Raw genomic sequence first — 57090 nt, 5'->3', positions numbered from 1 at the left:
CTTTTCGGGTTCCTGCGCACCCCCACAGCTTCCGACCAAGTGCCGTGCACGCCACTCGAAGGCGGGCTGGCAGAGTTGTTGCAGCGTACCGCCGCAACGGCCACTCCCCGCCTGCTGCGACGTCTAGCCGCCGAGACCCGTGTCCTGCTGAGAGCGCGAGCACGGCCATCGTCCGGCACTTTCGCACCCATACCCAACCCCGTGGCTCGCCTTCGCGACAGCCGTTATTCGAGCGGCGCCCACTGGGTAACCACACTGCTCGAATGCACCCTCGGCAGCTCGCTGCCACCGGCCGTGTCCCGCAGCGGGCCGTTACGGCTGTTGCGGGAGTGCTTCGCCGACGCGCTGCGGCTGTGCAACGACCTGTTCTCCTACCAACGCGAAACCCGGCTGGAACGAAAAGGCGACAACGCGGTTCTGGGTATCGAACGTTTCCTGGAATGCTCACCCCGGCGAGCCGCCGAGATCGCCAACGCGGTGTTGACCCGGCGGATGCATCTTTTCGAAGCCACGCTGCACCATGGTCTGCCGACCCTGCTCACCGAACACGCACTGCCCGAACAGCGGCGCACGACCGTGTGGTCCTATGTCAACGGGCTGCGTGACTGGTTGGCGGGAGCACACGAGTGGCACTCGATATCCACTCGCTACATGAACACCGGGCCGATCCACACCACCCGGATACGGCAACCCGTCGGCCTCGGTTTCACCAGCACTGTCCACAATCCCCGGCCGGGGGGCAACACCGGCCCACCGGTGACGTCCGGCCACTCCCGAGCACGGTGGGAACTCGCCAAGTGGTTCCCCCGGATCCACGACACGAACCAAATCGCCACGAACCCGCTGCTGCCACGGTTGCGATCCCGGACAGCGGCCTGGGCCCAACGACACGGCATCCACGAGAAAGCACTTCCGAGCACGAGACGCACCCACACCGATTACGCCCTACTCGCGGCCAGAGTGCTCCCCCACGCGGACGAGACCGAGCTGGCTCTGATCGCCGACTGGAGTCTGTGGGCACGGTTCGCAAACGACGGTGCCTCCCTACAGCAGTATCGGCCGTGGCCACGGCTGACCGAATTCCTCACCTCGAACCCCGACGAGATGCCCACCACCACCGAACCGGTCGAACAGACACTGGCCGAGCTGTGGACCCGCACCACCGCGAGCGTCCCGGTACGGGCGCAGCGTCGTTTCCGCCAACGCATCCGGAAATTCCTGCGCCACGCGACGGGGGAACCGGTCGAACCCGTCGGGAGCGATCCCGTCGACTTCCTCGCTCCGCTGGAAACGCCACACCGAACCGGCCGCTCCCATCTCCGGCTGGCACTGACCGAGCTGCGGTTGGGGCCGGACATACCCCCCGGATTGCTACGCAGCCCCGCGATGCGTGCACTCCGACAGGTCTTCGCCGAGATCACAGCACTGCACGAAGACCTCGTGCTCGCGCACCGCCACAGCATGTGTGAAGCCCCGCATGGAGCGATACCGACAGCGAGACGATCCCACGACGAGCGAAGACACCACGCGGTGCGCATACTGAGCGATCTGCTGCGCACCCGACGGCAACGATTCGACTCCCTGCTGAACCGGGACATGGCCGAAGCTCGTGCCGAGTATCGGCTCTCGCCCACCGCCGGCAGGCAACTCGACAACTACCTCGACGATCTCGACCACTGGATCACCGGCGAGTTGAGTTGGCTGCTGGAACCCGAACGGCACAGCCACACCCCCACTCCCGCGAACCAGGCGACACAGCATCCGCTGCCCACCACCGGCCCCCACACCCCAACCGTGGAGGCCTTCCCCACATGACCACCACTGCCACCCCGGCCGCGAGCTCATCGTGTGGCGCGGCCGGAACCACCACGCGCATTTCGCCGCACTCGACCAGATTGGTAACCGCACATCGTGACTGTTTCCGACCCGGACACCGGCGTTTCCCCCGAACACTCCAGCCTTTCTGTCGAAGCCGCCCGCAAGCTGTCGACCACCACGAAGTCGACGCCGCAGATGCAGGGCATCACCTCGCGGTGGTTGCTGCGGATGCTGCCCTGGGTGCAAGTGGAAGCAGGCACCTACCGCGTCAACCGGCGGTTGACGTATCAGCTGGGTGATGGGCGGTTGACGTTTACCAACACGGGTGCGCAGGTGCGGGTGATTCCGCAGGAGTTGCGGGAGTTGCCGTTGCTGCGCGGGTTCGACGACGAGTCGACCCTGGCCGTGTTGGCCGACCGGTTCACGCAACACCACTACGCCCCCGGTCAACTGATCACCGAACAGGGGGAGACCGCTGATCGGGTGGTGCTGTTGGCGCACGGTAAGGCCAACAAGATCGGCCCCGGTGAGTACGGTGACGACAGCGTCCTCGACGTACTCGCAGACGGGGAACACCTCGGGCAACGAATCCTCGCCGACGACGAGGTCCGCTGGCCACACACCGTCAAGGCCATCACCCCCTGCACTGTGCTCACCCTGTCCCGGCAGGAGGCGCGGGAGATCACCGAACGCTTCGAGAACCTGTCCCGACACCTACGACGAACCGAGTCCCAGCCGATCCCACCACACAACAAACACGGTGAGGCGGCGATTGATGTGGTGTCGGGTCATTGGGGTGAGCCGTTGTTGGCGGGGACGTATGTGGATTATGAGGTGGCGCCGCGGGAGTATGAGTTGAGTGTGGCGCAGACGGTGTTGCGGGTGCACAGTCGGGTGGCTGATTTGTACAACCAGCCGATGAATCAGACTGAGCAGCAGTTGCGGTTGACGATTGAGGCGTTGCGGGAGCGGCAGGAGGAGGAGCTGGTCAATAATCGTGAGTTCGGGTTGTTGCACAATGCGGATCTGTCGCAGCGGATTCACACTCGGACCGGCCCGCCCACCCCCGACGACCTCGACGAACTACTCTCCCGCCGCCGCAAATCCGAATTCTTCCTGGCGCATCCCCGCGCTATCGCCGCGTTCGGCAGGGAATGCAACCGACGGGGCGTCTGTCCCGCGACGACACAACGTGACGGTGTCACCCTGCTTTCCTGGCGCGACGTGCCGCTGCTGCCCTGCGACAAGATCCCGATCAGTGACACGGGGACCAGCTCGGTGCTGGTGATGCGCACCGGTGAGGACAGTCAGGGTGTCGTCGGGCTGCACCAGACCGGCATACCCCACGAGTGCGCCCCCAGCCTCAACGCACGGTTCATGGGGATCGACGACAAGGCCATCATCTCCTACCTCGTCAGTGCCTACTACTCCGCGGCCGTGCTGGTGCCCGACGCCCTCGGCGTCCTCGAACACGTCGAGATCGGACGCTGATCCCTTCGGCACGACTTCCCGGAAACTCCCGGAAAGTCGCCGAGACCGAACCTCGATTTTCCCGACCGCCCGACGAGCAGTTCCACCTCCCGCCCTCTCGCGTCACCGAGCGCGACCGCCCGAGCCTCGCTGCGAACTCGGCCGTCGCCACGACCACTCGTTTCACCACCGGCACGCGAGCCCTCCTCACAAGGGATGATCACCTTGGCCACCGTCGAAGACACCGGCAACGTCCGATCCGGCGCCGAGATACTCGATTCCACCCGTGAACTGGTGCTTCCCACCCTGCGCGCCACCGTCGACCAACTGTCTCCGGCAGCCCGTGCCGTGGCCACTTATCACCTGGGGTGGCGGGACGAACACGGCGCTCCCGCCAACGGCCAGAGCGGCAAGACGCTGCGTTCGGCGCTGGTGCTGCTCACCGCCGAAGCGGTGGGCGGCTCTGCCGAGGCGGCGGTGCCCGCGGCGGTGGCCGTGGAGCTGGTGCACAATTTCTCGTTGCTGCACGACGACGTCATCGACGGCGACGAAACCCGCCGACACCGCCGTACCGCCTGGAGCGTGTTCGGGTCCGGAGAGGCGATCCTCGCCGGAGACGCCTTGCTGGCCACGGCCACCGACGTGCTCGTGGCCAGCGAACACCCCGCGGCCACCGAAGCCGTACACACCCTCAGCAACGCGGTACACACGCTGATACAGGGGCAGAGCGCCGACATGGACTTCGAACGTCGCCGCGACGTCACCCTGGCCGAGTGCGAAAGCATGGCCACCGCCAAAACCGGTTCGCTGTTGGGATGCGCGTGTGCGCTCGGTGCCTCGTTCGGAGGTGCCACAGGATCGCATGTGGACGACCTGCGGGCTTTCGGCGAGTACCTCGGGCTGGCCTTCCAGCACGTCGACGACCTGCTCGGTATCTGGGGCGATCCGCAACACACCGGAAAACCCGTCCACTCCGATCTGCGGGCCAGGAAGAAGACCCTGCCGGTGTTGGCCGCACTGAGCACCGCCACCTCCGCCGCCGAGCAGTTGCGCACGTTGTACTACCGCGGCCGTCCCCTGTCGGCTCCGGAACTGGCCCGAGTGGCCGAACTCGTCGAGGCGGCCGGCGGTAAGCAGTACAGTCTCGACGAGGCCGATCGGTTGTTGTCGCTGGCGTTGGCAGCGCTGACCACGGCGGGCACGGACCGGAAAGCCGGTTCGGAACTGGCGGAACTGGCGCGGGTGATCACTCGGCGGGATCGTTGACCCGAAGGAGGGAAGCCGTTGCTCACTCGCTCGGCCACGGGATAGCTTCGCCCCGGTGGAAACGGGGGCGCCGCGGGTCGTGAGCGCCACTGTTACGCACCTCGGCACCGCAGGCCCCGCCGAATGTGGCGGCGCTGTCGAGCGAACACCGAAAGTCGCGAGACGGCCACGGAACATGCCCGGCCGCCACGTGGGCACCAAGAGGTAACAAGTGCCACACTTCCCCGCTTCGAACCGCGCAACACCAGCTCAGCGGGGCGCCGAAGGGGGTCGCGGCACCGCTGTGATCTTGTAATGTCGTTGTCCAGCACAGACGGGTGGTGCTTTATCGCAGTGTTACCGGTAGGCTCTGGCACACCGGACGGGATCACCCACCGGTGTTACTGACCGTTGCTCCTATCACGAGTCAAGACGGATGACACTTCAAGACGACCGTGCTCGGACCTGGTTCCAGCCCATGGTGCCAACCGAACAACCGCACAGGGATGCCGTAGGCGACGCGGGGCCGCTGACCACCCGGATCGAGGGAGAACTCGTCTTCCCGGAGCAACCACCGACCCCGGCGCCCTGGGCGGAACGGCTCGAAGTCACCCAGCCGTTCATACCCGCCATCCGTGACCAAACTCCGGAGTTCGCCAAACGGCTGACCGCCGAACCGGTGGCCGCCGCTCCCCACCCGCCGGACGACTCGCCCACCCTCGGCACCGCGCCCGCAGGAGAACCCCAGTCGTCCGCGCCCGGCGAGCCCACCCAGTCCTCGGGCTCGTCGAGCGGATCCGCGGCCGCACAACCGCAGAAACGACGCAGCCTCGCTCGCCGCGTCGTGCGGCGGATCCTCGGCCCGGACCTGCTTCGTAAGGATCCGGCTCCGAAGAAACGCTGAATCGTCTTCGGTTGGGATCGGGCATAATCGGAACGGTCCACAATCGACCGATTTTTCTGTCGCCAGGGAGCGCATTGTCCACAGCACCACCGGCCACGGCCGGCAGAGTCGATACCCTGCCCGCTCCCGGGCCCCGAGCCACCGCAGGGGTGCCGTTCGCCGCGGTCTCCGTCGGAGTGATCGCCGTCGTCTTCGCCGTGGCGTGCGCGCTGACCACGGGCCGCTACGGTTACTTCGGGGACGAGCTCTACTTTTTGGCCGCGGGCCATCACCCGGCGTTCGGCTACGTCGACCAGCCCCCCGGCGTGCCACTGCTGGCAGCCGCCATGCAGGCCTTGTTCCCCGAATCACTGAACGCGCTGCGGGCACCGTCACTGCTGGCCGCGGTCGGTTACATCGTGCTGAGCGCGTTGAGTGCCCGCGAACTGGGTGCCACCCGCCTGACCCAGGCGTGCGTGGCCGGGGTGGCCGCGTTGACCCCACATCTGGTGGCGTCGGCGCACCTGCTGGTGACCTACTCGTTCGACCAGACGATGTGGGCCTGGGTCGTATGGCTGTTGCTCCGCTGGGCACGCCGCCACCACGCCGGAGAGCCCGCGAATTCGACGTTGGTGGCCGCGGGCGTGGTCACCGCCGTCGCGGTCCAGTTCAAACTCCTCATTCCCGTGCTGTGGCTGGTCGTACTTCCGGTGGCGATACTGTTCGGCCCTCGTCGATTACCGCTTCGTCCCGGGCTGTGGGCAGGCGGTGCGATCGCGGTCCTCTCCGTCCTGCCGGGAGTGTGGTGGCAGGCACGGCACGGCTGGCCCCAGTTGGCCATGGGCCGCGTCATCGACAGCGAGACCGGCAACGCGTGGACGTTTCTCAACGCCTCGGTCAATCAGCTCGGCCCGGCGGGCACGGTATTGGCGTTGCTGGGGTTGTGCGGGCTACTGGTCAGCCCGAAGTTGCGACCGTACCGGTTCCTCGGCGTGACCGCGCTGGTGGTCACACTGGTGTTCATACTGATCAGCGGTCGTTCCTACTACACCGCCGGGCTCTACGCCGTGCTGTTCGGGGCGGGTGCCGTGGTGGTGCAACAGTGGTGGTGGCGTCTCGACGCTTCACGGCACCGGTGGAGTCGGTGGTCACTGCCGTTGGTGGCGCTGGGGTGCTGTGCGTTGAGCCTGAGCACGGCCGTGAACACGCTGCCGTTGACCCCGGTTTCCCGGGTCAGTCCTCGCAATGTGGTCGTCACGGCCAGTCTCGGCTGGCCCGGCATCACCGAGCAGGTGGCCCGGGTCTACCGCGAACTGCCCGACGACAGTGTTCCCTCCGCTGTGGTCACCCATGACTACTGGTCGGCGGGGGCGCTGCATCATTACGGACCGGAGCGCGGTGTTTCCGAGGTCTACAGTCCCAGCCGCGGCTTCTGGTACTTCGGCAGACCCGACGAGGCGGTGCGCCGCGTGGTGTATCTGGGTGGTGATCCACAGCGGCTGCGCCGACTGTTCGGCACGGTCCGCAAGGCGGGGGCGATCGAGACGGATCCGGCTTTTCGGACCTACTACGACAACATGCGTATCTGGGTGCTGCGGGACCCGAAACTGCCCTGGTCGCAAATCTGGCCCCGGCTGCATCACATGAGTCTGTGGTGAACACCGTGGTTCGCGGGTGCCGCACTGCCGATCACCCGTTCCGGTCTTCGCGGGACTCGTACCTGCGGAGGTGACGCGCGGCCGCCCGGGTCGGCACCTCAGTGACCGCCAGCTCGTTCCGCGCAGCCGCCGGCCGAACTCGCCCTCGCTTCGTGGCCACACGTGGTGCTCCTCGAGCTCACCGTGGAGGCAGCTGCCGCTTGCGGTGCCGAACCAGCAGGGCACACCATCCGCAGCGGCGGTCACCTCGCGTGGTCGCGGTCTTGCACGAGGCGGTGCACCCTCCCTCTTCGCCGGGGGCTGAGCCGCTCGTGAGCGTCGAGACCTACCCGCCCCGGCCGTAGCAGCACCCGGGTCTCGTCGGCCGCGCGTAGCCGCCCCGAAGACGTGCCGATGTTGCCGCCGTCCGTGCCCGCCGTGGGCACATCCGCTGCCACGAACCGTTTTCAGCACGCCTAGCCGAATTTTACGCCTCGACTTAACAAGAGTTTTCGGCTCGCCTAAAATTTCGATTGTGCGCAACGTACACAAGGGGTCCCCTGCGGGGGCGAGCACGGCCACGACGCTGGACCGGCTCAGACGGGGCCAGATCGCCACGGTGACAGCGGTGGACATCCACGGGCCCCAGCGACGGCGCCTGATGGATCTGGGAGTGCTGCCCGGCAGCCGCATCCACATCGATCGCGTCAGCCCGCTCGGCGACCCCACCGCCTATCTGGTGCGGGGCAGCGTGATCGCGCTGCGCCGCGAACAGGCCCGCGGTATTCACATCACCGTCGAACAGGAGTGAGCACCGTGGCAGCAGACCTACCGACCCCGAACGCGAACGCGAGCCCACCTCCCGCCGCGAGCGCGGCATGCGGAACCTGCGTGTTCAACCACGCCGCCCAGCTGCGCGCGCTCGGCGTGGACGTCTCCGGCCACGACCACGTGGTGGCGCTGGCGGGTAATCCGAACACCGGCAAAAGCACGGTGTTCAACGCGCTGACCGGGTTGCGCCAACACGTCGGCAACTGGCCCGGCAAGACCGTCACCGGCGCCGAAGGGGGATTCGGGTATCGCCGACGACGCTACAAGCTCGTCGATCTTCCCGGCACGTACTCGCTGCTGTCCGACAGTCAGGACGAGGACGTCGCACGGGACTTCCTGCTGTTCGGCCAACCGGACGTGACGGTGGTCGTCGTCGACGCCACCCGCCTGCAACGCAACCTCAACCTCGTGCTGCAGATCCTGCAGATCACCGGGCGGGTGGTGGTCGCCCTCAACCTGATCGACGAGGCGCACCGGCACGGCCTCTCGCTCGACCAACGCCACCTCGCACGCGAGCTCGGGGTGCCGGTGGTGCCCATGGCGGCACGCAGTCGCCGGGGACTGGACGCGCTGCTGGAGGCGATCGAACAGGTCGCGCTGGGTACGGTGGCCACCCGGGCACGGCGCGTCCACCACGGCGACGCCCGCACCGAACGTGCCGTCCGCGAACTGGCAGCACAACTGCTCCGGGAGTACCCCGGCCTGGCCAACACCAGATGGATCGCGTTACGCCTGCTAGAGGGTGATCCGGGCATTGAACGCGCCGTCACCGACGGCACCCTGGACCGGCTGAGCAGCCCGACACCACACGCCGTCTCTTCCGAAACGCCAGGGACATGACCGGCTTCTCGATCCTCGACCGCGCGGCACGGCTGCGCGACGGCCTACCCGAGGGATTCCGCGACGAAGTCGTCGAATCCCTCTACAGCGACGCCGCGCGCATCACCGAAACCAGCGTCACCGAACGCGACCACGGAACGAGACCGCCCCTCGACCGCTTGCTCGACCGGGCACTGACCCACCGGGTGTGGGGCTTCGCGACGATGGGCCTGTTGTTCTTCGCCGTGTTCTGGTTCACCATCTCCGGCGCCGCGGGCCCCTCGGGACTGTTGTCGAGTGTGCTGGTCGACCACGGCCACAGCAGGCTGCACGCGGTGGCCGCCCCGCTGCCGCTGCCGGACTGGGTGAGCGGGCTGCTGCTGGACGGAGTGTATCTGTCCACCGCCTGGGTGGTGGCGGTGATGCTGCCCCCCATGGCCATCTTCTTCCCGCTGTTCACCCTGCTGGAGGACTTCGGTTATCTGCCGAGGGTGGCGTTCAACCTCGACCGGCTGTTCGCCAAGGCGGGCGCGCACGGCAAACAGTCCCTGTCGATGATGATGGGCTACGGCTGCAACGCGGCCGGGGTGACCGCCACCAGAATCATCGACAGCCGTCGGGAACGGCTGATCGCCATCATCACCAACAACTTCAGCGTCTGCAACGGGCGCTGGCCCACCCTCATCCTGATGGGCACGATCTTCATCGGGGCGCTCGCCCCACCCGCCCTGGCGGGAGTGATCGCCGCGGCCAGCGTGGTCACCGTGGCGTTTCTCGGTGTGCTGGTCACCCTTCTGGTGTCCTGGGCGCTGTCGAAGACGGTACTGCGTGGTCACAGTTCGACCTACTCCCTGGAACTACCCCCCTACCGCCCGCCGAAGGTGTGGCGCACCCTCTACACCAGCCTCATCGACCGCACGCTGAAAGTGCTGCGCCGCGCGGTGGTCATGGCCGCCCCCGCCGGAGCGGTGGTCTGGCTGATCAGCAACGTCACCGTCGCCGAGGCGAGCATCGCCGCGCACCTGGTGGGTGTGCTCGACCCGTTGGGGTGGGTGCTCGGCCTCAACGGCATCATCCTGCTGGCCTACCTCGTGGCGATCCCGGCCAACGAGATCATCATCCCCACCATCCTGATGCTGACGACGACGCTGGGGCCCAACCTGTTCGACGCGCAGCAGGGCGTGATGCTCGAGCTCGGCACCGCCCAGACCCACACGGTGCTGACCCAGGCCGGAGGATGGACCCTGCTGACCGCGGTGAACCTGATGCTGTTCAGTCTGCTGCACAACCCCTGCAGCACCACCGTGCTCACCATCTGGAACGAAACCAAAAGCCCGAAATGGACCACGGTGGCCACACTGCTGCCGATCGCGCTGGGCTTCGCCGTCACCGCGTTGACCGCGACCGTGGCGCGCCTGGCGGGCTGGGCATAGCCACCATCGCCGCGGGTCGCCCCCCGTCTTCCCCGGTGCGGACGAACAGGCAAGCCGACGAGCGGCGCCGAGCTCCTCCCCGAGCGGGGCAGGAAATCAGGACCGCGCCAGGTGGGCCTCCAGCGCGTCGACACCGGCCACGGCGCCGCCGCAGCCGCGCATGCCCGCCGCGGTGGCGGTGACCGTGGCGCGCAGGTACTCGTCACCGGCTGCCTCGTCGACGGTCTTGCGCAATGTGGCGGCGTCGGCATCGTCGGGCAACCGTCGGGCCAGCCCCAGCTTCTCGGCCTGCTCGGCGTTGGCGCGCTGTTCGACCATCTGCGGATAGGTCACCAGCGGCACCCCGTGATACAGCGACTCCATCGTGGAGTTCATCCCCGCGTGGGAGACGAACACGTCGGCGTGCCGCAGCACTTCGACCTGCGGGAACCGGGGGCGAACGTCGAAGTTGTCGGGCAACGCGCCCAGCTCGTCGGGATCGATTCGGTCGCCGATGGACATCGCCACCTGCCAACCGCTGTCACCGAAGGCCCGCAGGCAGTCGCGGTAGAAGTCGGGACGCTCGTTGAACGCGGTCCCCAACGAGATGAACAGCAACGGGGCCTGTTCGTCGCGGGGCGTGAAGGAATCCCCCCGGGCCCTGTTGCCCATCGACGGTCCCAGGAACCGGAAGCGTTCGTCGAAGGTCTCGGCGGCGGGCTGGAACTGGTGGGGCACGAAAACCAGGTTCAACCCGGCCGGGGTGGGCGAGAGCAACGACTCCGGGGCCGAGACGCCGAACTGCTCGGCCAGTTCGTGGTGACGGGCAGCCACTTCCCGCAGCGCCGGGTGGTCCGGGTCGAAGTCCTCGGGCAGGAAGTACCGCATCAGCGAGAACCGCTCGTTGGCGGCGAAGCTGGGAAGCAGCGCCACGGCGGGCGCCCCCAGTGCTTCGGCCAGCATGGGCCCGCCCAGGCTCATCATGTCGTAGCACACGGCTTCCGGCGGGTCCGCCGCGAAGTGCTCGCGCAACACCGGCAGGCTGTCCCGGGTGTGATCGAGCATCATGTGCATCATGTAGGAGAGCATCTCCACGGTGATCTCGTCGAACGACTGCGTCGGCGGCATGGGCGGGTCCACCCCCACGTCGACCCCCCGGGCGCCGCTGCCCTCCACTGTCTGCAGCCTGCGCTGCCCGGTGGCGTAGCTGACCCGATGGCCCCGGCGGCACAGTTCCTCCACCAGCGGCAGGGTCGGATTCACGTGCCCGTCGAGTGGGGGGGCGACGAACGCGAAATGGCGGGACATACTTCCTCACAGCGTTTCGGGAGAAATAATGGCACGACTGCCGGTTTCCGCCGTTCGATTATTCCCCGCCGACTCCGCCCACGCCCGTACATCCACCCAAACGTGACATCATCAACATCGCCGTGTGGTGCGAATACGCCAAAACGGGCAGTCGGATCCGCGGCTGGACGTGGTTCTCGTTCCATAGCTCCCACCCCGAGCGCCGCCCACGGGGCGCCGCTACGAGGAGGCACAATTCGTGGGTCGGAAACCTGAGACGCCGGAAAAGGGACGCGGTTAGGTATCGGTGCTGGTCCGTGCGAGGCCCAGCCGCTGGATCGTGCGTGTTCAGCTGAGCCCGAGGGCGGGGGCGAGTTCGCGCAGTGCGGGCAGCGGGTCCTCGTCGAGGACTTGCACGAGCACGTGGTCGGCGCCGGCGTCCAGGTGCCGCCGCACGTGCGCGGCGACCGTCCCGGCGTCGCCCATGGCGACCATGCCTTCGGCCAGCCTGTCCGAACCGCCGACGACCAGGTCGGATTCGTCGAATCGCTGCCGCAGCCACGAATTCTGGTAGTTCGGCAGCTGCGAGTACATGTGCAGGTGCTGGTGCGCACGCCGCAGAGCGTTTTCCCGATCGGTGGTGAGCGCGACGGCCTGCTCGCTGACCACCCACTTGTCGGGACCGAGCCGCTCGCGAGTGTGCGCGGTGTGCTCCGGGGTCACCAGGTACGGGTGCGCCCCGTCGGCGGCGGTGCCGGACAACTCGATCATCTTCGGCCCGAGCGCGGCCAGCAGCCGGGCCGGGCGCTGCGCGCCCGGTTCGATCTCGGCAGGGACCGAGTCCATGGTTCGCAGGTAGTCGCGCATGGTGCTCAGTGGCTGGGAGTAGGAACCCGCGTAGCTGTGTTCCACCAGCGGGGCGTGACTGACGCCCAGCCCGAGCACGAAACGGCCCGGGTGCAGCGCGGCGAGGGTGCGGGCACCGGACTCGGAGGCCGCCGCGCTGCGAGCGTGGATGTTGGCGATGCCGGTGCCGACCACCAGCCGTTCGGTGCCGCCCAACAGCGCGGCGGCCTGGGTGAAGGTCTCCTTACCGCCGGCTTCGCCGTAGAACAGCGAACCGTAGCCGAGCCACTCGATCTCGCGGGCACGGGTGATCACATCGTTGATCGACCACAGGTCGCTGGTCCACCACACGCCGACGCGAGAGACGAAGTCGATCTGGGCCATACCACCGAGCCTACCGGCACACGTCGCACGCCCGCACGATCATTCCAGCACAGCAGGGGGCGGACGGCCCGTTCGAAATCAGAGTTCGGTGACCTGCGAAAACGTTCCCACGAACGTGGCTGCCTGGCCAACGAGCGTTTGGTGCCGCACCTTCGTACAGAATATCGTGAACAGTTCATTCTGGACTGTAGTTCAGTATTCGATGTACTGTTGCGCATATGTTGACGTGTGAGACGCGGGAGGCGGTGCTGGCACGGTTGGGGCGGGCGCTGGCCGACCCGACGCGGTGCCGGATCTTGGTGCGGCTGCTGGACGGGGCGCACTATCCGGGCCAGTTGGCCGAGCAGCTGGAGTTGTCGCGGTCGAATGTGTCCAACCACCTGGCCTGTCTGCGTGGTTGTGGGCTGGTGGTGGCCACGTATCAGGGTCGGCAGGTGCACTACGCGCTGGCCGATGAGCATTTGGCGCAGGCGTTGCGCGAGCTGGTGCAGGTGGTGTTGGCGGTGGAGCCGAGCGATGCGTGCGCTGCCGAGGACACGCCCACCGACGGCGAAGTCCGGGGGGTGACGGCCTGATGGCGGCGGATTCCTCGCGGCACGAGCTGCAGGTCGAAAGCACGAGTGAGGTCGGGTGTGCCGATGGCTGCTGCGCTCCGCAGCCGGCTGCGGCCTCCGCAGGGGCCGCCGCGGATCCCCCGGATCCGCGGCGGCAGGCGGTGCTGTCCCGTCGGATCCGACTGTTGGTGGCGGCCACGATCAGCTACAACGTGATCGAGGCGATCGTGGCGATCACGGCGGGGGCGTTGGCCTCGTCGGCGGCGTTGCTCGGGTTCGGGCTGGATTCGACGATCGAGGTGGCCTCGGCCGCGGCGGTGGCCTGGCAGTTCTCGGCCCGTGAGGTCGCTGTGCGGCAGGCCCGGGAGCGCACCGCGTTGCGGATCATCGCGGTGTCGTTCTTCGTGTTGGCGGCCTACGTCTCCGTCGAGGCGGTTCGCTCCCTCGCCGGTGGTGCCGAGGCCGAGTCCTCCACGGTGGGGATCGTGCTGGCGGCCCTGTCGGTGGTGATCATGCCCGGTTTGTCGTTGGCCCAGCGGCGCACCGGACGTCAACTGGGGTCGGCCAGTGCGGTGGCCGATTCCAAGCAGACGCTGCTGTGCAGCTACCTCTCCGGGGTGCTGCTGGTGGGGCTGGTTCTCAACGCCGTGTTCGGATGGTCCTGGGCGGACCCGATCGTGGCGCTGGTCATCGCCGCCGTCGCGGTCAAGGAAGGCCGCGAAGCCTGGCGTGGCGACGGCTGCTGCGCTCCCACCACCGGCCTCGTCGGCGACCCTGCCGAAGGCGACGGCTGCTGTGGCCACGAGGACGACAAGCGGTGACCCGCTTTCGGCGTGGTCGCGGCCGTGCCGCCGCAGCAGCGGCCTGGCGCCAGCCGGGGCTGTCGAGCGGGGGCGCCGTGGTACTCGCCGAATATCGGGCGAGTTTGAGATAGCTGGGCCGATGAGCAGGCAGGACGCTCCCTTGGAGTGGGGCGGCTGTAGAACTAGTGACACGCCTGGTCGAGACCGGAGCAGCCGGGTTCAACATCGAGCACAGCGAGCACACCACCGACGTGCTCATCTCCACCGCCGACCAGGCTTGTCGAATCACGGAACTCCGGAGGCCGCAGTAGAGAGCGGGTGCCACCGCTCGTGATCAACGCGCGGTTCGACGTGGTTCTGCGACCGCTCCGGACACCGACCAGGCGGTGTTGGTCGACGAAGGAGTGGCGCGCCGCCGCGAAAGTACAGGGCCGAGAATCCCCCGAGGGGACTTCTTATCGGACGGGGTCTTGGGTGAGTTCGTCGACGATGGTGTCGAGTTGGGGCGCGAGGGTGTGGCGGAAGTAGCGTCCCCAGTGTGGTTGGCTGCCGTCTGTGTCGGTGAAGCCGTATTCCTCCGCCAGATTCCACGTTGCCAATGACTGCCCGGTCTTGGACAGCACGTCGGGATCCGTGGCGAGGGCGACCACGGCGCGTCCGAGGAAGGCCGGTGTTTCCGAATAGGCGAAATGCGGGTCTTCGCCGATCCCGTCACGCCAGGTCTCCTCGGTAACGCCGAGGTGCTCGAGCACGGCTTCCGAGCGCAGGAAACCGGGGGTCAGCGCGACAGCGGCGACATCATGCCTGCGTAGTTCCGCGGCCTGGATTCGGGCCAGTCGGATCACGCTTGTTTTGGCGAGGTCGAAGAACGGGCTGCCGCGGTAGCCGTCGGGAAACAGCGCGTTGGTGGCTTCGTCGCCGTCGGTGACCTCGACGACCAGGCCGGCGCGGCCGGCGGTCAGCAGCGGCAGCGCGAAGTGGCTGGTGATCAGGTGTGTGTCGACCGCGCGGTGCAGTAGGGTTAGACCGTCTTCGAGCGGGTGTTGCCACAGTGGTGCCCAATGCACCAGTGCGTCGCCGCCCCACACATCGTTGACCAGGATATCCAGGCGACCATCCTGTTCGGCGGTGATGCGGTTGATCAGGTTCTTCACCTGGTGGGCATCCGTGTGGTCGCACTGCACAGCGATACCCGCGCCGCCGGCGGCGGTGACGTACTCGGCGGTGTCCTCGATCGTTTCGGGACGGCCCAGATCGGATTTGACGGCGCGGGTGCTGCGGCCGGTGACGTAGACCGTGGCACCGGCCGCGCCGAGTTCGATCGCGATACCACGGCCACCGCCACGGGTGCCGCCGGCAACGAGGGCAACATGTCCTGCCAAGGGAAAGTTCATGATCCAGACTTAGCAAATACCCACGACAATCCCCTTCGAATCTCATCTCGTCGCAGGAACCCCATCCACACGGATTGATCATGGACCGGTGACCGACCTCGCTCAGGCGAAACGCTGACCAGGGCTGTGGCGAGGCACCGCGTGCGAGGCGAGATTGCCGCACCGGATAGGACTGTGCGATGAGGACGACCTCGCTCGCCTGCGCCACCCACCCCACCTGCCCCGTCCTGTTTCCGTTCAGGAAACACGCAAAAGTGTTCCCGAGCCGTCGTAACCGAGCACGATCACGAGATCGGGTAGCTGATCGAACACGAAAAAGGCTTTGCGCGCCGTTTCTTTTCGGCCGAGGCTGGCGCAATGGCTGCGCAGCCCCGAACGGAACGCGGGCGTACGACGTACGGCGAGATTCTGGCCGAACCCGAGTTCCGGATTGTCCTGGTGGGCAACCTGCTCATGCTGCTGGCCGAGACACTGCGAACCCTCGCACTGTCGGTGCTGGTCTTCGACGCGACCGACTCGGCTCTGCTGAGCGCGGTGACTTTCGGCGCCGGATTCATCCCGCAGGCGATCGGCGGCAGCACGCTGACGGCCCTGGCCGATCGGCTACGCCCACGACGGCTGCTCGTGGCCTACGACCTGCTGCAAACCGCGGTCACCGGGCTCCTCGCCGCGGCATGGCTTCCCGTCTGGGCAGCGCTGCTGGTGTTGGCCGTAGCCGGAACCCTCGCCCCACTTCGGTCAGCCTCGACCGGGGCCCTGCTGCCGGAAATCCTGGCCGGGGAGCGCTACGTGCTCGGGCGCTCGCTCGTGCAGACGCTCTCCTCGACCACGCAAATCGGCGGCTACGCGGTAGGAGGAGTGTTGCTGGCCCTGCTGAGTCCGCAGGTCGCCTTGCTGCTGGCCGCCGGCGGTTACCTGCTGGCCGCGGCACTCTGGCGGATCGGTCTGCACCACCGCGCAGCCCGAACACCCGAGCTCGCGCTGGGCACGACCGCCCTCGAGACGTGGCGCACCAATGTGCGTCTACTGCGCAGCAACCGCAACACGCGGGGCCTGCTGCTGGGGTTGTGGCTGCCGATCGCGGCCCTGGCCGGGGCCGAGGCAACGCTGGTCGCCTATGCCGCACGCGCCGGCCTCCCGGAGGGAACTGCCGGCTATCTCCTCGCGGCGCTGCCGGTGGGCATGGTGCTCGGAGATCTGGGGATCGCCCGGCTGTTCCGCCCCGCCACACGCGCACGCCTGGCCCTGCCGCTCGCCCTGCTGGCCGGTACACCCCTGCTTGCCTTCGCCGCACGCCCCGGACCCGTTGTCGCGATGGTCCTGCTCGTCGCCGAAGGAACATGCGTTGCCTATTCGCTGCCGTTGCAGGCGGCTTTCGCCGAACTCGTTCCCGAACAGCTGCGCGGACGAGGTTTCGGTCTGTTCAGTAGTGGACTCATGACGGCCCAGGGCCTCGGCACCGCGCTCGTCGGGGCCCTGGCCTCCGCCGTCGGGCCGGCATTGGCCATCACCGCGGCGGGCGGCCTGACAGTGACGACCGTGCTGCTGCTACGCCGATCGTTCACCCCCGCACGGCTGCTTCACCCAACTCGATGAGCTCTACCGGCGCAGAGCTCGTCGTCGACGTTCAGCACCGGGCCGAACGCGCTGAGTGTCACCCAATTCGCGTCCTGCTGGAACGAACGACGGTGGTCAGGCCGGTGACCAGCCCCGTTCCGGCCAGCATGCCGGCAAGGATCAGCACCGCGCCGACAGCCCACAGTCCGGTGCCGTCAGTGCCGGCGGCCGTCCACGACCACGCCGCGGTGAACGACAGCGGCATGATCGCAAGCACCAGCCACCAGGGCATTCTGGCAGTGGCGAGCACCCCCAACCCGATCAGGCACACGACGCAGCCGATCACCTGCCACGCCTGGTACGGGCCGCTGGTCGCTCCCGTCGCCGGGTCGGTGTGATAGCCGTTGTCCCACGCCATCCAGACCCACCAGCACGAGGCGGTCAACAGCGCAAGCACCACGCCACCGATCAGATCGCGGTGGATCCGTCTCGTCGGTCGCTGTCCGTTCATGCCCCCACGGTGACGAGCGCACCCGTGATCGGACATCCGTGAAACTACCCAGTCCGTCCAGGGCAGTCAGCAGCCCCGGCCAGTACCACCACCGCGTCGGCACCGGTGAGAACCTCCCTGCCGCCCACCAGTTGCGGGAAAAGCGGGTGATCACGAGCTGGTCAGCACCCGCGGCCCCCAGCGGGTGACCGCCACGGTGTGGCCGAACACGCACGCCCGACTGCCGTCGCCGGTGACCACGACACCGTCCTGCCCGCGCACCACCTCGTCACCGCCGCTGGCGCAAACCCCGGCCACGACCGTGAACACCAGTCCCGGACGCGACGTCACGCCCGTCGACCGCTTCCCGGGCGCCGGAAGGACAGGCCCCTCGCGCACCCCGCGGCCGATCCCGTATCCACACCCCACCGGCATGCCGCAACCGGCACCCCGCGCGACCACCCCGATCGCGTGCGCGACCTCCCCCAGCCGGTGGCCCGCCGAAGCGGCCGCGATGCCGTTGCGCAGTGCCTCGCCGGCCGTGTCGGTCAACCGCAGGTCCGACTCGGTGGGAACTCCCACCGACGTCCCGAACGCCGACCACGCACACCATCCGGCCACGCTCGCGGCACACTCCACAGTCACCAGTTCACCGGTTTCCAGCCGCTCCCCCACGGGTGAGCCACCACATACCACGTCGTCACGCGAGAGCGACAACGCGCGTGCGCCACCGGCGGTGATCGGTACCGCCGGCGCCGCGCCGCACTCGGCCAACGAAGCCACCGCGTGCCGCTCGAGGTCGGCGGGAAACACCCCGGGCCGTATCCGCTCGCCCACGCTCGTCAAGGTGGCGGCCACGGCGCCGCCCGCCGAGCTCAGCAGTTCGAGCTCGTCCTCACCGCGGAGTTCCACACGGTGTCGCATTCACGTGTCCCGTCCTCCGGGCTCGCCGCGGCGGAACTCGGTGCGCAGCGTGTGGTTCTTCGTCGGCCCGACGACCTCCCAGCACTGCCACCACGTGTCGGCGTCGAGCACCTCGAACTCACCGCGATAGAGATCGTCCCGACACGGGTGGCTCGTGTTCCAGTAGCCTTCCCGCAGATCCAACTCGTGAAAGAAATCCCCGTAGTCGAAATACACCTCGGCTCGGCCCGGCCCGGTCGGCTGATACCGCAGTTGCCGAAAAGCCGATCCCCGATAACCACCGAGCCGCAGCGTGCCCTGCTCCCGATAGGTCAACACTTCACCCGCGGGTGTGAACGACGCCGAACCGGTGAACTCACCCCGCCGCTCCCCCTCCGGCGAGAGAATCGTTCGGTGCAACGACCAGGAGCCCACCAGAAACGCGCTCAAATCGAGCACGGGATAACGGTGCGAACCAGTCAACCGCCCGTCGACCCCCCAACCACGGCATCGCCCGAGGTGTCTTTCCGCTCGGCGGGCAGCAGCCCCGACAGGTCGGTTCCGGTGTCGTTGATCCGCAGCACGAACGGCCTCGTCTCGGTGTAGCGCACCACGCTGAACGAGCACGGCTCGACCACGATCCGCTGGAAACCGTCCAGATGCAGCCCCAACGCGTCGGCCAGAACGCCCTTGATCACATCGCCGTGCGTGCACGCCAGCCACACCGCTTCGTCGCCGTGCTCGGCCGCCAGCCGCGCGTCGTGCGCACGTACCGCGGCCACCGCCCTGGCCTGCACCCCGGCCAATCCTTCACCACCGGGAAACACCGCGGCCGAAGGGTGCTGCTGCACCACCTTCCACTGCGGCTCCTCACTCAACTCCCGCACCGAACGCCCGGTCCAGTCACCGTAGTCGACCTCGGCCAGATCCTGCTCGGTCTCCACCGCCAGACCACGCTGCCCGGAAAGCCCGGACAGCGTGTCGACACAACGCCGCAGCGGCGAAGCCACCAAAGCTCGCAACGGGACGGGCGCAAGCCGCTCGGCGAGCCCCGCAGCCTGTGCCCTCCCCCGCTCGTCCAACCCCACGCCAGGCGTGCGACCGGCGAGCGTACCGGCGCCGTTGGCCGCCGAACGGGCATGTCGCAGCAAAATCACCGTCGCCACGGCGCCAGCATACGTGCCGCTCGGCCCCCACGGAGTCAGGCCTGCAGCACCCCGAACGTCAACAGCGCGTACACCGCCACACCGACGATCACACGCCACCAGACGAACAGGTAGACGCTGTGCTTTTCCACATACCGCAACAACCACGCGATGCAGGCGTAGCCGACCGCGCCGGCCAGGATCGTGGCCACCAGCATCTGCGGCGGGCTGGGCTGCACACCCGGCCCTTCCGGATTGAACACATGGCCCAGCTCCAACAGCCCCGCGGCGAACACCGCCGGAATCGCCAGCAGGAAGGAGAACCGCACCGCCGTGGGCCGGTCCAACCCCAACGTCAACCCCGCCGTGATCGTGCCACCGGACCGGGAAACACCCGGCACCAACGCCAACGACTGCGCCAGCCCCATCAGCACACCGTCGCTGAGCCGCAGCTCAGCCTGCTTACGCAACTGCGGGCCGTACCGCTCGGCCAACCCCAACAGCAGACCGAACACGATCAACGTCGTGGCGGTGATCCACAAACTGCGCAACGCACCACGAATGAGGTCCTGAAAAAAGAACCCCAAAATCCCGATAGGAATACTGCCCACGATGACGTACCACGCCAACCGGTAATCCTGCGTCCGGCGGATCTCGGCGTTGACCATCCCACGAAACCACGTTCCGATCAATCGCACGATATCGCCGAAGAAATAGATCACCACAGCCAGCTCCGTGCCGATCTGGGTAACCGCCGTGAACGAAGCCCCGGCATCGGTGTCGAACAGCAACTGCGACACGATCCGCAAATGCCCCGACGACGAGACGGGCAGAAATTCAGTCAGCCCTTGAACCACCGCAAGCACCACGGCCTGCAACCACGTCAACGAAACCCACTCCAGCACAGTCGAATTTCGCGCCCACCCACCGGAGCGCCATCACTACAACCCCTCCCGCCCCGAAGATCTTGCAGCATACCCCGAACCAGCTCAGGACTCCCCCCATCGCCCACAACCCCAGGGCAAACCCGCTTTCCGAAAGGAACGGGCCACCACTCCACACCCGTGCCACCGCCCACCACCACAGCAGTACCGTGATGCGCACCACCAAAAACACGAATTGCTTCCAGATCGACACACAACGAACACGCCGCGTCCCCGAGCGCCCCCGGCACCCCGACCACTGAACCACCGAAGAACACCCCGCCACAGCGCACCGCGCCAAGCAACCCTGTCAAAACCCCACAACCGGATGCGGGATCCTGGAACCAGCCCGTTCCCGCAACAACCAGGGGAGATCGTCGTTGCGTCGCCTGATCACCACATGTCTGGCCGCAGTAGCACTACTGACCGCATGCTCCGGCGACAACACCTCCCGCCCACTGCAGGTCACCGAGCAACTCACCTCGGCCACCCCAGCCCCCGCCCCCCAGACACGAACCCAACCGGCAGGCACGGTCGTCCCAGCCCCCGCCGCCGAACACATCACACTCGTCCCACGACGACACACCCTCGCCCTGGCCCACACCGACACCGCCCGAATCAGCCTGTTCGACACCAACGCACCACGCCAGACACCCCGCACCGTCGAACTTCCCGCCCCGGCGAGCTCCCTCCGCCTCGGCCCCGACGGCACCACCCTGCTGGCAGCACTGCCCGAGGCCAACACCGTCGCCCGCATCGATCCGAAAACCGCACGGATCACCCAACGCACCGACGTGCCGGGCTCCCCCGCCGACGCGCTCGACGTCGGCGACAAACTCTTCGTCAGCCGCCCCCAAACCGGGGACGTCGCCATCCTGCGCGGCGGCGAGATCCAACAACGCGTCGACGGATTCCCCGGCGCCGACGACCTCGTACGCCGCGGCTCCACGGTCATGGTGCTCGACCGGCTCACCACCTCGCTGACCCCGATCGAGATCAGCACCGGCGACAAGCAACCAGCACTGCGCGCCGGTGAAGGCGCCACCAACGCGACCGCCGACGCGTTCGGCCGCGTACTGGCGATCGACACCCGCGGCGAGGAGATCATGGCCTTCGCCACCGACCCCCTGATCATGAAACAGCGCTACCCCGTCCCCGGCTCGCCCTACGGACTCGCGTTCGCGCCCCGCCGCGACCTAGCCTGGGTGACACTGACCGCACGCAACCAACTCGTCGGCTACGACACGGCAGGCGGGCAACCGCGTGAAGCCCACCGCCTACCGACGGTCCGGCAACCGAACTCGGTGGCGGTGAACCCCCACACCGGGACGATCTACATCGCCTCGGCGACCGGGGACGGCCTACAGGTGGTACGAAATTGACCGACACCGGCTCCACGGGAGCAGATCCCGACTGGGAGTACCAACCGCTGCGCCTACCGGCCGGAGTGTCCCGGCTCAGCGCGGCGACCAGACTCAGCATCCACGCCGAATTCGCCGGTTGGGAACTCTCCCGCGTGCTGCTGTACTCCGACGGCACCCGCAAGGTATGGCTACGCCGCCGACGCACCACCCCCGGTCTGCCCACCCCACTGCCCTGAAAGCGGGACGAACCCGACACCACCCCTGCCCGACGAGGTCTGAGCAGAGGTACAGCCCCGGCGCTGAGCCCGGTTTCCGCTCGACCCGTCGACCCCGCCGACGGCCGCGCAGCCCGGACCGCACCCGAGCGACAGGCCGGGCCGAAGTCGCAAACCTGCTGACTCGGACGCACCTGCCGATTCGGGAACGAACGCTGCGACGGATGCTGTATGAGACCGCCGCCCGCGCAGAGGAGATCCTGGCCCTAACCTTCCAGCAAGCCACCACGCGCCTGACCGGTGGTCCCTACACATTGCACCAGCTGCGGAACTCCGTGCTGACCCACGCCGCCGAGGACGGATCCAACACCTCCACCCTGCTGGGGTTTTCCGGACACACGTCGGTGGCCACTCCGGCCCGATATTCGAAGGTCTGGGCCGAGGCCCTGTTCCGTTGGCGGCAGGCTCGCGACCCTGCCGCTCGTCGTCGGTGACGTGGGGGTGGAATGGACCCTGTCGTGCGGCAGCCTCAGTTGGGTTCGGGGCTGGTGCGCTGGGCCGGTGGGTGTGCGGACAAGGTGGTGACTCACCCGCCACCGACGCCGTGTCCCGCGGCTCTCTGCGCTCTCCGTCAGCGTGCTCTGGGTGTGGTCAGCTGGCGTCGTCGCAGGCAGTGGCGATGGACTTCTCCTGCCACGCCGCCAGGACATCTTGAATCTCTTGGATCTTGATTTGCTGTCGCTCGATGGCGTCGCGTCCCAGGGGGAGGTGGCCGGGCAGCTTGTCCTGCTGGCTGGTGACCTCGTAGATCAACGCGGCTGCCTTGGCCGGGTCGCCGAGCTGGGTGTGGTTGGCCTCGCCGCTCCAGTCGAGCGTGTCGTGGGCTGGAGTTCCGTCGTAGGCCGGGATGCGGTGCGCAGGCATCGACAACGAACTGGCGTCGAGGAAGTCGGTGCGGAACACACCGGGTTCGACGACCATGCTCTCAATACCGAAAGGCGCCATCTCGGCGGCGAGGGCCTCGCTGATCCCGGCGACGGCGAACTTGGAGGCGTTGTACATGCTCACCCCCGGCTCGCCCTCGAATCCCCCGCGCGACCCGATGTTGACGATCTTGCCGTGCCCGGCCGCACGCATGACCGGCAGTACAGCCCGGGTCATGTTGATCAGCCCGAACACGTTGAGGTCAAACAGCGAGCGGGCTTCGGCGTCACCGATCTCCTCCAGCGCCCCGAGCAGACCACGGCCTGCGTTGTTGACCAGCACGTCGATGCCGCCGAAGTGCTCGACGGCCGTGTCCACGGCCCGCGTGATGTCCTCGCCGCAGGTCACGTCGAGCGCAACACCGAGCACTCGGTCGGATTGCGTCAGCTCATCCGGCAGATCCTCCGGGCGTCGGGAGGCGGCCACGACCGCGTCGCCGCCGGCCACCGCCGCACGCGCGATCTGCAGGCCGAACCCACGGCCAGCACCGGTGATCAACCACGTCGACATGAATAACTCCTTCTCGTGTCAGGGGGGGGGGACGGCGCAGAACCAGCCATCAGGCGTGTCGGTGTGCGCCTCATGACCAACTGAACCAGCCATGAGCAGCGCAATGGCGGCTGAAAAGGGTCCTGTCGTTCGGGGGACAAACGGGGCCACCCTCGCCCGGCGTGACCCGGCTGTGCAGGCGGGATACTGGAGGCATGAGCCGCGACGAGACAAGCTCCGGGCTGGCGGAGTTTCTGCGCTCAGCCCGCGCCCGGCTGAGCCCACAGCAGGCCGGACTCGACGAGCCGGGCGCAGGACACCGCCGGGTACCCGGGCTGCGCCGCGAAGAGCTCGCCCGGCTGGCCGGGGTCAGCGTGGACTACTACACGCGTCTGGAACAGGGCCGTAGCCGCAGCGCCTCGGCCGAGGTCCTCGACGCGCTGGCCAGCGCACTGGAGCTCGACCATGCCGAACGCGCCCACCTGCACACCCTCGCCCAACGGCCCCGCACCCAGCGCAAGCGCCGGCCCAAGCCGCAGCAGGTCCACCGGGCCACATTCGACCTGCTCGATGTCCTCGACCGGGCCTGCCGACCAGCCTTCGTCCTCGGGCGCCGCCTCGACATGCTCGCCCACAACCGACTTGCCGGGCGGTTGATCACCGACTTCCAGGCCCTGCCCGCGGCCGAGCGTAACCAGGCGCGGTTCGTGTTCCTCGACCCGCACGCCCGCGAGCTCTACCTCGACTGGACCACCGTGGCCGCCGACACCGCTGCCATGCTCCGCCTGGATACCGGCCGCCACCCCGACGATCCCGCGCTCAGCAGCCTGATCGGGGAGCTGTCCATCCACAGCGAGGACTTCCGCCACCACTGGTCGGCCAACAAGGTCCACCAGCGCACCACCGGCACCAAGGACTACCACCACCCCTTGGTCGGCGATCTGACCATCACCTACCAGGCGCTGGCCCCCGGTGATGACTCGGACCAGACGTTGTTCGTCTACAGCACCCCGCCAGGAAGCTCGTCCGAGGCGGCCTTGCAGCTGCTCGCCAACTGGGAACACTCCACTCCTACCGAAGAGAGCTCACCCGCCGACAAATAACGACGGGGAGCCGGATCCGCTGCGGATCACCGTCCGAAGTCCGCAGGGCCCGTGCGGTCGTCGACTGCGATCCGGCGACAGGCGTCAACGGGAGCGGCTGGCAGCGAGGTCGGTTGGGGCCGGCGGGAACCGCGTTTCCCGATGATCCGACGGCTGGCAGCCGCCGGATGGCGCCACGAGCTCGGTTCGAACGGGGACGTACTTATGACAGCGAGATGCTCATTCCCCCATCGGCCATCACAACGGAGCCGACCAGGTAGCTGGCGCGTTCGGAGGCCAGAAACGCAATCACTTCGGCGAGCTCCTCCGGCCGCGCGGCCCGGCCGATCGGGGTGCCCCGGCCGTGTTCGGCCAGGAACTCCTGCCCGTCGGAGCGCACGTCGTTGAGGATGTTGGTGACTACGTCCCCGGAGCCCACCGCGTTGACGCGCACGCCATGCTCGATGGCCTCCACCGCGAGGGTGCGGGTGAGCTGGGCCAGTGCTCCCTTGGACGCGGCGTAGGCCGCGATCGTGGGAAACACCTGGAAGGACGCATAGGAGGCAACGTTGACGATCGCGCCCGAGCCCTGCTCGGACATGACCCGCAACGCCTCCCGGGAGTGCAGGAAGGCGCCGGTGGCGTTCACCGACAGGATCGACTCCCAGTCCTGCAGGCTCATCTCGGCAACGGGCTTGAACATGATGATCCCGGCGTTGTTGACCAGCACGTCCAACGACCCGAACTCATCCCGGGCCAGCGCGACGGCGCGCGCGGCGCTGTCTTCCCGCGCAACGTCGGCCACCAGCGGGACAATGCCCGGCTGTGCCAACTGCTCGACCGCGGGATCACGATCCTCGGCGGCGACCTTGGCGCCCCGGGCGTGCAGGAGAAGCGTGACCGCCCGGCCGATCCCACTCGCCGCCCCGGTGACGATCGCGGTCTTACCGGCCAGCTCAGAGGAATCGCTCAACTGTCACTCCTTGAAACACGTGGATTTCGGTCAACACCTCCGATGCTCACAGCGAGGAAGGGTGACCGGGCGGCGCTGTCTGGCCCGAGATATCGGGGGACAAGATGGGCCACCCACTCGGCGGCGCCAAGAGCAGCCGACCGCAGTGGGAAGTGCTGCGCACCGGCGAGGTGCTCGTGTGTACCCGTCTGGACCGGGTCGGACGTGCCACTGCCCATCTGGTCCCACTTCTGGCTAACTACCGCAGCGGCGGAAAGCACAGGACACACACCGGTGGATGTCCTATTCCGCTCCCGCGGGGTACCCGCCACGCCGGTGCCGCCCAGCCCGTTGGCCTGGTCGTTGAGCATGTTCAGCCAGGTCGCTCCGCGGCGCCGGTTGAAATCTTCGGCTTCGCTCCGGCGTGCACGGTTCCCACGGGTACGACGAAACGCAGCCCGTCCACACTGGCCACGCTGTTGGGATTGCGGGAGGCGTTGCGCTCGGGCGATATCTGGGTGCCTGGTTCACGCCGGTACGCTGACCCGACCACGCTGCTGGCTCTGGCCGACAAGCACCGGATCAGCGACCTGCAACGCTCGCTGGCCGAGATCCGCTCCTGGTACGAGTTCCGCGACTTTCCCCATTTCCTCGAGGTGTACCGGCAGGCGGTCGACGTGTTGCGCGACGAGGAGGACTTCGCTGTGCTGGCCGCCGAAACGATCCGCACCCTGGCGCGGCAGAACGTGGGCTACGCCGAGGTGAACTTCAGCCTCAGCAATCATCTCACCCGCGGTATCCCCGCCGAGGTCGTCTTCGCCGGCCTCGAGCAGGGCCGCGAACAGGTCGAGGCCGAACACGACATCACGATCCGGTGGGTGCCGGACTTCGCCGGCGACTTCGGTGTCGCAGCCGGTCAGGCCACCCTGGAGGCGGTGCTGGCGCACGGGCCGGCCAGCGTGCTGGGCTTTTCCGTCGGCGGGCTGGAAGTCGAGCGCGACCCGTTCGCCGACCTCTTTACCCGCGCCCGCGCGCACGGCTTGCGCAGCCTGCCGCACGCCGGCGAAACCGAAGGACCCGACCGCGTGTGGTCGGCGATCCACGCCCTCGGTGCGGACCGCATCGGGCACGGGATCGGCAGCATGCGCGACCCGGCTCTGGTCGACTACCTGCGCGAGCAGCAGCTGCCGCTGGACGTCCCACCGACCTCCAACCTGTGCACCCGCTCGGTGACCTCGCTGCAGGAGCATCCGCTACCGCACATGCTCGACGCCGGGTTACTGGTCACCCTCGACTCCGACGACCCCCGATGTTCGGCACCGACCTCACCGGCGAATACCGCACCGCAGCGCGGATGGGACTCGACCGCGCGACCCTTGATCCCACCTACAAATGGACACTACGATCATGCTGTGCCTGGTCAGAAAGTTCTCGTGACCGGCAGTGCTGGACATCTCGGTGAGGCCCTGGTTCGAGTCCTGCGCGATCAGGGCCGCGAGGTCGTGGGCCTCGACGTCAACAGCTCACAGTTCACTGCCGTAGTCGGGTCGATCACCGACCGTGAGGTGGTTCGGGAGTGCCTGCGCGGTGTCGACACCGTCCTGCATGCCGCAACGCTGCACAAGCCCCATGTCGGCTCGCACGACCAGCAGGCGTTTGTCGACACGAACATCACCGGCACGCTGGTGCTGCTCGAGGAGGCCGTCGCCGCCGGTGTCGCACGCTTCGTGTTCACCAGCACCACGAGCACCTTCGGACATGCGCTGACCCCTGACGCGGGAGAACCGGCTGCCTGGATCACTGAGGACGTCACCTCGATCCCGAAGAACATCTACGGCGTGACCAAGACCGCGGCCGAGAACCTCTGCGAACTCGTTCACCGCGAGCACGGCCTGCCCGTGGTCGTGCTGCGCACCTCGCGGTTTTTCCCCGAACTCGATGACCGCGACGACGTCCGCGCCCGCTACACCGACGCGAACGTCAAAGCCAACGAGTTCCTCTACCGCCGCGTCGACGTCGCCGACGTCGCCGATGCCCACCTGGCTGCGGCGCAACGAGCGCCGCAGCTCGGCTTCGGGCGCTACATCATCAGCGCCACCACCCCGTTCGACCCCGATGATCTCGCCGAACTCGGCCAGGACGCGGCTGCCGTAGTACGTCGTCTGCTTCCGGAGGTGGACGAGGTGTACGCGCAGCGGGGCTGGACACTGTTCCCGCGGCTCGATCGCGTCTACATCAACGAGCGCGCCCGCGTGGAACTGGCCTGGAGGCCCCGCTACGACTTCCGCCACGTCCTCGACCGCATCGCCGCCGACGACGATCCCCGCAGCCCACTCGCCCGCGCGGTGGGCGCCAAGGGCTACCACTCCGTGTCCACGGGGGTCTACACCGTCCGGTAACCCGTTGGAGCCTCAGTAGAGGTGTCTTCACTGTTCTTTGGTGTGTTCAACGTTCCGCGTACCGCCTCAGACTTGCGCAGCTCGGCCAGCAGGCGGCGGATCACCACCGGGTTGGTGTTGACACTCGTCGCGATCTGCTCGGAAGTGGCGACCTCATGACCGCGCCGCTGATACAGCCCGATCCAGGTCAGGGCGTGCGCCGCGACGGTCAATCTGCTGTTGGCGCTCACCTCGGAATCCACCACCTTGACCCTCACTCCTGGTCGTAACGCCAATCGTTACAACCACATGTGGCAAATCCCGCCGAGATCCCACCGGACCGGGCGCGCCCGGTCACAGGACGGAATCGAGAGCATCGCTCAGGGCGACACTGCTCGCCCGAGGATCTCCCACTCGTCCGGCTCGGTGACCTCGTCCGGCTCGGTGACCTCGGCGGAGTCACGCGGTGGACGCAGCCCGGCCGATTACGACCGGTGAAAGGTGCACGCACCGTGGACGTTGGAGTCGGGATCGATCAGCGCGGACAGCCGAGCGGCATCGGCAACGTCGACCTACCCCTGGGCGCGCAGCCGACCGAAGGCAACCTTGAGCCAGGTGCTGTTCACAGCACCACGAAGTCGAGCAGCACGTCGAGCTGGTGCAGCGAGTCGCCTTTGGTAACGGACACCCCCCACCCCCGCCCCGAACCCGACGGCCCGAGCCGGGAAACCACGGCTCACGGAACCCGGTGCAACCACTCCTCGGTGGCGAACTTCTCGGAGATCAGCTCCTCGGCACGGCGCTGCTCGTCCTCGGTGATGCGGTCCTCGACAAGTCCGTATCGGGCACCGAAGCCGCCCACCAACCGATCGATCACCACCTGCCGCTCCAACCCGGTCTGACGACGCAGCGGATCCACCCGCTTGACGACACTGCCGACCCCCTTGTCCGAGAGCTTCACCCCACCGACCCGCAGCACCTGCCCCAGCTTCTCCGCATCCACGTCGTAGGACATCGTCACGTGATGCAGCACAGACCCCGCCGCCACCCGCTTCTGCGCCGCACCACCGATCTTGCCGCCGTCGGAAGTGATGTCGTTGAGCGGCTGGTACCACACGTTCAGCCCCAACTCCCGCAGCACCTGCAACACCCAGTCGTCGAGAAAGGCGTAGGAGGCGGCGAACGACATCCCCGCCACCAGCGAACTCGGGGCGTACAACGAGTAGGTCACCGTGTTGCCCGGTTCGACGAACATCGCACCGCCACCGGTGATACGTCGAACCACCTCGACCCCGTACCGTTCGGCGCTGGGCATGTCCACCTCGTTGCGCACCGACTGGAAACTGCCGATGATCACCGACGGAGCGGCCCACTCCCAGAAACGCAACGTGGGAGGACGGGTGCCCGCAGCCACCTCCTCGGCCAGCACCTGGTCCAACGCCATGTGCATCAGCGGCGAGCGAGCCTGTTCCCGCACCATCCGCCACTCGTGATCGAGCCACCCCGTCGAGCCGGTCACCGCGCGCCGCACCGCCACGGCCACGGACTCGACGGTGAACCCAACCAGCCGGGTGTCGGGATCAAGTCCCTGCCGGATCATCCCGGTCAACGTCTCGGTGTCCGCGGTCACGGATGCGCCCTGTATCGAGCGATTGAGATCCTCCAACGCCTCATCGGGCTCCAGGAAGAAGTCCCCGCTGATCCGCACCCGACTCAACCGCTGATCCACCACCTCCACGTCGGCCGAAACCAGCTTGCCGTCCGGAACCTTGTAGTCACCGTGCACCCGTGCACCTCACTCCCAGCGATGCGTCATCGGTCCGGGAATCAACTCTAGGCAGCGCGATCCACGAGTCCGCGGGAACGCCGCGAAGTTGTGAGATGCGGAACGAGTCGCGGGGACATTCCTCAATCCGAGTACGTTTACCCCGAGGACACGCCAATCGGAATGCGCACGCAACGTGGGAGCCGCATGATGGGTGGATACAGCTCTCTCCCACTAAGGAGCACCCCGTGCACTCCGAACAGAACGAAGCCAGACACCCCGGCAGCACCACTTCCCTCGATCAGGACGCGATGCGGACGGCGGCGCTGCGGATACCGAGGCAGAGCGCCTACCATTTCAGCGATACCACGACCATGTGGGAGTCGGATGATCTTGAGGACTCCCACTTCGTTCGCGGTTATGACTGAGTATTTATTCCGTTTGGTGTCTGGTTGCTTTTTTTGGTTTTATTTCATTCAGCACTGAAACAATAGTATGAATAAACCTACTACACCGTGCCGTGGCGAGGTTTGGGAAACATCCGAACGACAGACGGCGCTAACTGGTGAGCCGCCATTCTGTTCGTTGACGATGATGTGGTCGGCTGCTGTGGTTCGTTGCGGTTCCGCCACGGTGGGCGGATGGAGCAGCAGGAGACGTGTCGTGCCGCTCGAGTTCCTCTCGGATGAGCAGGCGTCGGCCTATGTCCGGTTCCGGGGTGAGTTCACGCGAGCTGAGCTGGAGCGCCCATTTCTCCTCGAGGACGTGGACCGGGAGTCGGTGACCTCGAAGCGCCGCGAGCACAACAAGTTGGGGTTTGCCATGCAGCTGGTCACGGTGCGCTATCTCGGTACATTCCTGGAGGACCGCTGGATGTGCCGGCTGTACTGGTGGACTACCTTGCCGAGCAGCTCGATGCCACCTAGTGTTCAGCTGTCGTACCGCCAGCACGGTCCCCGCGCTGTCGGTATCGGTTCCGAGGACGATGACCACGTGCTCGGCATCGGCGACCCTGACGTGGGCCAGGTGGTGTGCACTGGTGGCGTCGCCCCCTACGGCGGTGTAGCCAGCTGCGGCCGCGTCGGTGATGGCGTCCGCATCGTGATCGAGCACGATCGTCTCGTTGTGTTTCGACGATGCCGTGGTATCCAGCTGGGCACAGGCGTGTCGTGCGGATTCCCCGAAGCCCAGCAGCACCATCACGGCGGATCACCCCGACACCACGTCCCTGACGGGGTCAGTGTCGCCCCCGAGATCTCCCGTGCTTACCGCGCGACGGGGGTCGGGACAGAACGCGCGGCCGCACCGGGTTGGTGAGGTCTCAAGTGAGGTCGGCGAAACGTTCGACGTCGCGGTTGCGTCCGGAGGCGATGAGGATGTCGCCGTGGGCCAGCACGGTGTCCTGGGTGGCGTAGGTGAAGCCCTCGTTGGGGCGCTTGATGGCGACCACGGTGACGCCGCATTTGCTGCGGATCCTGCTCTCGCCAAGGGGCTGTCCCACGGCCATGGCCGGCACGCGGGTCTTGACCATGGCGTAGTCGTCCTGGAACTCGATGTAGTCCAGCATGCGCCCGGTGACCAGGTGTGCGACCCGTTCGCCCATGTCGTGTTCGGGCAGGACGACACGGGTCGCGCCGACGCGTTCGAGGATGCGGCCGTGCTGGCGGTTGGTCGCCTTGACCCAGATGTAGGGGATGTCGAAATCGGCCAGCAGCGAGGTGGTCAGGATGCTGGCTTCGAGATCATCGCCGATGGCCACCACGGCGCGGGGGGAACTCGGGCACGTCGAGCTGGCGCAGCGTCTCGGGGTCGGTGGTGTCGGCCACCGCGGCGTGGGTCACCTCGTCGGCGAACTGCTGCACCAGATGGGCCCGGGTATCGAGGGCGAGTACATCGGAACCGCGTTTTGTGAGTTCCAGGGCCAGGGAGCCGCCGAACCGGCCCAGACCGATCACGACCACGCGCGAGGGTGTTCCGGAGCGTAACGAGGCCGAGGTGTTAGCCGACAATGGGGCGCTCCTCCGGTAGGTCGTAGCGTTTGCCGCGTTCGCGCAACGCCAGCGCGGAGGCGACGGTGATGGGGCCGATGCGGCCGACGAACATCAGCACCACCAGGATGAGCTGGCCGGGCCGGGACAACTCGCCGGTGATGCCGGTGGACAGCCCGACGGTGCCGAACGCCGAGGTCGCCTCGAACAGCACCGCGTCGAGCTTGAACGAGCTCAACAGCAGCAGCGCCAGCGTCGCGACGAGCACCAGGCCCACCCCGGCCAGCACCACGGTCAGGGCTTGGCGGTGCACCTCCCGGGGGAGTTTGCGTCCGAGCACGTGCACGTGCGGTTCGCCGCGGGCCTCGGCCAGCATCACGAAACCCAGCAGGGCGAAGGTGGTGACCTTGATGCCACCCGCGGTGCCCGCGCTGCCGCCGCCGATGAACATGAGCACGTCGGTGACCAGCAGGCTCGCCGGCTGCATGGCACCGACATCGACGGTGTTGAACCCCGCTGTGCGGGGCGTGACCCCCTGGAAGAACCCGGCCAGCAGCCTACCCGGCGCCTCGTACTGGCCCAGCGTGGCCGGGTTGTTCCACTCGATACCGATCACGGCCACCACGCCGACGACGACCAGGGCGGCGTAAGCACCGAGGGTGATGCGCAGATGCAACGACCACCGGTGCTGTTGCCGCCGCGCATGCCGGCCCAGCTCGAACAACACCGGAAACCCGAGCCCGCCGAGCATGAAGGCGACCACGATCGGCAGGCAGATCCACGGATCGGTGGCGAAACCCACCAGGCTGTCGGAATACAGCGCGAACCCGGCGTTGTTGAACGCCGACACCGCGTGGAACACACCCAGATAGCTGGCCCTTCCGAGCGGTTCCCCGTAACCGGCCACCAAGCGCGCGGTCAACGCCAGTGCCGTGAGCGCCTCGACCACGAGGCTGATGGTGAGGACACCGAGCACGACACGGCGCACGGCGCCGATACCGAACGTCTTCGTTTCGGTCGCCGCGCTGCGCTGCATCCGCAGCCCCAGCCTGCGCGTGACCAGCAGCCCCAGCAGCGAGGCCAGCGTCATGATCCCGAACCCGCCGACCTGGATGAGCCCGAGAATGACCAGCTCACCGAACATCGACCAGTGCCCCGGCGTGTCGACCACGATCAGGCCGGTCACACAGATCGACGAGGTCGCGGTGAACAGCGCCGCAACCCAGCCCGTGGCCGTTCCCTCCTCGCTGGCCACCGGCAGCATCAACAGGATCGTGCCCACAGCGATCGCCAGAGCGAACCCCGATGCCACCACCCGCGCGGGCTTGCCGGCTACCCGCCTGATCACCGCCCGCGCCGACGGCACACGACTCGGCACCGATTGCTCCCGCACCCCGGTCCCTTCCGAATCCCGCGATACACCCGTCACGACACCAGGCGCAGAACCTACTCCCCTCGCCGCTCCAAGGCCCGCCGTGGGTGATCGACGTCATCACCGACCTCTCCCGTGCCTCCCTCGACGGTCAAGTCCATGAGGGGCACCTGTCCGAATAAGGATCCGCTTACGCACGTGTGTGACCGAAGTCGAGGCGTGTGGTCATGTCCAGGCGGAAGCGCCCGTAGGGGTTGATGTTGAACCAGAACAGCGGGCTCAGCGCCCTGCGTTCGGCCGGGCCGAGGAGTTCGTCCCAGCCGGGGCTGTGGAGTGCGTGTTGCAGTAGCAGGGTGTTGACGTGCACCGAAGCCGACTGGAGTAAGTACAAGGCGAGCACGGAGACTTCGGCGGACTCGTTCGGGAGCGGTGAGCTCGCTGTTTTTGCCGTAGAAGGGACCCCCGTTATCGGAATTCCCGTTCTCCACGACCTGCAATCCGCCGTGGATCTCACGACGCAGATCTTCGTCGACGAGGTAGTCGCAAGCGAAGATGGTCCGCACCGCCGGTTGAAGCTTAGCGCCGTCTGTCGTTCGGATGTTCCTCAAGCCCCGTGGCGAGCGCTCTCAAGTACGAATGGTCAGCCCACGTCCAGGAAACCGACGATGGTGGAGGCGAAAGCACCATTGCCCACCACCCCGAGGTGATCACCGGCGAGGGTGGACAGGGTGGCGTGCGGAAGTGCCGCGACGAGCCGTTCGGGATCTCGGGCCAAATGGTCCTCGGTACCCGCGATCAGCACGGTCGGGGCGTTGATCGCCTCCAACTCGATCGGTTCGTCGTGGACCGCCTCGGCCTGCGCCGCCAGTGAGGGAAGATCGGCGCCGGTGACCTCGGCGAACCTACGGAACTCCGCGGCCGGGCCGGTCAGGTTCGCGGGTTCATCGGTACGCAGTGCCGAAACCAGTGCCCCACCACCATCCAACGCGCCGGTGTCGACCCCTCCGAGCTCGACGACAGCCCCACCTACCCCACCCACCACCAAGCGCCGAACGCGACCATCACGACTGGCCGTGAGCAACGAAACGACCGCTCCCATCGAGTACCCGACCAGATCGACCTGGGGCAGCTCCAGAAGATCGAACAACGCCCGGTGGTCGCGGGACATGTTCCGCTCACCGAAGAAGGCGGGATCCTCGCTCAGCTGCGAACGACCGTGCCCACGTGCATCGACACCGATGACCCGGCGACCGGATTCGAGCAGCGCGTCGACCACACCCGGTCCCACCCAGTTCGACTCAGTGCTCGCCGCGAAACCGTGCTGCAGCACCACCGGAGGCAACCCCTCGGCGGCTACCCGTGGTTCCCAGGTGTGATACGCGATCTCGGCGCCGTCGAAAGCCGTGAAAATCGCCGTGTCCATACCGTTGTTCCTTGCGTTCAGCGGGCTGTGGTCGAGCACGATCACTGCCGGTGCCACACGACTGCCGAGACCGTACCGCCGCTCAGGGAAGGAGGACACCGCTCGCGATCATGCCGCATACCTCGAGCAACGGAGTCCGCGGCCAAGGGGAAGCTCGGAACGGCCGTGCGGATACGCCATCGGCGGCGGAAACACATGGCAGAACGCCCCTGATGAGTGATCTCGAACTCCGAGCCGAGGACCCCAGCTCCGAGGATGTACGAGCACTGCTGGATCGGCACCTGAGGTTCACCCGGGACCACAGCCCGGCCGAGGAGTGCTACGCGCTCGACGAGACCGCACTCGACGCGGAGAACGTCTCCCTCTTCGGCCTGCGCGACGGCTCCGAACTGTTGGCCATCGGGGCGCTCAAACGGATCGAATCGTTCCACCTGGAGCTCAAGTCGATGCACACTGCCGAGTCGGCCCGGGAACGCGGTGTGGGACGCGCGATGCTGCGGCAACTCGTGGCATGGGCCGACTCGAACGGCTACGCACGAATAAGCCTGGAGACCGGAAGCAACGCGGCCTTCACTCCCGCGCGCCTGCTGTACGAATCGGCCGGGTTCCGAACCTGTGAACCGTTCGGGGACCCTGTAACCGGCGCCAACAGTGTCCACATGACGCTTGAGCTCTGACTGCCTTTGTTGACTTAGGGCAGAGTCCTCTGATCTCCGCCGGTCTTGTTGTCTGTTTTGGTTCGTCGGTTTTTGTCGATTTATTTTAGCGAACACTGAAACAACAGATGCAATTTACAAAGCATGCGCTACGATCACGAGGCTACGCGCATCCCCTCTGGACTATGGCTGGACTCAGCCATGCAGGCTGGGGCGATAGATGAGCTCTTGGATGTGGCCGTCGAACGTCCGGTGCTCGAGCAGTTCGAGGTCGAAGTCTGCCGCGCCCCGGAAGATCGGGTCCAGGCCGGTTCGGCCGGTGATCACCGGGAACAGCGTCACCTGAACGCGGTCGACCAGACCGGCAGCCATCAGCGCCCGATTCATCGACAGGCTGCCGTGCGAGCGCAACGGCACCTCGGACTCCTCCTTGAGCCGAGTGACGACCTCGACGGCATCACCGTTGACAACTTTTCCGTCGGGCCAGTCGAGGGGGTCTTGCAGCGTACTCGACACGACCGTCGCCTGCAGGCTCCTCATCCGCGTAACCCACGGGTCACGCACATCGGAGTCCTCAGTGCTCGCGGCGAGCAGCTGCGTGAACGCCCGGTACGTGTTGGCCCCGAAGACCATCCGCTGCTCCTCGTTGTAGCGGGCGAGGCGGTGGTCGAGAAGCTCGGGGCCTTGCTTACCCCAGTAGCCGCTCCAGTTTCCGCCGGCGGCACCGAAGCCGTCGAGGCTGGAAAAAACGTCGAAGGTGTAAGTAGCGGGCATGAGGCTCTCCGAGAGTGCGGTCGATCGGATACGGGCAGACAGGCTGGGAGCCACGACGAGATTCCTCGCCGTTGAGTTTCCGGAGGTCCTCCTCCGGAGGTGGTTCCATGGCTTCGACCACGGCTTCGGCTCGCGGTGGCGGTAGCAAACTGCGGGCCTCCAGCAGGCCGTTGGATCCGGGTAGTTATGCCCCTGGAAGCGGTTGCGGGCCGCGTTGTAGTCACGGTCAGCAGTGTGGCCGCAGTGATCGCAGGTGAAGTTCCGCTCGGACAGGCACAGTTTGGCTTTCACCGCGCCGCGGTCTGAGCAGGTCTGGGGGCTGGGATACCAGCGGTCGGCCACCAGCCGGGTGGACAGCTTGTGCAGCGCGTCGCGGCGGGCGTTGGCGACCTGTGTGTGCTGCTGGGTCGTGCGCCACCGGTTTGAGGGCCGCCGCCCGGTACGACGGTCCGGCCCGCGCCGGCGATAGGCTGGGCGCTGCCGTCGGCGCAGTTTCCGCTGCGCCCGGTCGTCGTCCACTTCGGCGGTGTCGAGGACGACGATGCGGCGGGACTGGGCGGACAACGCGGCATCAAGGTATTCGACGCCGAAGCGGGCCAGCCGGTCGCGGTGTTCCACGACCAGCACGGTAACGGTCGGGCCCGACAACACCTTGCGGAGTTTCGGCCGGTTGCCGTTCAACTCGGACTCCGCTGCGGACGATTCGACCAGGATCGTGCCGGTGGCAAGCTGATACGCCCCCTCCAGCTCCCGCGCCCACTCCTTCAGCCTCACCGGAACATTTCAGCACAGAACAACACAGAACTACCTAAGAAGTCGAAGAATTGAAGAGTTCCGCAGTGCCGCCTCGGCTGCATAATGGACTTTCCCTTCCGCGCCTGCGCGGGGCCGAAACGACATGGCGAGGAGCGTGCATACCGTGGACCAGGAGAACGTGAGCGCCACCCTGACTCTCGACGTACCCACCGAGAAGGTGTTCGCAGTGCTGGCGGACCCGAGGACGCATCCTGCGATCGATGGCACCGGCTGGGTTCAGGAACCCGTCGACAGAGCGACACTGCGAGAGGTGGGACAGATCTTCCGGATGGACATGTATCACCCTGACGCTCAAGACGGTGACTACCAGGTGGCCAACAAGGTCCACGTACTCGACCCGCCGCGAGCCATTGGCTGGCTGACGGGTTACGACCCCAAGGGCGACGGTCACCTGGAGTTCGGGGGCTGGTTCTGGCGCTACGACCTTGTGCCGTCCGGACCGTCCGGGACCGAGGTCACGCTCACCTATGACTGGTCGGCGGTGCCGCAGTCCATCCGGGAATACCTCCGGTTCCCGCCGTTCGGCCCTGAGCACCTGACCAACTCCCTCCATCATCTAGCCCAGCTCCCGCACCGACGTCCCGAGGCTGACCCCTCGGCGGTTAGGAACTGTTGGGGGCGCTGACCGTTAGTTCGGCGGAGCCGAACCTCGCGACGCAGTGCCACACACGTTTGAGTGCCTGTTCGTCGTGGTGACCGGCACGCGAGGCGTCGCCGATGATCCGCGGGTCCAGACGGCCGTCCCGGGCCAGGGACACGCCGAGCCGCACGAACTCGGGGCCTCGATACTCGGGGTGGCCGTGCAGTTCGGCAGTGGGCAGGGTGAATCCACCGTGCCATTCGATCGGACAGGCCAGCCGACCGGCCGCGGTTTCCGTGGGGGTACCGCGATAGCAGGGGTCGAGCACCAATGCTTCGACATCCCGGTCGAAGTCGACCGCACCGTGCACGTGGGCCTCGACGTAGTCGTCGAGCGGATCCCTGCCGTCGGTCTCGGCCAGCGCGATCAGCTTCGAAATCCGCGAGGCGACACCGAAGTGGCGCGGTTCGAACACACTGTCCGGGTAGCAGAACGTGGTGCGGGCCAAGACGTGTCGGGCCAGTCGCAGGTGAGCCGAGCCGAAGCGTGGTGAGCCGCCGACCCGGCGGTGACGGAAGTTCAGCGAGCCGTACTTCGGCCGGTGAGCCGCCGGCGCCTCGTCGTAGACCCCGGCGAAGATCCGGCTCTCCCACCGCCAGCGGTCACCGCCGGGGTGCGCGGTCAGTCCCCCGTTGCTCGTCCCGGTCTCGAACTGCGACCGGTACACCCCGTCGTGGGCCATGCGCTCCAGGATCGGTACCCCGTCCACCAGTCGGTCGGGGTGGAAATGCAGCGTCACCCGCAACGAGGACTTTACCGGCTCGCCGGTGGCCAACGAGGTCACGTGGGCGATAGCACGAGCGGCTGGATCATGCATAACCGCAGAGTATCGACGAGCGGGAGGACACGGGCTCAATTCCCCGAAGTCCTCGTGGACGAGCAGCGGAGTTGGGGCACTGACGCGGTCCGTGCCGTCTCGTGGCAGGAATTTCGCACACATTCCCTTACCCGGTCCCGAGCACACCTCGAGCGTCGGAGCGGCTTGCTCAGTCCGAGTCGTTCCCGCCCATCTCGCGCAGCACACCCTCGATCCGGTCACGCACCGCGTGCACGGATGTCGAGGTGCGAACGACCCCGACAACGACCTCGTCGGTGTCGGCGGTCGACTCCGCAGCCGAGACACGAGTGTCGTCGGCCGTCACCCCGTGCAGCGCTTCCCGCAGGGCGGCACGCGCGTCGAACCCTCCCCCGCTCTTCAACCAACGGCGCAGCACGTGGTTGTGCGTGGCCACGACCGTGGCGGCGGTGACAGCGGCCCGCAGCTTCGCGTCGGCTCGTTCCGAGAATCTCCGCCGGAGATACCGGGCGAAGACCCGCTGGTAACCATCGATGCTGACGATCTCGCGGTCGCGCAGCGAGGGAACCTGCCTGGTCAGTTCGAAGCGCTTCAGCGAAACCTCGGGGTCTGCCAGGTACATGTCCAGCACCGTCTCCGCGGTACGGCACACCACCGTCATCGGCGGCTCGGAGTCACCAGCGTCGTCGAGCTCGCGTACGACTCCGGCGAGACGCTCCTCGTGGTCCGGGAACACCACTTCCTCCTTGGAGCGGAAGTGCCGGAAAAACGTGCGCCGCCCGACCCCCACAGCCGCCACGATGTCCTCGACGGTGGTCGACTCGTAGCCCTTGGCGGCGAACAGGTCGAGCGCGGCCACGGCCAGCGCACCACGCAGTTGACGGCGTCCGTCCGCCGTACGGCCCGCGCGCGGCTTGGACTCACCGGAGTTCCCCTCGGACATGCCGGAAATGTAGCAGGCCACGATTGCCGATGGCACCCAGTGCCGTTAATATCGCGATAACATGGCGCACCGTGGCACGCGATGCCAGTTTAGGGTGTGTTCCCAAGTCAGAAACAGCAGGAAGTCCGGCTACGGCCGTGGCACGTACCAGGAGGACTCTCTCGTGGATTCGAACTTCGACACCTACCAGCTCTCCGAAGAGCACGAAGCGCTCCGGGAAGCTGTCCGCTCGCTCTCGGAGAAGGAGATCGCACCCTACGCGGCGGAGTGCGACGAGCAGGAACGCTACCCGAGGGAGGCCTTCCACGCGCTGTCGAAGTCGGGGTTCGCCGGGGTTCACGTTCCGGAGGCCTACGGCGGGCAGGGAGCGGACTCCGTGGCCACCTGCATCGTCATCGAGGAAGTGGCCAGGGTCTGTGCCTCTTCCTCACTGATCCCGGCGGTGAACAAGCTCGGAACGATGCCGATCCTGCTGTCGGCCTCCGAGGAACTCAAGCACAAGGTGCTGCCGTCCATCGCGGCGGGTGAGCACACCGCATCCTACGCGCTTTCCGAGCGGGAGGCGGGCTCGGACGCGGCCGCGATGAAGACGCGGGCACGCCGGGACGGCAACGACTGGGTACTCAACGGCACCAAGTGCTGGATCACCAACGGTGGGGAGTCCAGTTGGTACACGGTCATGGCGGTCACCGATCCGGACAAGGGCCCGAACGGAATCAGCGCTTTCGTCGTCCACGCCGACGATCCGGGGTTCGAGGTCGGGGGCAAGGAGAAAAAACTCGGGATCAAGGGATCACCGACCGCCGAACTCCACTTCAACGACTGCACCATCCCGGAGGACCGCATCATCGGGGAGCCGGGCACCGGTTTCAAGACCGCGCTGCGGACCCTGGACCACACCCGCCCCACGATCGGGGCGCAGGCACTGGGGATCGCGCAGGGAGCGCTCGACGCCGCCGTGGACTACGTCAAGGAGCGCAAGCAGTTCGGGCAGGCCATCGCCGACTTCCAGGGCGTGCAGTTCATGCTCGCCGACATGGCGATGAAGATCGAGGCGGCACGACACATGATCTACGTCTCGGCGGCGCGTGCCGAACGTGAGGAGGGCAACCTCGGTTTCATCTCCGCCGCGGCCAAGTGCTACGCCTCGGACGTGGCCATGGAGGTCACCACCAACGCGGTGCAGCTGTTCGGCGGAGCGGGGTACACCCGCGACTTCCCGGTCGAACGCATGATGCGCGACGCCAAGATCACCCAGATCTACGAGGGAACCAACCAGATCCAGCGCATGGTGATGGCCCGCTCGCTGCTGAAGTGAGAATCACCGTGGAGCGGGATTCCGGCGATCCGTCGATCTCGTGTCCGGCGGTCGATGAGCGAGTCGACCGTCGGACCAAGCCGGCCTCGCCACACCCCACGAAACACGTATGGCCGAACTTCGGCCGCCATCTCGACCGCGGTGGACCGTAGACCTCGCCCGCACCGGGCGTTCCAGCCCCTGTTCGAGCCGGCCCCGGTGGTTTTGGTCCGGAATCAAGCGGGAGAGCTCAGGACGCAATCGACCGCGGTGTGCAGCGTCTCGGCCTCGGACCGCAGAATCGATTCCTCGGCCGGGAACGCCCGCTCGACCGACAGGCCATTGAGGACGGTGCAGAGAAACCTGGCGCGTCGAGTGTTGTCGCCGTCGGCGAGCGCGCCCTCCTCGACCAGGACGCTCAACCAGTACTCCACACGACGCTGACCCTCACGCTCCATTCCCAGGTACGCCGCGCGGATCTCGTCGGTCTGCTCGGGGACGAGGAATGTCCGGAAGACCGTGAGCCAGGCCTGCCGTGCCTGTTCGCCGACCGTGGGGGTCAGCACGAGCCGCAGGCAGTCGATCAGCCGTTCCCTGGCCGGGACGGTCCGGTCGTGGATCCGGTCGTCCGAGACCACCTCGTCGTAGACGCGTGCGAGCACCGCGTCCTGCAACGCACGCTGCGTCGGAAAGTGATGGCGGAGCGAGCCGGTGCTGACACCGGCCCGCTCCGCCACCGCGCGCACGCTGAGCCGTGCCCCCGCGTCCTCACCGAGCATCACCGCGCCCGCCGCGATGATCCTGTCCCTTGAACTCATGTTCTGCTCGTCCGCTGTCACTGTTCAACCTCCTCCGACACACTGTACTAGCACGCTGTGCTAGCGTGACTTCGGTAGACCAACACGGTGTGTTGGAGCATCCCACCAAGAGGACTCGAGAGGTGTTCGTGTTCAAGGAGTGGCGACGTCGACGTGCCGCGAGACGTGTGCGCGAGGGTGACGGTCGAGCACTGCAACGCTTCCGCTGGTGGCAGCTGCCGGGGCGCGCTCTGTTCCGAGTCCGTCTGCCGCGCCCCGCAGGAGCTCACGTGGACTACGCGGTCGACGTGCGGCACTGGCAGAACCAGGGTTCCGGGGAGGTCGAGGCGCAGCTCTACCTCGACGATCGGCAGTACGCCGTCTCGAAGCTCCCTGCCGCGTTTCCCGTCGAGGGCGGCACGATCGAGGTGGCGATGAGCGGTTTCGGGATCAAGCGCTGTCACTACGTGAGCGCCGACGGCACCGAGAGACAACTCGTCCCCGACCCCCGATCGGCAGAAGGACGCCGAGCACGCCTGGCCCGAAAACATCCCGTGATCAGCCGCGGTATCGGTCTCCTCTCGCTGGTCCTGCTCCTGATCGGCGCCTTCCTGCTCCTCCTGCAGATCGCCGAACCGGTTTCGCAGATCCCACCCGTAGCCCAGCGCTTCGGAAGCTTCGAATCCCCGATCCGACCGCCGCTGTGGCTCAACCTCACGCTCGGCGTCTCGGCCGCGGTAGCCGGCACGGAACGAGCCCTCCGCCTGCGATACCACTGGCTGCTCGACGGTGCGGCGAACTGATCTCGAAGCGCCGCCCTCTCTCGCCGACCACAAACTCCCCAGGAGCGCGCGATGCCTACTCGTCCCCTCGACACCTCCACTCCGGCGCCGATCGACACATCCCGGCCGTTCGGCGCCCATCTCCGGATGAACTGGTGGAAACCCCTGGTGATCGTCGCGTTGCTACCGGTGGCCATGGTCCTGCTGCAGATCGTGTTCTACTACGTGGCTGCGATGATCGAGGGCAGGGACGATCCGCTCACGAACGAGATGACGCCACTGACGCTTCTGGCGAACAACCTGAGCGTAGCGGTGACAGGCTTGTTGGCCGTGTCATTCGTGGCACGGCTCGCCGAGGTGCCCTGGCGCAGCCTCCTGAGCTCCTCGCGACGGCTGGACTCCCGACGTTGGAGAGTGTATTCCGGCAGCTCCACTCTGCTGGTCGCCGCGGGTGTCGCACTGGTGGCGCTCGTCGCTCCGGCCGACACCGGCTGGACCGGTTTCGGGATCACCAGTACCACGGGGGCGCTTCTCCTCGTCATCGTGCTGACCACGCCGCTGCAGGCCGCCGGTGAGGAACTCATCTTCCGAGGCACGATGCTGCCTGCGATCGCGTCCTGGGTGCCAGCAACACGTTGGGCACTGCTCACCGGGCTGGTGGGGTCGAGCCTCGTGTTCGCGCTCATCCACGGCTCGGCCGATCCGTGGCTGTTGGGTTATTTCACCGTCGTCGGTGTCTGTACTGGCCTGATGGCGGTGCTCAGCCGGGGTCTCGAAGCGCCGATCGCGTTCCACGTCTGCAACAACGTCGTGGTCACGCTGCTCAATTCGCTGTTCGCCGACGGTGGCACGTCCGCGTACGAAAGATCGGTGGGTGCGGGTGGACCGTCCTACCTGATCCTCGCCGCGGTCAATCTGGCAGTGGTCGGCCTGGTGTGGCTATACGAACGTGGCTGGTATCGCCCGGGCAGCTGGACGGACATGTCCTCGTGATGCACCGTGAGCCGCGGTGGTGCGATTCGTCGATTTCTCGTGGAGCCTCTCGGTATCGGTGCGTGAGTTCGTCCAGCAGCTCCAGAGCTTCGAGACCGGACCGCACTAACCACGGCTGAGCTGCGCGTCGACGAACTCGTCGACCTCCTGGTGGATGCGGCTCAGCCCCCAGGCCCAGCCCCACCGCTCCATCCCGGACAGTTCACCGGTTCCTCCGAGAAACCGGGCGCGCACCTCCTGGGACCAGAATCGCTCGCTCGGGCCGAACTCCAGCACCACCCAGTTTCCCAGCTTCTCGGGGGCGAGTGCCTCACCACCGCCGCGGCTCACCCGCCCGGGGCGATAACGACTCCAGCCGCTGGAGGGGCCCGCCAACCGCGCGAAGCCGTAGAACAACCCGCGCAACTCCCCCACCGCGCAATCCACCCCGGCGCGGCGCCAACTGTCCAATACCCGCACCTCTGCCGGAAGATCTTCGGAAAACACCGGAGAACCGCCCATCACACCTCCCCTGTCGAGCCGGCACGACTCCCCCGGACAGGTCAGTATGCGCCCGAAAGGCCAGGCTCGCACCGGAAGTTTTCCACCGGAATCATGTGGTTGAGCGTTTTCGAACCCGCGGTCGGGGCAGTGCTTCGTTACCGTTTAACCAACCGGATTCGGCGGGGTCTGAGCAGCCGTATTTCAGCCAGGGGGAACTTCCGTGGTCGAGCAGCGCCAGCGTCCGACACGCGCGCGAACGCCGTCGCTGGGCAGCGCCAGCGGCGCCATGGCCGTGGCCACCATGGCCAGCAGGATCAGCGGCCTGTTCGCCAAGGTGTTGCTGGTGTGGGTGCTCGGCCTGGGAATGATCAACGACTCCTACACCGTGGCCAACACCCTGCCCACCGTGGTCAACGAGTTGCTCCTCGGGGGAGTGCTCACGAGCGTGGCCGTGCCACTGCTGGTGAGCGCGCGGCAGAACAGCGAGGAGGAGGGCGAGTCCTACGCGCAGTGGATGATCACGATGGGTGTGATCCTGCTGGTGGCGGCAACGACACTGGCAGTGCTGGGGGCTCCGCTGCTGACCGAGCTGTATCTCGGCTCGCACACCCGCGCCAACAGCGAGTTGACCACGGCCTTCGCCTATCTGCTACTTCCTGGGATCGTGTTCTACGGCCTGTCGGCGCTGCTGATGGCCATCCTCAACGTGCGCCAGGTGTTCGGCCCACCCGCGTGGGCGCCGGTGATGAACAACCTGGTGATCACCGCCACGGTGAGCCTGTACGCGGTGACTCCCGGCGAGATCTCGGCCGATCCGGTGCGGATGGGACAGGCGAAGCTGTTGATCCTGGGGCTGGGCACGATGCTCGGGATCGCGACGCAGAGCGCGGTGATGGTGCTCTCGCTGCGTCGAACCGGGTTCCGGTTCCGCTGGCGGTGGGGCTGGGACCGGCGACTGGCGGAGTTCGGTTCGCTCGCGGGCTGGGTGGTGCTCTACACCGTGATCAGCCAGATCGGCATGATCGTGACCATCCGAGTGGCCGGGCAGGGCACGTCGGGCAGTGTGGCGACGTTCCACTACGCGTGGCTGCTCTCGCAGGTTCCCTACGGGGTGCTGGGGGTCTCACTGCTGCAGGCGCTGATGCCGCGAATCAGCCGTTCGATAGCGGAGGGGGACACCGAGGGTTTCGTCCGCGACGTGGGGTTGGGATCGCGGTTGAGCGCGATCCTGCTGATGCCGGTGAGCGCGTTCATGCTCACGGCGGGATCCGGTATCGGGGTGGCGTTCTTCTCGCTCGGTCAGGGCAGTGTCGGTGCCGCGGACCGGCTCGGGGTCACGCTCGGCGTGGCAGCGGCCGGAATCGTGCCGTTCTCGATCACGATGCTGCAGCTGCGGGCGTTCTACGCGATGAAGGACGCCCGAACACCGATGCTGATCAACGTGATCATGGTCGTGTTCCGCACCGCCGTGTGCTACACGCTGCTGATGTGGTTGGATCCGCGCGACCTGGTGATCGGCGTGACCCTGGCCATGTCGTTGAGCTTTCTCGTGGGCGCCGCGGTGGGCCAGTGGTGGTTGCACACCCGACTCGGACGGATACAGACCGGACGAACTCTGGTCGGTATCGGGTGGGCCCTGCTGGCCTCGGCGGTGGGATGCGGATGCGCGTTCGCCGTCTGGCACTGGCTGGGAGGGAGTCTGCACGGATTCGGTGACGTGGCCACGGCCTGGGTGGGCCTGGGGGTACGCGGCACGCTCGTGCTCGGCCTCGGCTTCGGGCTGATGCTGTTGTTGCCGATACCGGAGATGACCATCGTCCGACAACGACTACGTGGACTGCTGAACCGGGTGTGACCTGCGGAGCGACTCCCAAGAGCTGATCAAGGGGTTGCCTGGACCATGCCTGCCCGTATCCGTGGCCGAGGTCCCGGCGCGCGACGCCATGTCGACCTTCGGAATGCGCTCGCCGACGGATCGAATCGGTCCAGTTCCGAACACCGTGCGTGTCACCTACCGCCACATGGTCACCACGGGGCCTATGCCGCCGCGATCGCCAGTGCGGGGTTACTGGTAAGCAGCCGCAACGGACCGATGGTGGGGATCATGGGCGGGGCACGGCCGTGCCGATGGGCCGGCCACGCTCGTCCCGCTCGGGCTGGCCGGGTGCGCCTTCCTTCCCTCGTCCGCAACAGGTCGACATCGCGCGACGTCCACGCCGAGCAGGGACCCGTCAACGTCGGCTGACCCCGGTGGAATCGTGTTCCGCGGTCAGCGCGCAGCCTGCCGAGCTGTCCGGACGGCACGGCGCGAGCGGTCACCCGGCGGCTCGCGCCCGTTCGGTCCGCAGCTCGGTGAGTTCCGGGAAGGGAGCAAGTTCGGGCAACGACTCCCCTACCGCCCAGGACAGCATCGTGTCCGCCAACGCCGGATTCCGCGCCAGCGCCGGGCCGTGCAAATAGGTGCACACCACGCGCCCGCTGACGGCCCCCTCGGTGTCCTCGGAACCGTTGCCGATGCCGTGCAGCACACGCCCCAGCGGGCGGGCCGCCGGACCGACCGTGCTCCTGCCGAGGTGGTTCTCGAAGCCGGTGAGCAGCCCCAGACCGTCTTCCTCGGAGCGCGTGCTGAGTTCACCGATGGCCCGGTTCGGACCGGGCGCGGTGGAGATGTCGATGAGTCCCAGTCCGTGCTGGGTAGCGCCGTCACCGGTGGTGAAGCTGGTGCCCAGCACCTGCAACCCGCCACAGACCCCGAACACGACCGCCCCCGCGTCCACGGCCCGCCGCAGAGCGTCACCGCGTGCCAGGAAGTTCACCGCGGCCTGTTGCGCGACGTCCTCACCCCCACCGAGCAGATAGATGTCGCAGGAGTCGGGCAGGGTCTCGGCCGAGGACAACACGGTCACGATCTCGGCGCGATAACCTCTCCAGCGCAGTCGTTGCGCGAGTACCAGGGCGTTGCCGCGGTCCCCGTAGGTGCCGAGCAGGTCGGGCACCACGAGTGCGATGCGGATCGCCGAATCCTCGATCAATGTTGTTGCCTCTTCGCGAACAGATCCCGGAAAGCGGTGTAGTTGGCGATGATCTCGACCGAGTCGGCCGAGCTCCCGATGGTGACACTGTGCAGTGCTCGCTGCACGTTCGTGGCGATTTCGCACTTCACTTCGGCGTAACGCAGTCGCACCGCCAGATCCAGCGCGCGCTCCCCCGTGACGACGACGTTCCTGCCCACCAACCGTTCGAACTCGATGTCCCACAACCAGGAGACGTCGTGTCCGTCGGCCTGCCTGCTGTTGACGACCAGGATCAGCGGGCGATCGTTCTCGGCCACCAGGTCGAGCATCTCGAGCCAGCTGGCCGGGTTCTTCGCCAGCAGCAGCCGCACGTCGTGTCCGGCCATGCTCGTGTGCTCGTATCGCCCGCTTGCATCACGCAGTCGACGGATGTGGTCGAGCGCCTCGGTACGCGGTATGTCCAACGCCGTGGTGGCCGCGAGCGCGAAAGTGGCGTTGACCCGATTGACCTGGCCGGGCAGCGGTAGGGACAGCCGCTCGCTCGTGCCGTCCGGGGCGGTGAGCCCACCCACATCGACCTTCCAGTCGGCGTTGGGCCTGCGCAACCCGCACACGCACTCCCATGCCTCGTCGAGTTCGCCGAGGAAGGCACCACACCTGGGGCAGTTGAGCGCGTCGTGCTTCCAGCGGCAGCCGCCCGATACCCAGGTCACGTGGGGATGGTCGGCCGCTACCGAGACGATGTTGGGATCGTCGGCGTTGGCGACCACCCGTGCGCCCGGCGCCTGCCGCAGCGCGCGACGCAGGCTGGCCTCCACGCTGCGAATCTCCCCGACACGGTCGAGCTGGTCACGGCTGAGGTTGAGCAGCAGAATCACCGAGGGCTGGAATCGGTCGGTCAGCTGGGCCAGGTGCAGCTCGTCGACCTCCAAGGCGGCGTAGGGGGCTCGTGGCTCGGCCATCAGGGCGGCGACGTGGCCGTCGAGCATGTTGGCCCCGGTGGCGTTGCTGACCGAGGCCCCACCGGCGCGCAGTGCCTGCGCGACCATGTGGGTGGTGGTGGTCTTGCCGTTGGTTCCGGTGATCACCACGATTCGTTTGTCCACCACCAGCCGAGTGAGCAGATCCGGTTGCAGGGCCAGGGCCACTCGGCCGCCGATGATGCCGCCGCTTCCCAGACGCAGGCTCCTGGATGCGCTCGTGGCGAGTCTTCCCGCAGCCAGCGCCGTGCCGGTGCGTACTCGGGAGAGAACATCCGCCCGCCGCGCACCCCGTGCGGAGACCACTCGCCAACGCTGTCCGGACTCCGACGGAGACGGTGCCTCCTGGGGCGGTGGACCCGTGGGTTGGCTTCGCTCGCTCCGGCGGGTCGTGTTCGTCATCGACCGGTCCTTTCCTCGACGCGGCTGACTGCGGGCAGCACCGTGATCCGATGGCGGGACGGGCTTCGTGACTTCGTCTCACTGTCCTCGTCAGCGCGATCGTTCGCCACTGATCGGGTGAGGAAGAACCGGAGGCCGGAAAACGCGGCCAGTGTCGTTCCCACAGCGACGGCAGCGACCCCGACCCATTCCCGGGGTAAGGCGACGGCCAGCTGTAGTGGCCCCGCGAGCCAGGGCAACTGTTCTGCGAACATGATTCATCGTGTCCGTTTTCGCGCGCTCACACCTATTACGGGCGGCTTCGGAGTCAGCTCTCGCACACTTTCCGAATCCGTTTCGGAGATCGTTTCGATCTCACCACTGGAGAACTCTCGACCACAGTTTACTCCGAATCGCCGACACCTGGAGTCGACACTCATTCCTGTCACATATAACCCCCGAAAGAATGACACCACACAACACAGCAACCGCACGTGAGCAGAACATGAAAACCAGCAGTTTGCTGTTCGCATTCAACGGGTGATCGCGCCACCGTTCCAACTTTCCGGAACATCTCGAAATAACCCCCAGTAGCAGAAACCGAACAACGGTTCAACACGGACACGAACACCTGAATGATATCCACTTGACTCGAACGAGTGAGTGAAACACGCTGAAACCATCGGCGAGAAAATCCACTGGAGAGCGGCCGGATCGCCGCGTGCGCATCAGCATGCCGAGGAGGCACCGATGGAAATGATCGTGCTGCTGTTGCTGTCGGGTTTCGTCGCGCTGGGAATCGGGTGGACGGTTTGGGACATCCACATCGACAGGCGCAGGTAACGACTCCCCGCGAAACCGATCACGTCGGTGGGGGCTCGGCGAATCTCCCCTGAAGCATTCCCGTAGCCTGACCGACCTCGATGAGGTAACCGTCGGGGTCACGCAGGTAACAGCGCAACTCGGCCCCACGATCCACCGGAGGTGTCAGGAATTCGGCGCCGTTGGCGCTCCATTCACGATAAACGGCCCAGATGTCGGCGACGCGTATGTTGAGGAAGCAGGACACCGGATCCCCCTCTGCCGGGGGACGCAACGTGGTCTCCGGCTTGTCGGGAGTGGGGCCACCTCCGGGATTCATGATCAGCCAGCTGTTGGCCACACGCAACGTACACGGGTTCTCCTCGAGTATCACCCGGCCGCCGACGACGTCCCGGTAGAAGGCACGCGACCGGCTCACGTCGCGGACCGTGAGAAAATGGGTCAGCAGCATTCCCTCGCTCGGCGCCGGGAACTCCTGGACACTCATAGTCACCTCATTCGTTCCCTGAGTTCGGTATCGAAAGTCAGGCAGTGCGGGAAACCTGAATCACCGCGGTGCAGCTCGTCGTTTCGGGTCGTCCTCCAACTCCCGGCGATCCCAGCCACCGCATTCGGCGGCGGCTTCATAGGTGGTGCGCAGGAACTCCGTCAGGAGCCGATCCGGCGAGGACGCGGTTCGGACCTCCTCGTAGGGCAACAGGAACTCGCCCTGCTCGTAATAGGCCCCCGCCGGACCGACCGGGTACCGGTCGAATCCCGGTGGCTCCGGGTAAGCGTAGGAGTAGAACGCGCCCTCGGCGCCTCCACCCGGCCAGAATCCGCAGCTGCTGAGCTCGTGCGAATACCCCTCGACCATGACCCAGTCACCACAGTTGGGCGCCCCACCCGGATGGCGAGGTGCCGCACGCCCGGAGAAACGGGTCACGGCCAGATCCATAGCTCCCCAGAAGAGGTGCACCGGGCTCACCTTGCCGATGAAACTCGACCGGAAATCACTGAAGACCCGGTGGGCACCCAACAACTGGCGCCAGAACAACCACGCCTTTTCCGGCTCGTAGGAGGCGTGCTCGGTGTCGGTGTCGAAAGGCAGGGCCCGCACGACCTCGTTCGGTGTGCGGCTCACCGTGAGCCGTATTCCCAGCTCGTCCAGCGCCGCCATCGTCTCGTGGTAGAAATCGGCAACGGTCCTGGGGATGAGAGCGATCTCGCGTCGCCCACCGTCACTGCGGCGGATCAGCAACCGGTGCTCGTGGAAGTCGAACTCCATGTCGAACACCTCGTCGTGGTACGGGATCGAGCCGGTGCTCAGACCGCGAGCCGAGACGTAGAGCGGCACCTGCCACCAGTGGTTGATCATCGGTTCGCAGGCCAGTTTGATCTTCCCGACCAGCTGTAACCACATGTGCAAGGTCTCACGGGTGTCGTTCCAGTCGTCGACCCGCAGTTCGGGCCATCGCAGTCCCCGTTCGGTTTCCGTGTTCGAACCGGCCATCGCCTCCCCCTGAAAACGGCCCTCCGGCCCGCATGCGGTTCGTTCGAAGCGCCCGCGGGGCGTGCGAACGCCCCAGGAACCCGGGACACGGCTCCGGCTCGGGTCCCCCGTGTCCTCCGTCCCGAGACCTTCCGATGACTCACCTCGTACGCTCCACCGGCGGCGGAGTGAACGTGATCTCCTCGTCCGGTGAGGGAACTCTGAGCGTGGGCAGCACCTGCTCGATCTCGGCCCTGGACGGTTCCAGCCAGGGAGGCAACTTCAGTGCCCTGCCCAACTCCAGCAACGGCTCGTCGATGGTGAAACCCGGCGGGTCGGTGGCGATCTCGAACAGCACCCCGCCGGGTTCGCGGAAGTAGATGGAGTGGAAGTACCGCCGGTCCAGCACCGGCGTCACGTCCAGTCCCTGATCCAGCAGTGTGTTCCGCCAGTCGACCTGTTCGGCATCGTCAGGGACCCGCCAGGCGATGTGGTGCACCGTTCCGGCGGCGACCATGCCCAGCGGTGCTTCCGGACTGCACAGCACGTCCACCATCGCCCCGGAACCACCTGACCCCGTGACGAACCGGAACCGCGCCCCGGACTCCTCCACCAACCGAAAACCCATTGTTTCGGTCAACAGTTCAGCGGTGTGCTCATGCCCTATTTCCGTCACGGTGACCGAGTGAAGTCCCCGGATGGCGTATTCCGGTGGAATGGGACCGTCCTCCCACGGCGCGCGGGAGTCCGCCTCCGGGTGGCCCACCAGCTCGACCAGCAGCCCGTCCGGATCGGCGACCGTGAGGGTTTCCTCACTGGACCGGGTGGTGGGCGCCCCCACGTTCACCTCGAGCCCGTCGAGATGCTGCTGCCACCACCCCAGCGAGTGCTGCGGCACGGAGAAGGCGACGGTGGTGGTCTGCCCCGCCCCGCGCCGCCCGCGAGGCGCGCTCGGCCACGGGAAAAAGGTGATCAGTGTCCCCGGTTGGCCCGACTCACCCCCGAAGTACAGGTGGTAGGTGTCCGGGGCATCGAAGTTGACGGTGCGTTTGACCAGGCGCAGCCCCAGCGCGGTGCGGTAGAAGTCCGCGTTACGCTGCGGATCCGTAGCGATCGCGGTCACATGGTGTAATCCGCTGGGCGTACTCGGCATGGTGTCCGCCTCCCTCGCTGGCGGCCCGCCGCGGCCGTCGGAGCGGAGTCCAGCGGCGGGACGGCTGTGACTGCCCGTCCCATCCTCCGGTATCTCAGTCGGTCTCGCAGCGCAATCCGGATTACCGGGCAGGCCGGAACCACACGGGAGCTCATTCCTCCACCTGGCGAGCCTCCCGCTGCGGCACCACCGTGTAGTAGGGATCGCGGGCGGACTCCCGCCCGGCTTCGAACACTCCGTAGCGAGTGGCGATCGAGGCTGCCGTACCGCAGAGACCGGCCAGAATCGCCGCGCTCGTGCCGCGCCGGGCGAACACGGCACCGACAGCGCACCCCGTTGCCATGATCCGGGCCGCCCGTAGCGTGCTTCCCGCCCGACCCGAGCGGTACACCTCGGCGATTCTGCCCGCCCGGTGTTCCAGCACGCGGCTCGCCACGAGTTCACCGAGGGAGCCCACCAGGGCCATGCGCCGCGCGGGCCCGGCCTCCGCGCGTGGCGCCAACATCGTTCCCAGCGAGCCTGCCGCCGAGACCGAGCTGAAGGCGAACACGAAGGGAAGTTCACGGCGCGTCTCGTGCCATCCCGGCACCGCCGTGTCCGCGAGCAGCACAGCGGTGTAGGTCGTCATGGCCGGGGCCAGCAAGGCCGCACACCACGCTGCCGCGTTGCCGAGCGGACGGGCGACCTCGGTGAACTCGAAGACAGCGGCCGCGCCGCTGAGCGCGGAGAACGGGGCGAGGATCCAGGATCCCACGCTCAACGGCGAGGTGGGTTTGAACACGCGCAACATGTTCAAAAACCGCAACGGCCGACCGAGATCGTGAATGAGCGCCAGCACGCTGGCGCCGGAACCTCCCGCCACGCAGAGCAGCCCGACCCGGCGCAGCCGGGAATACCCACGCAGCTGGGCGAGTGCCCCCATGACGGACGAGGCGCCCGCCATGCCTCCCAGATAGAGGTAGGCGGGCACGTCGGGAACCTTCCAGGTCGGTTCCTTGATGATCGGTCTGCCGTAGTAGGACCGGAAGGTCGCCCGTTCCCCGTCGGCCTCCTCGGCGGCGCCTGCTCCCGTCGCCCCGGCGGGTTCGTTTCCGGTCAACGCCGTCCTCCCAGGAAACAGCTCGCGATGGTCACGGCCGCCGTGGCGGCCGCGGCCAGGGCGTAGCAGGCCATGGCGGGCAGATCCCTGGTGGTGACCACCGGATCGGGTGGCAGCCCGTACACTTCGGGTTCGTCCAGCAGCAGGAAGAAGGCTCCGTCACCTCCCACACCGTCGGTGGGGTCCTGCCCGTAGAGCCGGGCCTCGGTGATTCCCTGCTCGTGCAGCTGTTCGAGGCGTTGCTCGGCCCGCTCCCGCAACTGGTCGAGCGGACCGTACTGGATGGACTCGGTGGGACAGGCGGTGGCACAGGCCGGGGTCATTCCCGAGCCGAGTCGGTCCTGGCACAGGGTGCACTTGAACGCGCCGCCGTTCTCGGGATGGATGTCGATCACTCCGTAGGGACAGGCCGGGACGCAGTAACCACATCCGTTGCACACGTCGTCCTGCACCACGACCGTGCCGTACTCGCTGCGGATCAACGCTCCCGTCGGACACACGTCCAGGCAGGCGGCGTGCGTGCAGTGCTTGCAGACGTCGGAGGACATCAGCCACCGCACCTCGGAGCCCGCGACCTCTTCCGTGGCCGTTTCCGGGGGCCCCATCCCGGGCATTCCGATATCCACGCGGGCGCGCGTGGAGAGGTCGATGCGCTGTTCGACGAATGCCACGTGCCGCCAGGTGGTGGCTCCGAGGTCGGTGGTGTTGTCGTAGGACATGCCGGTAAGTTCCAGCCCGTCCTCTTCCAGCAGGTTCCACTCCTTGCAGGCGACCTCGCAGGCCTTGCACCCGATGCACACGCTGGTGTCGGTGAAAAACCCCATCCGATCGGGATGCTGCTCCGAATAGCCCGCCTCGGCGCTGGGATCTGCCAACGGGCCGCTGAGTCGGTTACCGTTCGAGGACCCCACCGCTGGTTCCGGTGCCGTTTCCCGGGCGTGCTCGCCGGTTCGCATCGAGCGTTCGAGCTCGAAGAGCGGGTGCTCGGACGGCCTGTCAGGACTCATCCTCACCTCCGTCGACCGTGTCCGTTCCCGAGGGACGCGTACCGTTCTCCGGCAGCCCGTTATCCGGGGGCGGAGCGTCGCCGCCGGTGTGCTCGGTGATTCCCGCACGAGCGCGGTAGGTGGCGATCAACCTGTGCAGCTCCACCCCCCGTGGTCTCCTGCCGGGGCGGATGTCGCAGGCTCCCGCCTTGGTCTCCATGATGTGCACAGTGGGGTCCAACGCGACGTTGAGCAACTCGTTGGCGGCGTCACCAGTGGTCAACCCGTTGGGTCCCCAGTGCCACGGGATGCCGATCTGGTGCAGCGTCCTGCCGTTCGAACGCAACGGCCGGATACGTGGTGTGACCAGCACGCGTCCCTCGATCGCTCCGCGCGCGGTGATCACCGTGGCCCAGCCGAGATGCCGCAGTCCCCGCTCCACGGCCAGCTCAGGGGAGAGCTCGACGAACATCGCGGGCGCCAGCTCGGCCAGGTGTGGCAGCCACCGGCTCATTCCACCGGCCGTGTGGTGCTCGGTGAGTCGGAACGTGGTGAACACGTACGGGAACACCTCCGCTCCCGGTTCGGCACCGCTGGGTTGGTATCGGTTCTCCGGGCGGTGGTAAAGCCGCCGCGCCGGGTTGCGCTGCGTGGCATGCAGCGTATTGCGCAGTGGTGATTCCTGTGGTTCGTAGTGGGTGGGCAGCGGCCCGTCGTGCAACCCCGCGGGGGCGTACAGCCAGCCGAGCCCGTCACCCTGCATGATGAAGGGATCGGTGCCGCGCAGCGCGTCGGGACCGTGCGCGTCGGCGGCGGGCTCGTAATCGGGAGGCTTGGCCACGTCGACGTCGGGCACGTCGTGGCCGGTCCAGCGCCGCTGTTCGGCGTCCCACCACACGTAAGCCTTGCGCTCGCTCCACGGCGCGCCCGCGGGGTCGGCGGCGGCGCGGTTGTACAGGATCCGCCGGTTGGCGGGCCAGGACCAGCCCCACTCGGGAGCCACCCAGGACTGCTGCTCCCCCGGTTCACGCCGTGCGGCCCGATTGATCTCACCCGCGTAGACGCCGCAGTAGATCCAGCACCCCGCACGTGTGGAACCGTCGGAGCGCAGCCGGGTGTAGGAGGACAGTGCCCGCCCCTCGGCATCGGTGCCGTTGATCTCGCGGAGCACGGCGTCCGCACTCGGTTCGGCGAGATCCCCTTCGGTGGGGTAGTCCCAGGTCAGCTCCAGCACGGGGCGGTCGCGTTCCCGCTGTCGCGCGTCCCGTTCGAATCGTCGGGCCGCGAGTTTGGACTTGATCCGCAGCCCCAGGTGGTAGAAGAACCACAGGTCGCTGCGCTGGTCGTCGAGCGGTTCGACCGCCTTGTGGTGCCACTGCAGCATGCGCTGGGTGTTGGTGAAGGTACCGTCCTTCTCGGTGTGCGCTGCGGCGGGCAGGAAGAACACCTCGGTGCCGATCTCGGAGGGACTCGTCTCGCCGTTCTCGATCTCCGGACCATTCCGCCAGAACGTGGCCGTCTCGATCATGTTCAGATCGCGCACCACCAGCCAGTCCAGATTCGCCAGCCCCATGCGCTGCTGGTGCGCGTTGGCGGTGCCCACGGCCGGGTTCTCGCCGACGACGAAGTAGCCACGCACCCTCCCCTCGATCTGGTCGATCACGGTCTGGAAAGTGCCGTGGTCGCCGGTGAGCCTGGGCAGATGATCGAACCGGAAATCGTTCTCGGCGGTGGCGTACTCACCCCACCAGGCTTTGAGCAGGCTGACGACGTAGTCGCGGATGTTGCCCCAGTACCCCTTGTCGGCGGCGTTGGTGGCCACGAACTCGTCCAGCGAGAGGTTCGGGTGTGCTCGCGGCATCGGGATGTAGCCGGGCAGCAGGTCGAACAGCGTGGGGATGTCGGTCGAACCCTGGATGCTGGCGTGGCCGCGCAGCGCGAGAATCCCACCGCCGGGTCTGCCGATGTTGCCGAGCAGCAACTGCAGGATCGAGGCGGCCCGGATGTACTGCACCCCCACCGTGTGGTGGGTCCAGCCCACCGCGTAGGCGAAGGCGGTGGTGCGCTCCCTTCCCGAGTTGGCGACCAGCGCCTCGGCCACCTCGTGGAAACGCTCCTGGTCGATCCCGCACAGCTGCTCCACGAGCTCCGGGGTGTAGCGGGCGAAGTGGCGCTTGAGGATCTGGAACACGCACCGGGGGTGGGTCAGGCTCGGGTCCGTCTCCGGCTCCGCACGACGCGCCGACTCCTCCTCCGAGGTGGCTCGGTCGTGCTCGGGTGAACCGAAAACGTCGTGCCACTGGTCGCGCTCGCCCGCGGCCGGGTTGACCCGCGCTCCCTGGTAGTACCAGCTGGTCTCGTCGTAACCACTTCCGGTGAAGCCGGAGAACACCCCGTCGAGATCCTCGGTGTCGGCGAAGGACTCGTCGACGATCGTGGCCGCGTTGGTGTAGGCGGCCACGTACTCGTGGAAGTAGTGCCCACCCCGCAGCACGTGGTTGATCAGCCCACCGAGAAAGGCGATGTCGCTGCCCGCGCGCAGCGGGACGAAAGTGTCGGCCATCGCCGAGGTGCGGGTGAACCGGGGGTCGACGTGGATGATCTTCGCCCCGCGCCGTTTGGCTTCCATCACCCACTGAAAGCCGACCGGGTGTGCTTCGGCCATGTTGGACCCCTGAATCACGATGCAATCGGAGTTACGGAGGTCCTGCTGGAAGGTTGTGGCCCCACCACGGCCGAACGAGGTTCCCAGACCGGGAACCGTGGAGGAGTGTCAAATGCGGGCCTGGTTCTCGATCTGGATGGCGCCGAGGGCGGTGTAGAGCTTCTTCATGAGGTAGTTTTCCTCATTGTCCAGCGTGGCCCCGCCCAGGCTCGCGATTCCCATGGTTCGACGCAGCCGCGTACCGTCCGAATCGGTCTCCTGCCAGGTCTCGTCCCGGGTGCGGATCACCCGGTCGGCGATCATGTCGACCGCGGTGTCGAGATCCAGTTCCTCCCACTCGGTGCCGTACGGTCGCCGATAGGCGACCCTCGTCTGCCTATCAGGCGAGGTCACCAACGAGCGGCTGGCCGAACCCTTCGGACAGAGCCTGCCCCGGCTCACCGGGGAGTCGGGATCGCCTTCGATCTGGGTGACGGCGCCGTCCCGCACGTACACGCGCTGGGCACAGCCCACGGCGCAGTAAGGGCACACCGACCCGACCACCGCCTCGGCGTCCTCGGTGCGGGCGTACTCGCGGTCGGTCTCGGCGGAACGGGCCGCCCGGCCACGACCGAGCGGGTCGGACCCCGTCAACTGGCGCAGCACGGGCCAGCGCAGCCATTCCCGCATAGCCGATCACCAACTCCCGACACGTTGCCGCCGATGCTGCGCCCGACGAGAAGCCGGCGCAACCGCGAGCGCTGTGCCCGGCGCTGGTCCGATGACGCTCCGCTCGCACGGACGTATGAAGAGCACGGCTCGCTTCGCCGGATGTACTGAACCCGGCCCACGCGGGATGCGCGGTGCGGTAAGTTCCGGATGGGCAAGTGATCATGCCGCCGGGCGAGAGCATCGCACGACCGAGTGAGTACAGGGGGAAGCGTGGCCGACGAGGAGAACAGCCAGTCGAACGCGGGGGGAACGAACGAGGCCGGCGGCCAATCGGGAATGGACGCCGCGGACCAGGCGGCGCTGGACGCCGAGATGCAGGACGTGGCCACCAGCATGCTGTTCCCCGGCCCCGGACTCGCCGAGGAGATCGCCGACATCGCGCGGATCAAGGAACGCGCCAGCACCAAGGCGGAACTGG

General features: G+C 67.1%; 52 protein-coding genes and 9 pseudogenes (2 of these 61 running past the window's edge). 27 read left to right on the top strand and 34 right to left on the bottom strand.

Annotated features, from left to right (window positions below):
- From BLR41_RS06205 to BLR41_RS22775, 8 genes are all read left to right on the top strand, one after another.
- Nucleotides 1-1815: the 3' portion of a terpene synthase family protein gene (locus BLR41_RS06205; RefSeq protein ID WP_092627018.1), read on the top strand. 339 nt of this gene lie to the left of the window's left edge; the window shows 1815 of its 2154 coding nt (coding positions 340-2154); its start codon lies beyond the left edge, outside the window; the stop codon is at nt 1813-1815.
- Between the two features lie 96 nt (nt 1816-1911).
- Nucleotides 1912-3309 carry a family 2B encapsulin nanocompartment shell protein gene (locus BLR41_RS06200; protein WP_245693932.1) on the top strand — a complete coding sequence of 466 codons (1398 nt, stop codon included), beginning with the start codon at nt 1912-1914 and terminating at the stop codon, nt 3307-3309.
- Between the two features lie 204 nt (nt 3310-3513).
- The gene (locus BLR41_RS06195) at nt 3514-4554 is read left to right on the top strand and encodes a family 2 encapsulin nanocompartment cargo protein polyprenyl transferase (RefSeq protein ID WP_245693931.1); all 1041 of its coding nucleotides are present in this window, start codon (nt 3514-3516) and stop codon (nt 4552-4554) included.
- Between the two features lie 415 nt (nt 4555-4969).
- Entirely contained in the window at nt 4970-5437 is a 468-nt protein-coding gene (locus BLR41_RS06190; protein WP_092627016.1) for a hypothetical protein, read from the top strand.
- 74 nt (nt 5438-5511) lie between these two features.
- Entirely contained in the window at nt 5512-7074 is a 1563-nt protein-coding gene (locus tag BLR41_RS06185; protein ID WP_245693930.1) for an ArnT family glycosyltransferase, read from the top strand.
- Between the two features lie 514 nt (nt 7075-7588).
- Nucleotides 7589-7864, top strand: a complete 276-nt coding sequence (locus tag BLR41_RS06180) for a FeoA family protein (protein WP_218119948.1) — start codon at nt 7589-7591, stop codon at nt 7862-7864.
- Between the two features lie 5 nt (nt 7865-7869).
- Nucleotides 7870-8724, top strand: a complete 855-nt coding sequence (locus BLR41_RS22780; protein WP_176797846.1) for a FeoB small GTPase domain-containing protein — start codon at nt 7870-7872, stop codon at nt 8722-8724.
- Nucleotides 8721-10136, top strand: a complete 1416-nt coding sequence (locus tag BLR41_RS22775; RefSeq protein ID WP_176797845.1) for a nucleoside recognition domain-containing protein — start codon at nt 8721-8723, stop codon at nt 10134-10136. Before BLR41_RS22780 ends, BLR41_RS22775 begins: the two co-directional genes overlap by 4 nt.
- A 96-nt stretch (nt 10137-10232) precedes the next feature.
- On the opposite strand, the gene BLR41_RS06170 is transcribed toward BLR41_RS22775, so the two are convergent.
- Nucleotides 10233-11423 carry a macrolide family glycosyltransferase gene (locus BLR41_RS06170; protein ID WP_092627014.1) on the bottom strand — a complete coding sequence of 397 codons (1191 nt, stop codon included), beginning with the start codon at nt 11421-11423 and terminating at the stop codon, nt 10233-10235.
- A gap of 327 nt (nt 11424-11750) precedes the next feature.
- The gene (locus tag BLR41_RS06165) at nt 11751-12632 is read right to left on the bottom strand and encodes an LLM class F420-dependent oxidoreductase (protein ID WP_092627013.1); all 882 of its coding nucleotides are present in this window, start codon (nt 12630-12632) and stop codon (nt 11751-11753) included.
- A gap of 218 nt (nt 12633-12850) precedes the next feature.
- Between BLR41_RS06165 and cmtR the strand changes: the two genes are divergently transcribed.
- The 3 genes from cmtR (at nt 12851) to BLR41_RS23635 (ending at nt 14300) form a co-directional block, all read left to right on the top strand.
- Nucleotides 12851-13207: a Cd(II)/Pb(II)-sensing metalloregulatory transcriptional regulator CmtR gene (cmtR, locus tag BLR41_RS06160; protein ID WP_092627012.1), complete on the top strand. Its 357-nt coding sequence runs from the start codon at nt 12851-12853 to the stop codon at nt 13205-13207.
- Nucleotides 13207-14007 carry a cation efflux transmembrane domain-containing protein gene (locus tag BLR41_RS06155; protein ID WP_092627011.1) on the top strand — a complete coding sequence of 267 codons (801 nt, stop codon included), beginning with the start codon at nt 13207-13209 and terminating at the stop codon, nt 14005-14007. The genes cmtR and BLR41_RS06155 overlap by 1 nt, the downstream gene beginning before the upstream one ends.
- 167 nt (nt 14008-14174) lie before the next feature.
- Entirely contained in the window at nt 14175-14300 is a 126-nt protein-coding gene (locus BLR41_RS23635) for a hypothetical protein (RefSeq protein ID WP_281240937.1), read from the top strand.
- 144 nt (nt 14301-14444) lie between these two features.
- Here the strand turns inward: BLR41_RS23635 and BLR41_RS06150 are convergent, their stop codons facing one another.
- Complete coding sequence (locus tag BLR41_RS06150; RefSeq protein ID WP_092627010.1) at nt 14445-15383, bottom strand: SDR family oxidoreductase; 939 nt, start codon at nt 15381-15383, stop codon at nt 14445-14447.
- Between the two features lie 357 nt (nt 15384-15740).
- Between BLR41_RS06150 and BLR41_RS06145 the strand changes: the two genes are divergently transcribed.
- Nucleotides 15741-16979: an MFS transporter gene (locus BLR41_RS06145; RefSeq protein ID WP_092627009.1), complete on the top strand. Its 1239-nt coding sequence runs from the start codon at nt 15741-15743 to the stop codon at nt 16977-16979.
- 58 nt (nt 16980-17037) lie between these two features.
- Here BLR41_RS06145 and BLR41_RS06140 read toward each other — a convergent pair whose 3' ends face one another.
- From BLR41_RS06140 to BLR41_RS06120, 5 genes are all read right to left on the bottom strand, one after another.
- On the bottom strand, nt 17038-17451 hold the full coding sequence (locus BLR41_RS06140; protein WP_092627008.1) for a hypothetical protein: 414 nt from the start codon (nt 17449-17451) through the stop codon (nt 17038-17040).
- Nucleotides 17452-17601: 150 nt separating this feature from the next.
- Nucleotides 17602-18354, bottom strand: a complete 753-nt coding sequence (locus BLR41_RS06135) for a M24 family metallopeptidase (protein ID WP_092627007.1) — start codon at nt 18352-18354, stop codon at nt 17602-17604.
- Nucleotides 18355-18816: a DUF6314 family protein gene (locus BLR41_RS06130; RefSeq protein ID WP_245693929.1), complete on the bottom strand. Its 462-nt coding sequence runs from the start codon at nt 18814-18816 to the stop codon at nt 18355-18357.
- Nucleotides 18813-19499: a histidine phosphatase family protein gene (locus tag BLR41_RS06125; RefSeq protein ID WP_176797844.1), complete on the bottom strand. Its 687-nt coding sequence runs from the start codon at nt 19497-19499 to the stop codon at nt 18813-18815. The genes BLR41_RS06130 and BLR41_RS06125 overlap by 4 nt, the downstream gene beginning before the upstream one ends.
- Nucleotides 19500-19534: 35 nt before the next feature.
- Complete coding sequence (locus BLR41_RS06120; RefSeq protein WP_218119946.1) at nt 19535-20383, bottom strand: undecaprenyl-diphosphate phosphatase; 849 nt, start codon at nt 20381-20383, stop codon at nt 19535-19537.
- Between the two features lie 398 nt (nt 20384-20781).
- Here BLR41_RS06120 and BLR41_RS06115 point away from each other — a divergent pair, with 398 nt between their 5' ends.
- From BLR41_RS06115 to BLR41_RS06105, 3 genes are all read left to right on the top strand, one after another.
- Entirely contained in the window at nt 20782-21783 is a 1002-nt protein-coding gene (locus BLR41_RS06115; RefSeq protein WP_092627006.1) for a YncE family protein, read from the top strand.
- A complete protein-coding gene (locus BLR41_RS06110; RefSeq protein ID WP_092627005.1) occupies nt 21780-22001 on the top strand; it encodes a DUF5703 family protein in 222 nt (73 codons plus the stop codon). Before BLR41_RS06115 ends, BLR41_RS06110 begins: the two co-directional genes overlap by 4 nt.
- A gap of 203 nt (nt 22002-22204) precedes the next feature.
- On the top strand, nt 22205-22474 hold the full coding sequence (locus BLR41_RS06105) for a site-specific integrase (protein WP_245693928.1): 270 nt from the start codon (nt 22205-22207) through the stop codon (nt 22472-22474).
- A gap of 157 nt (nt 22475-22631) precedes the next feature.
- Here the strand turns inward: BLR41_RS06105 and BLR41_RS06100 are convergent, their stop codons facing one another.
- The gene (locus BLR41_RS06100; RefSeq protein WP_092627004.1) at nt 22632-23474 is read right to left on the bottom strand and encodes an SDR family NAD(P)-dependent oxidoreductase; all 843 of its coding nucleotides are present in this window, start codon (nt 23472-23474) and stop codon (nt 22632-22634) included.
- A gap of 194 nt (nt 23475-23668) precedes the next feature.
- Here BLR41_RS06100 and BLR41_RS06095 point away from each other — a divergent pair, with 194 nt between their 5' ends.
- Entirely contained in the window at nt 23669-24556 is an 888-nt protein-coding gene (locus tag BLR41_RS06095) for a helix-turn-helix transcriptional regulator (RefSeq protein WP_092627003.1), read from the top strand.
- Nucleotides 24557-24758: 202 nt separating this feature from the next.
- Here BLR41_RS06095 and BLR41_RS06090 read toward each other — a convergent pair whose 3' ends face one another.
- The gene (locus BLR41_RS06090; protein WP_092627002.1) at nt 24759-25508 is read right to left on the bottom strand and encodes an SDR family NAD(P)-dependent oxidoreductase; all 750 of its coding nucleotides are present in this window, start codon (nt 25506-25508) and stop codon (nt 24759-24761) included.
- Between the two features lie 290 nt (nt 25509-25798).
- A pseudogene (locus BLR41_RS23380) lies at nt 25799-25962 on the bottom strand (Tn3 family transposase); the annotation flags it as partial.
- Nucleotides 25963-26005: 43 nt separating this feature from the next.
- Between BLR41_RS23380 and BLR41_RS23815 the strand changes: the two are divergent.
- Both BLR41_RS23815 and BLR41_RS23810 read left to right on the top strand, forming a co-directional pair.
- Nucleotides 26006-26740 (top strand): annotated as a pseudogene (locus BLR41_RS23815) (adenosine deaminase family protein); the annotation flags it as partial.
- Nucleotides 26741-26899: 159 nt separating this feature from the next.
- The gene (locus BLR41_RS23810; protein ID WP_092627220.1) at nt 26900-27886 is read left to right on the top strand and encodes an NAD-dependent epimerase/dehydratase family protein; all 987 of its coding nucleotides are present in this window, start codon (nt 26900-26902) and stop codon (nt 27884-27886) included.
- Between the two features lie 59 nt (nt 27887-27945).
- On the opposite strand, the pseudogene BLR41_RS23805 reads toward BLR41_RS23810, so the two are convergent.
- Both BLR41_RS23805 and lplAB read right to left on the bottom strand, forming a co-directional pair.
- Nucleotides 27946-28116 (bottom strand): annotated as a pseudogene (locus BLR41_RS23805) (Rrf2 family transcriptional regulator); the annotation flags it as partial.
- Between the two features lie 485 nt (nt 28117-28601).
- On the bottom strand, nt 28602-29651 hold the full coding sequence (gene lplAB, locus BLR41_RS06070) for a lipoate-protein ligase LplAB (RefSeq protein WP_092627001.1): 1050 nt from the start codon (nt 29649-29651) through the stop codon (nt 28602-28604).
- Between the two features lie 227 nt (nt 29652-29878).
- Here lplAB and BLR41_RS06065 point away from each other — a divergent pair, with 227 nt between their 5' ends.
- On the top strand, nt 29879-30058 hold the full coding sequence (locus tag BLR41_RS06065) for a hypothetical protein (RefSeq protein WP_092627000.1): 180 nt from the start codon (nt 29879-29881) through the stop codon (nt 30056-30058).
- Nucleotides 30059-30125: 67 nt separating this feature from the next.
- Nucleotides 30126-30437: pseudogene (locus tag BLR41_RS23970) on the top strand (DUF4158 domain-containing protein); the annotation flags it as partial.
- 168 nt (nt 30438-30605) lie between these two features.
- Here the strand turns inward: BLR41_RS23970 and BLR41_RS23965 are convergent.
- The 5 genes and pseudogenes from BLR41_RS23965 to BLR41_RS06040 form a co-directional block, all read right to left on the bottom strand.
- Nucleotides 30606-30830 (bottom strand): annotated as a pseudogene (locus tag BLR41_RS23965) (NAD-binding protein); the annotation flags it as partial.
- Nucleotides 30831-30951: 121 nt separating this feature from the next.
- A pseudogene (locus tag BLR41_RS23630) lies at nt 30952-31591 on the bottom strand (potassium channel family protein).
- Nucleotides 31592-31628: 37 nt separating this feature from the next.
- Complete coding sequence (locus BLR41_RS06050; protein ID WP_245693926.1) at nt 31629-32996, bottom strand: TrkH family potassium uptake protein; 1368 nt, start codon at nt 32994-32996, stop codon at nt 31629-31631.
- Nucleotides 32997-33180: 184 nt separating this feature from the next.
- Nucleotides 33181-33553: pseudogene (locus BLR41_RS23365) on the bottom strand (Tn3 family transposase).
- A gap of 77 nt (nt 33554-33630) precedes the next feature.
- Nucleotides 33631-34413, bottom strand: coding sequence for an alpha/beta fold hydrolase (locus BLR41_RS06040; RefSeq protein WP_092627218.1), 783 nt, complete (start codon nt 34411-34413; stop codon nt 33631-33633).
- Nucleotides 34414-34625: 212 nt separating this feature from the next.
- Between BLR41_RS06040 and BLR41_RS06035 the strand changes: the two genes are divergently transcribed.
- A complete protein-coding gene (locus BLR41_RS06035; protein ID WP_092626997.1) occupies nt 34626-35090 on the top strand; it encodes a GNAT family N-acetyltransferase in 465 nt (154 codons plus the stop codon).
- Nucleotides 35091-35264: 174 nt separating this feature from the next.
- Here the strand turns inward: BLR41_RS06035 and BLR41_RS23800 are convergent, their stop codons facing one another.
- The 3 genes and pseudogenes from BLR41_RS23800 to BLR41_RS23355 all read right to left on the bottom strand — a co-directional run.
- On the bottom strand, nt 35265-35843 hold the full coding sequence (locus BLR41_RS23800; protein WP_143013019.1) for a dihydrofolate reductase family protein: 579 nt from the start codon (nt 35841-35843) through the stop codon (nt 35265-35267).
- A gap of 213 nt (nt 35844-36056) precedes the next feature.
- Nucleotides 36057-36185, bottom strand: a pseudogene (locus BLR41_RS23795) (zinc ribbon domain-containing protein); the annotation flags it as partial.
- 165 nt (nt 36186-36350) lie between these two features.
- Nucleotides 36351-36614 (bottom strand): annotated as a pseudogene (locus BLR41_RS23355) (IS607 family transposase); the annotation flags it as partial.
- A 148-nt stretch (nt 36615-36762) separates the two neighbouring features.
- Here BLR41_RS23355 and BLR41_RS06025 point away from each other — a divergent pair.
- Nucleotides 36763-37284, top strand: coding sequence for an SRPBCC domain-containing protein (locus BLR41_RS06025; RefSeq protein ID WP_218119943.1), 522 nt, complete (start codon nt 36763-36765; stop codon nt 37282-37284).
- Here the strand turns inward: BLR41_RS06025 and BLR41_RS06020 are convergent.
- Together BLR41_RS06020 and BLR41_RS06015 are read right to left on the bottom strand one after the other, a co-directional pair.
- On the bottom strand, nt 37262-38116 hold the full coding sequence (locus BLR41_RS06020) for a DUF3626 domain-containing protein (protein ID WP_176797841.1): 855 nt from the start codon (nt 38114-38116) through the stop codon (nt 37262-37264). The genes BLR41_RS06025 and BLR41_RS06020 overlap by 23 nt on opposite strands.
- Nucleotides 38117-38285: 169 nt before the next feature.
- The gene (locus BLR41_RS06015; RefSeq protein WP_092627215.1) at nt 38286-39038 is read right to left on the bottom strand and encodes a TetR family transcriptional regulator; all 753 of its coding nucleotides are present in this window, start codon (nt 39036-39038) and stop codon (nt 38286-38288) included.
- Between the two features lie 163 nt (nt 39039-39201).
- On the opposite strand from BLR41_RS06015, the gene BLR41_RS06010 reads away from it, so the two are divergent.
- On the top strand, nt 39202-40356 hold the full coding sequence (locus tag BLR41_RS06010; protein ID WP_092626995.1) for an acyl-CoA dehydrogenase: 1155 nt from the start codon (nt 39202-39204) through the stop codon (nt 40354-40356).
- Between the two features lie 215 nt (nt 40357-40571).
- On the opposite strand, the gene BLR41_RS06005 is transcribed toward BLR41_RS06010, so the two are convergent.
- Entirely contained in the window at nt 40572-41153 is a 582-nt protein-coding gene (locus BLR41_RS06005) for a TetR/AcrR family transcriptional regulator (protein WP_176797840.1), read from the bottom strand.
- Nucleotides 41154-41281: 128 nt separating this feature from the next.
- On the opposite strand from BLR41_RS06005, the gene BLR41_RS06000 reads away from it, so the two are divergent.
- Both BLR41_RS06000 and BLR41_RS05995 read left to right on the top strand, forming a co-directional pair.
- The gene (locus BLR41_RS06000) at nt 41282-41935 is read left to right on the top strand and encodes a hypothetical protein (RefSeq protein ID WP_092627214.1); all 654 of its coding nucleotides are present in this window, start codon (nt 41282-41284) and stop codon (nt 41933-41935) included.
- Nucleotides 41936-41986: 51 nt separating this feature from the next.
- Nucleotides 41987-42907: a CPBP family intramembrane glutamic endopeptidase gene (locus tag BLR41_RS05995; RefSeq protein WP_218119941.1), complete on the top strand. Its 921-nt coding sequence runs from the start codon at nt 41987-41989 to the stop codon at nt 42905-42907.
- 105 nt (nt 42908-43012) lie between these two features.
- Here the strand turns inward: BLR41_RS05995 and BLR41_RS05990 are convergent, their stop codons facing one another.
- Nucleotides 43013-43366, bottom strand: a complete 354-nt coding sequence (locus tag BLR41_RS05990; RefSeq protein WP_245693955.1) for a hypothetical protein — start codon at nt 43364-43366, stop codon at nt 43013-43015.
- 244 nt (nt 43367-43610) lie between these two features.
- Here BLR41_RS05990 and murJ point away from each other — a divergent pair, with 244 nt between their 5' ends.
- Nucleotides 43611-45245, top strand: a complete 1635-nt coding sequence (gene murJ / locus BLR41_RS05985) for a murein biosynthesis integral membrane protein MurJ (protein ID WP_092626991.1) — start codon at nt 43611-43613, stop codon at nt 45243-45245.
- 460 nt (nt 45246-45705) lie between these two features.
- Here murJ and BLR41_RS05980 read toward each other — a convergent pair whose 3' ends face one another.
- The 9 genes from BLR41_RS05980 to fdh all read right to left on the bottom strand — a co-directional run bounded on the left by BLR41_RS05980 (nt 45706) and on the right by fdh (nt 56630).
- Nucleotides 45706-46419 (bottom strand): glutamine amidotransferase, encoded by a 714-nt coding sequence (locus BLR41_RS05980; RefSeq protein ID WP_092627213.1) that lies wholly within the window; start codon nt 46417-46419, stop codon nt 45706-45708.
- Nucleotides 46419-47786 carry a MurT ligase domain-containing protein gene (locus tag BLR41_RS05975; protein WP_092626990.1) on the bottom strand — a complete coding sequence of 456 codons (1368 nt, stop codon included), beginning with the start codon at nt 47784-47786 and terminating at the stop codon, nt 46419-46421. Before BLR41_RS05975 ends, BLR41_RS05980 begins: the two co-directional genes overlap by 1 nt.
- On the bottom strand, nt 47783-48040 hold the full coding sequence (locus BLR41_RS05970) for a hypothetical protein (RefSeq protein ID WP_092626989.1): 258 nt from the start codon (nt 48038-48040) through the stop codon (nt 47783-47785). The genes BLR41_RS05975 and BLR41_RS05970 overlap by 4 nt, the downstream gene beginning before the upstream one ends.
- Before the next feature lie 587 nt (nt 48041-48627).
- Nucleotides 48628-49074, bottom strand: a complete 447-nt coding sequence (locus BLR41_RS05960) for a VOC family protein (RefSeq protein WP_092626987.1) — start codon at nt 49072-49074, stop codon at nt 48628-48630.
- A 60-nt stretch (nt 49075-49134) separates the two neighbouring features.
- Nucleotides 49135-50079: a DUF5996 family protein gene (locus BLR41_RS05955; protein WP_092626986.1), complete on the bottom strand. Its 945-nt coding sequence runs from the start codon at nt 50077-50079 to the stop codon at nt 49135-49137.
- Between the two features lie 139 nt (nt 50080-50218).
- Nucleotides 50219-51211, bottom strand: a complete 993-nt coding sequence (locus BLR41_RS05950; RefSeq protein WP_092626985.1) for a ring-cleaving dioxygenase — start codon at nt 51209-51211, stop codon at nt 50219-50221.
- 151 nt (nt 51212-51362) lie between these two features.
- Nucleotides 51363-52310 carry an NrfD/PsrC family molybdoenzyme membrane anchor subunit gene (gene nrfD, locus BLR41_RS05945; protein WP_143013012.1) on the bottom strand — a complete coding sequence of 316 codons (948 nt, stop codon included), beginning with the start codon at nt 52308-52310 and terminating at the stop codon, nt 51363-51365.
- Nucleotides 52307-53266: a 4Fe-4S dicluster domain-containing protein gene (locus tag BLR41_RS05940; RefSeq protein ID WP_092627211.1), complete on the bottom strand. Its 960-nt coding sequence runs from the start codon at nt 53264-53266 to the stop codon at nt 52307-52309. Before BLR41_RS05940 ends, nrfD begins: the two co-directional genes overlap by 4 nt.
- A gap of 40 nt (nt 53267-53306) precedes the next feature.
- Nucleotides 53307-56630: a formate dehydrogenase gene (fdh, locus tag BLR41_RS05935; protein WP_281240933.1), complete on the bottom strand. Its 3324-nt coding sequence runs from the start codon at nt 56628-56630 to the stop codon at nt 53307-53309.
- Between the two features lie 234 nt (nt 56631-56864).
- On the opposite strand from fdh, the gene BLR41_RS05925 reads away from it, so the two are divergent.
- A protein-coding gene (locus tag BLR41_RS05925; protein WP_143013010.1) for a hypothetical protein crosses the window boundary here: on the top strand, nt 56865-57090 show its beginning. Its footprint extends 344 nt past the window's final position; only the first 226 of its 570 coding nucleotides appear in the window; its start codon is at nt 56865-56867; its stop codon lies off the right edge, out of view.

Origin of the sequence: Actinopolyspora mzabensis, from assembly GCF_900101095.1 — a bacterium.
GTDB lineage: Bacteria > Actinomycetota > Actinomycetes > Mycobacteriales > Pseudonocardiaceae > Actinopolyspora > Actinopolyspora mzabensis.
This window is presented reverse-complemented; position numbering and strand designations above follow the sequence as displayed.

What these genes read in the sequence shown, in the direction of transcription:
- BLR41_RS06190 (WP_092627016.1), top strand. Translation starts at nt 4,970, where the DNA reads ATGACACTTCAAGACGACCGTGCTCGGACCTGGTTCCAGCCCATGGTG.
- BLR41_RS22775 (WP_176797845.1), top strand. Translation starts at nt 8,721, where the DNA reads ATGACCGGCTTCTCGATCCTCGACCGCGCGGCACGGCTGCGCGACGGC.
- BLR41_RS06170 (WP_092627014.1), bottom strand. Translation starts at nt 11,423, where the DNA reads ATGTCCCGCCATTTCGCGTTCGTCGCCCCCCCACTCGACGGGCACGTG.
- BLR41_RS06165 (WP_092627013.1), bottom strand. Translation starts at nt 12,632, where the DNA reads ATGGCCCAGATCGACTTCGTCTCTCGCGTCGGCGTGTGGTGGACCAGC.
- cmtR (WP_092627012.1), top strand. Translation starts at nt 12,851, where the DNA reads ATGTTGACGTGTGAGACGCGGGAGGCGGTGCTGGCACGGTTGGGGCGG.
- BLR41_RS06155 (WP_092627011.1), top strand. Translation starts at nt 13,207, where the DNA reads ATGGCGGCGGATTCCTCGCGGCACGAGCTGCAGGTCGAAAGCACGAGT.
- BLR41_RS06150 (WP_092627010.1), bottom strand. Translation starts at nt 15,383, where the DNA reads ATGAACTTTCCCTTGGCAGGACATGTTGCCCTCGTTGCCGGCGGCACC.
- BLR41_RS06145 (WP_092627009.1), top strand. Translation starts at nt 15,741, where the DNA reads ATGGCTGCGCAGCCCCGAACGGAACGCGGGCGTACGACGTACGGCGAG.
- BLR41_RS06140 (WP_092627008.1), bottom strand. Translation starts at nt 17,451, where the DNA reads ATGAACGGACAGCGACCGACGAGACGGATCCACCGCGATCTGATCGGT.
- BLR41_RS06135 (WP_092627007.1), bottom strand. Translation starts at nt 18,354, where the DNA reads ATGCGACACCGTGTGGAACTCCGCGGTGAGGACGAGCTCGAACTGCTG.
- BLR41_RS06105 (WP_245693928.1), top strand. Translation starts at nt 22,205, where the DNA reads ATGCTGTATGAGACCGCCGCCCGCGCAGAGGAGATCCTGGCCCTAACC.
- BLR41_RS06100 (WP_092627004.1), bottom strand. Translation starts at nt 23,474, where the DNA reads ATGTCGACGTGGTTGATCACCGGTGCTGGCCGTGGGTTCGGCCTGCAG.
- BLR41_RS06095 (WP_092627003.1), top strand. Translation starts at nt 23,669, where the DNA reads ATGAGCCGCGACGAGACAAGCTCCGGGCTGGCGGAGTTTCTGCGCTCA.
- BLR41_RS06040 (WP_092627218.1), bottom strand. Translation starts at nt 34,413, where the DNA reads ATGGACACGGCGATTTTCACGGCTTTCGACGGCGCCGAGATCGCGTAT.
- BLR41_RS06035 (WP_092626997.1), top strand. Translation starts at nt 34,626, where the DNA reads ATGAGTGATCTCGAACTCCGAGCCGAGGACCCCAGCTCCGAGGATGTA.
- BLR41_RS23800 (WP_143013019.1), bottom strand. Translation starts at nt 35,843, where the DNA reads ATGCCCGCTACTTACACCTTCGACGTTTTTTCCAGCCTCGACGGCTTC.
- BLR41_RS06020 (WP_176797841.1), bottom strand. Translation starts at nt 38,116, where the DNA reads ATGCATGATCCAGCCGCTCGTGCTATCGCCCACGTGACCTCGTTGGCC.
- BLR41_RS06015 (WP_092627215.1), bottom strand. Translation starts at nt 39,038, where the DNA reads ATGTCCGAGGGGAACTCCGGTGAGTCCAAGCCGCGCGCGGGCCGTACG.
- BLR41_RS06005 (WP_176797840.1), bottom strand. Translation starts at nt 41,153, where the DNA reads ATGAGTTCAAGGGACAGGATCATCGCGGCGGGCGCGGTGATGCTCGGT.
- BLR41_RS05995 (WP_218119941.1), top strand. Translation starts at nt 41,987, where the DNA reads ATGCCTACTCGTCCCCTCGACACCTCCACTCCGGCGCCGATCGACACA.
- BLR41_RS05975 (WP_092626990.1), bottom strand. Translation starts at nt 47,786, where the DNA reads ATGACGAACACGACCCGCCGGAGCGAGCGAAGCCAACCCACGGGTCCA.
- BLR41_RS05970 (WP_092626989.1), bottom strand. Translation starts at nt 48,040, where the DNA reads ATGTTCGCAGAACAGTTGCCCTGGCTCGCGGGGCCACTACAGCTGGCC.
- BLR41_RS05960 (WP_092626987.1), bottom strand. Translation starts at nt 49,074, where the DNA reads ATGAGTGTCCAGGAGTTCCCGGCGCCGAGCGAGGGAATGCTGCTGACC.
- BLR41_RS05955 (WP_092626986.1), bottom strand. Translation starts at nt 50,079, where the DNA reads ATGGCCGGTTCGAACACGGAAACCGAACGGGGACTGCGATGGCCCGAA.
- BLR41_RS05950 (WP_092626985.1), bottom strand. Translation starts at nt 51,211, where the DNA reads ATGCCGAGTACGCCCAGCGGATTACACCATGTGACCGCGATCGCTACG.
- BLR41_RS05940 (WP_092627211.1), bottom strand. Translation starts at nt 53,266, where the DNA reads ATGCGAACCGGCGAGCACGCCCGGGAAACGGCACCGGAACCAGCGGTG.